We start from the raw sequence: 56409 nt of genomic DNA, 5'->3' as shown, positions 1-56409 counted from the left end.
AGCGCGATCGTGGTCGAAGTCGGATCGAAGTCGCCCAGTTCCACCGAACCGGGCAGATAGTCGATGCGATGGGCCTTCATGGTTTCCAGCAGCGACTGCTGCAGGTCCTGCTGGAACTGGTCGCGCGACTCGGCCATCGCCAGCGCCTCGGTCTCCAGTCCCAGCGCCACCGCCATCGCCATCGCCGCCGCGTCCTTGTAACCGCGCAGCGCCCAGAAACCGTCCCAGTATGAATGCACCGGCTTGGCCGAATAGCCTTCGTGGCTGATCGAGGCCGGCATCATGCCGTAGAAGCCCGGATGTCGCGCGCGGTTCTCCTCGGTCCGCTCGCCCAGGCGAAGGTCTTCCATATACCCCCAGGCAGCCAGCACATGCGGCCACATGCGCTCGAGGAAAGCGCGGTCGCCGGTATGCCGCCAGTACTCGGCGATGGTGTAGATCAGCTCGCCATGGCTGTCGTTCTCCGGCACCGGATCACTGCCGCGCGCATCCACACAGCACGGCACCATGCCGTTGTCGAACTGGTAGGACGCATACCAGTCCACATAGCTGCGTACCGCGTCACTGCGGCCCATGCGCAGCAGGCCTTCGGAAATCATCGCGCCATCGCGGATCCAGCTGCGCGCATACGAGCGCGTGCCCGGCTGCAGGCTTGAACCGACGCGGGAGATCAGCATGTGCGCCAGCGCCGTGCGCAAGGTGTCGGCCAGCGGTTGGCCTGCGGCAGGCAGCTGCAGCCGCACCTGGTCCAGTTTCTGCCGCCACATCGTGGCGACCTGCTTTTGCGCCTTGTCCGCATCGAACGCCGCCGGCATCTGCCAGGCGCCCCGCTGCGGCAGCACCAGTGCCACTTCGCGGCTCTGCCCCGGCTCCAGCTTCCACGTGTAGAGCATCGCGCCGGACGCCAGGCCGGTGCCGTCACGCACCTCGCGGGTCGGCGGCAGACTTTTGCCGGCCAAGTGGGTGACCTCCAGCTTGCTGTCGAAGGCGCTGGCAAACTCGGCATCGGGCTTGAGCGTGGCAAATGCCTGCAGCGTGCCATTGACGCTGACCTTGCCGTCCTGGATCGCCAATCGCTCGATCCGGCTTACGCCCCCCACGGTGTTTAGGAACTGGCCGGGTGGATTGACCTGGAACGGACGCACGGCCAACGCCAAGGTGTAGTCGTGGGCGACCCTGTCCGGATTGTGCAGCCGGTAGCGGGCCACCAGCTGCGCCTGCTCGGGACGGCCTTGCACGAACCCGGTGACCGTCAGACCAAGCTGGTCATGCTGCCACTGCACCGAGGGAATGGGCAGATAGCCATCCTGCAGCTGCTGGCTGGCTTTCACGTCGGCCCAGCCCAGCGTCTTGCCATCGAGCACCACGAACGGCTCGATACTGAAGCCGGATTTGACCGCCTCCAGCGCGCCGTCCTCGCCCATCAGGGCCTGCTCGTGGCCCCCGTCCAGGCCCAGCAGGGTCCAGTACGGCTGCTCGCCACTGAAACCGCGCGGCAGCGCCCCTCGCGGCAGCTCCTGCGCCAGCGAGCGGATGAAATCGTTGGGCGTGGCCGCGAACGCCAGCGGCTTGAGGCTGATATCGCGGATGCCGTAGCGCCAACTGGGACCATCGACCAGGTCGAAACGCAGATAGCGCGCCTCCGTCTCCGGCAAGGCCAGCCAGTCGCGTCCGCCGCCTCCGGCCACCACTTCGCGGATCTTCTGCCAGTCGCGTCCATCGCGCGAGGCCTGCACCACGTAGCGCGATGCCTCCAGCCCGGGGACCCACTGGATCACCGCGCCGCCAAACTCGCGCACCTTGCCCAGATCCAGGCTGATGGTCTGCTGTTTCACGCCGCCACTGATCCACACCGTATCGGGCTTGCCATCGGCGATCCGCTGCTGCAGCGCGGTGGCGGTATCGGCGATCACGCTCGTGGTCAGCGCCGAGGTGTCTTCCTTGGGCAGCACCTGCATCGTCAGCCGGTCGAAACACACCGTACCCTTGCCCCCGACCTTGCTGTAGAGGGTGAACTCCACCGCCGCGGTGCGCCGCAGGGTCTTGTCCTGGCCCGGGCCCCAGGCTTTTTCGATATGCCGTTTGCGATAGCTCACCTGGGTCCAGTCTTTCGGAAACACATAGCCGGGACGGTTGACCCACCACACGTTGTCGCCGCTGGCATCGATCAGCTTGAACTGCAGGTCGTTGGCCGGCGAATCGCCGCGCAGCATGAACGACACCTGGTAGTTCTCCGGCCAGGTCATTTCCAGTGGCCGGCGGATGCCCACATAACCGGAGACATCGTGGAAGTCGTAGTCCAGGCACAGCGCGCGACCGCTGCCGGCCATCACCGGCCGCAACGCGCCACTGACCTGGTTGGAGGTGATCAACTGCCACGCATTGACGTCATCGAACTTGGCCAGCACCCGCGCACCATTTTGCGCCTGCGCCGCGACCGCCAGACCCAGCCCCCCCACCATTGCGATGATTGCCGACCACTTCACCCTTTGACACTCCCGAGCAACAGCCCTTGTATGTAGTAACGCTGCAGCAGCAGGAACAGCAGCAGCACCGGCAGCACGGTCACCACCGCCCCTGCCATCATCATTTCCACGTCCATGATGTGCTCACGCGACAGCGACGCCAAGGCCACCGGCAGCGTGTAGTGCTCCTGGTCGGTCAATACGATCAACGGCCACATGAAATCGTTCCATGTGCCCATGAACGTGAATATCGCCAGCGTCACCAGCACCGGTTTGAGCATCGGCAGCACGATCTGGAAGAAGATCCGCGCCTCGCTGGCCCCATCGATACGCGCCGCTTCCAGCAGCTCATCGGGAATCGAGCGTGCGTACTGGCGCACAAGGAAAATTCCGAACACGCTGGCCAGTGCCGGAATCACCACGCCGGCAAACGTATTGACCAGGCCCAGCTGCTTCATCAGCAGGAACAGCGGCAGCATCGCCACCTGCGCGGGGATCACCAACGCGGCCAGCAGCAGCCGGAAGATCCGCTCCCGGCCGGCGAACCGCAGCTTGGCGAACGCATATCCGGCCAGCGTGTTGAACAGCAGCGAGCCCAACGTGATCGCAACCGATACCAGCAGACTGTTGAGGAAGTTGCCGCCCATGCCGGTACGCGCGAACAGCGCCCGGTAGTTGTCCAGCGTGGTCTGCGCAGGCAGCAGCGGTGGCGGAAACTGCGAGGCCTGACCGCTGGGCATGAATGACACCGACAGCATCCACGCCAGCGGCGCCAGGCTCACCACCGCCAGCACCGCCAGCCCGCCATTGATCCACAGCACATGCCAACGCGACTGCCCGATCTCGCGTCCGCTCCCGGTGTGACTCATACCAGCTCCCGGCGCTTGCCAAAGCGCAGCATCAGGGTGGTCAGCGCCAGAATGATCAGAAACAGCAGGAACGCCACCGCCGAGGCGCGCCCCAGGTTCCACCATTTGAAGCCTTCCTCGAACATGAAATACAGCACGCTCACCGTGCTCTGCAGCGGATCACCGCGGGTCATCACGTACGGCTCGGCGAACAGCTGGAAGTAGCCGGACACGGTGATCACGCCCACCACCAGCAGCACCGGCCCCAGCATCGGCAGGGTGATATGCAGGAACTGCTGCCAGCGCGAGGCACCATCGATGCGCGCGGCCTCGTACAGGTCCTTGGGAATCGCCTGCAGGCCGGCCAGAAAGATCACCATGTTGTAGCCGAAGTTCTTCCACACCGCGAAACCGATGATGGTCGGCATGGCCCAGCGCGGGTCGCCCAGCCAGTCCGCCGGATTGAGACCGATCTGCTCCAGCCCCCAGTTCACCAGCCCGTAGCGGGTATGGAACAGGTAGCGCCAGATCACCGCCACCGCCACCAGTGTGGTCACCACGGGTGCGAACAGCGCGGTGCGGAACAGGGCCTTGAACCGTGCGGCGGGCGCGTTGAGCAGCAGCGCCGCGCCCAGCGACAGTGCGATCGACAGCGGCACGCCCAGCAGCACGAAGTAGGCGGTATTGCCAAGCGACTTCCAGAAGATCGGCGTCCGCAACAGGTCGATGTAGTTGTCCAGGCCGGCGAAACGCAGGTTACGGGGATCGGCCAGCGCATACAGGTCGAAGTCGGTCAGGCTCAACGCCAGCGCCGACAGCACCGGCAGGCCGAAGAACACCCCGATGACGATCAGCGCCGGCGCGGCGAAGATCCAGCCCGCCAGTGAACGGCGCTTCATTGCCTTGCTCCGGCAGCCGCCTGGTCGGCATGCCGCTCCTGTATCCAGCGGCGCTTGGCCAGGATCTCATCGACCTGCTGATCCAGCTGCTCCACCGCCCGGTCCTGCCGCAACCCGCCCCGCACCACCTGCTCGGTCACCACCCGCATCTGCTGGGCGATGCGCTCCCATTCCAATACCTTGGGCGTGGGTTTGACGCGTTCCAGCTGGTCGGCGAACGCGGCAGTCAGCGGGTCGTTGACCAGCTCCGGCGATTGCCACGCGCTGCGACGCGGCGGCAGGTCGCCGATGATCGTGTAGAAGCGCTGCTGGATCTCCGGCCGCGACAGGAACTCGATGAGCTTCCACGCCGCCTCTTTTTTCTGTGAGGAACGGAACACCACCAGGCTGGTGCCGCCAGCGATGCCCGCGCCCGGGCCATGCGGTCCGGGCAATGGCGCGGTGCCCCATTCGCCCTCCAGCCCGGGAGGCTGGCGCTGGCGGAATTCGCGGATGTTCCATGGACCGGACAGATAGAACGCGGTAAAGCCGCGGAAGAACTCGTCCCAGACGTTGGAGATCTGCGTCTCGGACATCTTCGGCGCCCATCCCTGCGCGAACATGTTTTCGTAGAAGGCCAGCGTGCGCCGGAACCCGGGGCTGCGGAAATTGCCGCGGGTATCGCCCTCACGCAGCAGTGGATCGTGCTGCTGAAGGGCAAACGACAACTGGGGCTCGAACTCGTTCAACGGCATCAATACCGGATAGCCGCGATCGCCCATGAGCTTCTTCAGCGCGGCATTGACCTGCTCCCACTCGGCCCAGGTCCGCGGCGGATGGTCATAGCCGGCTTGCCGCAGCAGATCCTTGCGGTAGAACAGCAGCCGCGTATCCACGTACCACGGGATACCGGCCAGTTGGCCGTCGATGACATTGGTGTCCCAGATACCGGCGAAGTAGTCCGCAGGCTCCACCACCGTTGACGCCTCCACGTAGGACTGCAGCGGGGTCAGCGCCTGCAGCGTGGCGAATTCGGCAATCCAGGTATTGCCCAGCTGGCAGACATCCGGCAGACCCTCGGCGGCATAGGCGGTGAGCAGCTTCTCGTGCGCCGCGGTCCACGGGATGTTCTGCACCTCGACCCGGAGGCCGGGATTTTCCGCCTCGAACTCGCGGACCAGCTCGCCGACCACTTCGGCCTCGCGCCCCATCGCCCAGAAGCGCAGCGTGGTGTCCTGCTCGGGCCGCGCGCAGCCGGCCATCACCAGCAACAGCATCACGGCGGCCAGCCAGCGGATCATCGCGGTATTTAAGGCTGGTGCGGCTTGGACGCCGCCGGCTGATCGGCGGCGGCCTTCTGCGCTTCGGCGGCCGCCGCACGCGATTCGGCAATCCCGGAGGCGCGTGCCGAGGCGGCCTGTTCGTCCTTCTGCAGCGGCTGGCTATCGCCTTCCGGCGCCAGCCAGCCCCCACTGAAACCGGCACGTTCCAGTCCTTTGCGGATGTAGGGGTTCTTCTTCATCACGTTCCAGACGAACTCGTCACGGTAGTTGGCGATACCCGTCAGGATCGGCCCCTGATCGATGGCGATGTAATCGCTGGCGACCCAGCCACGACCCGGAATCAGGCGCCCGGTTTTGAGCGGGATATCGTAGTTGAAGCTGGGGTTGAACGAATCCAGAAAGCCATAGCTGGAATACAGATAATCCCCATAACGCTGGTGCATCGCCACCGTTGCCGGAATCACCACCTCCGGCGCGAACGGCAGCGAGGAAATCGCCGCCGACGGCACGATGGTGCCATCGTCGAAATTCTCGCGCAGACCGGCGCCACGGGCCGAATAGTGGCGGAACTGGCGCTGCTCGCCGCGGTATTCCTGGGTGGTGTTCTGCGGGCCGTCGCCCGCGGTCAGCCCCCACACGTTCTCGCCGTAGTCCTTCCATTGCATCGGGTTGGTGATGGCGTACTCGCGCTGGGCCAGTGTCGCCCGGCGGCTGTTGAGGAAGTAGTCGATGCCGCGCTCGCGCATGTAGGCATCCTGGATGTCGCGGAAATCGATCCAGACGTGGCTGTACTGGTGCCCGAACAACGGGCCGAAGGACAGATACTCCTGGCCCTGGAACACGCCCCAGTCGTTGTCGTAGGTGCGCGCCCATACCGTCCAGGCATCCGGCCCGACCGGATGGGTCGGCGAACCCAGCGCCAGCACGTACAGCATCATCGCCTCGTTGTAGCCCATCCAGTCGTGTTCGATGAAGCCGCTCTCGGGAAACCAGCCCATCGACACCAGCGGCTTGTTGCGCTGCAGCCACTGCCAGTCGGTACGCCGGTAGATCGTGTCGGCGATCTGCCGGATCTCCTTCTCGCGCGCGTCGTCACCGTCGTAGTAGGACTGCGCGAACAGCACGCCCATCAGCAGCAGCGCGGTATCGACGCTGGAAAGCTCCACCCAGCTGTCGTAGCGGCGGCCTTCCTGCATGTCCAGGAAGTGGTAGTAAAAGCCCTTGTAGGCGCCTTTGCCGGTGCGCTGCGGGCCCGAAGGCAGATCACGGAAGAACTTCAACGTGAGCAAGGTGCGGTCGATCGCCTGGTTGCGGCTGATCCAGCCGTTCTCGATACCGATCGGATAGGCGGTCAGCGCGAAGCCGACCGAGGCGATGGAGGCGAACGGCCGCGACGGGTAGCGGTCCGGTGTCAGCCCGTTCTGCTCGTTGGTGGTGTCCCAGAAATACTGGAAGGTGCGTCGCTCGATATCGTCGAACAGCGGCGGCAGCTCGGGCTTCATCGGCCGCGGCGGCAGGTCGGCCTCGATCAGGATCACCTGCGGCAATACCTTGGGCATCGGCGGCTCCGGCGCTTTGCCACATCCAGCCAGCAGCACCAGCCCGAAACCGGCGACAACGCTACACAGCAACGGGATCAGGCGCGGCATGCTCAAGGCAACATCCAGATGAAGAGGAGTCAGGCCGCCACGATCCCGCGACGGAACAGGTGACGCATGTGCGAAAGGTCCCGGCCGCCATGACAGCGGCCGGGATCCGCACTTACCAGTCCAGTCCGAAAGACAGCTTGAAGGTGCGGGTGCCGCCGACGATGCCGTCCTGATGGCGGCCAAAGTTCACATTGGGCTCGTTCGGACCGCCGTACCAGTCGTCATAGCCATCCCAGTTGGTCCAGTCGAACACATTGAGCAGGTCCGCCCGTACCCGCAGCTTCAGCGAAGTACCCGTATCCCATTCCTTGCTGGCGGCCAGATCGAAGCGCTTGTAGCCGATGCTGCCATTGGGCTGGTAGGGATCGATGAAGCAGTCGTCCCAGCCTGGCAGGCAGTTGGTGGCATTGCGGTATTTGGTGGACTCCAGCGTCAGCTTGCCCGACAGGGTGACGCCCCAGCCCGCATCCCAGATGCCGGTGCTCACCAGCCGGTGCTCGGGCACGCCGCGCGCCGGCAACCAGCCGTAGTAACCGGTATTGGGGTACTCGAACATGTCGATCCAGCCATCGGCATTGGTGTTCTGGCGGCCACGGGTATAGGTGTAGGCCACCGTCGCGCCCCAGCGCGAGGCGGCATTGAACGGCTTGTCCAGCTTCAGCAGCACCGACTTGGTCTTGGTCTCGTACATGTTGTCCAGCAGGACGATGCGGCCAAACGGCGGATCGAAGCCCCACGGCGTGCCCCAGGTCCCGCCGGGTGGCAGGAACGAGCCGTCCGGCCGGCGATTGCCCAGGCGCGCGGTGATGCCATCGTGACTGCGGACGTAGGACAGCGTCACCTCGCTGTACCAGGTCTGCGCACCCAGCTCGAACGCATTGCGCATGCCCAGGCTGAACTGGTCCGAGTACGGCACCTTCAGGTCGTTGTTGTTCAACCACCACTCGCGTGGCAGGTCGACGGTTGCGGCCAGCTGGTCCAGCGCGCCGGGATTCAGGTAGCCCGGATCCCAGGCCACGCAATCGTTGCCAGGGCGGCGGCAGAGGCCGTCGGCATCGGTGAAATAGAAGTTGTAGCGGCCAAACGAGGTGCGGTTGGTCTCGATCTGCAGGTAGTCGAACAGGTTGCGGTCATAGGCACGGCCGGCACCGCCAAAGATCACGTGGCGCTGGTCGGCATTGAGGTCGTAGGAGAAGCCCAGACGGGGCTGCCAGGCGCCCTTGAACGCATCACGGTTCTTGCCGGTGGAGAGGTAGTCATCTGGGTTCCAGTCGGCATTCTGGAAATTGGGATAGTTGCGGATGTCGTTCGCCAGCGCCGCCGGCGTGACGAAATCCTCATAGTTCGGGGTGGTCTCATAGTCCCAGCGCACGCCGTAATTCACGGTCAGGTGCTCGTTGACCTCCCAGTCGTCCTGGATGTAGACGCCGAACTGCTTGTTGGCCGAGGTGGTGAAACCGCCCGAGGTGCCCGGATCACCGGTGGCGAACTCGACCCGATACGGCTGGTCGATGCCGGTCGCCAGGTCATAGTAGAACTGCGGATTGGAGTAGTTGCGCTCCACCGCGTTGACGTCGACCGCCTTGTACTTCACGCCCATCTTCACGGTGTGGTTCTGCCAGCCGGTGAAGGTGAAATCGTTCTGGATCGACCAGCCCTTCTGCCCCTTGTCCTGGTTGTTGGGGCTGGCGCCGGTGTTGATGATCGTGCCCAGGTTGAGCCGGTCAGTGGCGGTCGGCTGGGAGATGTTGAGGATGTAGCCGTTGCCGTCGAAGGTCGGCTGCGGTGCCCACGACAGGTCCTCGTAGGTCAGATGCGCATCGTTGAGCCAGGTGTCGGCACTGTATTGCCAGCGCAGGTCGTAGCGGTTGACCTCGTTGTGGTTGATCGTGGCCCGCTGCGCGGTGTTCTGGTCACCCACACCGATGCGCTCGTCTTCTTTGCGTACCTGCGCGGACAGTTCGACCAGGTTGCGGTCATCCGGCGTCCAGGTCAGCTTGCCGAAGTACATGTCCTGGGTGAACGGCGAGGCGGCCGGGCCGATCTGGTCGCGGATATCAGCCGGGATATCGGCCAGGTCATAGCGCCCCTGCGCGCCCAGACTCACCGTCTTGGGCGTGCTGTACTCCTTGGCCTCATAGGCGACAAAGAAGTTCAGGCGATCCTGGACGATCGGGCCACCGAAGGAGACACCGTACTGCTCCTCCTTCGAGGGCACTTTCTTGCCGCCGGCTTTCTCTTCGGCCGGGGTCGCGGTGCGCCAGTCGGTGGAGGTGCGGTCCCAGAAGAAGCTCCCCTCGAACTCGTTGCTACCCGAGCGCGTGGCCGCCACCACCGCGGCGCTGCTGATCTGGTCGAACTCGGCCTTGTAGTTGGAGGTGATGACCTTGTACTCGCCGATGGCCGACTGCGGGAACGGATTGCCGCGGGTCGAGTCCTGTCCACCCACGCCACCGGGCAGGGTGTAGCCCTTCTGGCCGACGCCATCGATATACACATTGATGCCGCTGCTGCCCTGCGCGCCGGAACGCAACTTGGTGTTGCCGGCCGCATCCTGGGTGAACTGCATGCCCGGCACGGTATCGGCAAAGGCCAGGAAGTTGCGGGTGCCCTGTGGCAGCGCTTCGATCTGCTTGCGGGTGATGTAAGTGGCCACTTCCGAGGTGCGGGTTTCAACCGGACTGGCCACCACCTGCACAGTATCCAGCGTGGTCGCCGTCCCGCCGGCGGCGGTTTCGGCGACGCCGCCCACGCCCAGATCCAGCGTGGCCGTCTGTCCCACCTGCACGGTGATGTTCTGGCTGCTGCGCTTGCCGCCGGCCTCGACATCCAGCCGGTAGGTGCCCGGCGGCAGGCCGGCCAGCGAATACCCCCCACTGGCGGTGCTCTGCACACTGCGGCTCAGGCCGGTCGCCAGGTTTGTGGCGGTGATCTGCGCCTGTGCGGCCGGGGCGGAATCCACCATCACCTGGCCTCGGATCGTGGCGCTGGTGCTTTGCGCGAAGGCCGGCGCGGCACCCAGTAGCAGGCAGCTGGCCAGGGCGCAGCTGAGCAATCTGCGTGGGGGATGCGAGGTGCGAGGGGGGTGGCTTGTCATGAGGGGGGTTTCTCCGTGGACGGCGGGCAGGCAGTGCTATCCGCGCGATTCGTTAATCGGATATCCCTGCGCCAGGCGCCGGGCTTGAAGGACTTCGTGCAGCGGTGGAATCACGCACGACCAGGGTTGGAACCAGCGTCACGCCGGGCGTTGTGTCCAACGCGCCATCGCTGTCGATCAATTGCAACAGGTGCAACATCGCCCGCTCGCCCAATTCAGCAATACTCACCTGCATCGTGGTCAATGAAGGGTGAACAAAACGCGCCAGCGGGATGTCGTCAAACCCGGCCAGCGCCACCTGATCCGGCACACGGATACCCGCCTGTGCAAGCGCATACAGGCACCCCAGCGCCATCATGTCGTTGGCGGCAAAGATCGCATCGGGCAGCCGCGCGCCACGCAACAGCTCCAGGCCGGCGCGATGTCCGGAGGCTTCGTCAAAGTTGCCCGGCAACTCGATGGCCTCGGCGCCGGCACCGAACGCGGCCATCGCCTCGCGGAATCCGCGCAGGCGCTCGCGCGCATCGTGATTGTTCTGCGGCCCGGCAATGAACGCGATGCGGCGGTATCCGGCTCCCAGCAGGTAGCGGGTCATGGCCAGCGCCCCGGCGTGGTTGTCGATGGTGAAAGCGGGATATCCGCCTTCCGGCAGCGGGGTGTTGATCAGTACGGTCGGCAGCGCCGGCGGCAGGTTGTCGACCAGGAAATCCGAATCCACCGCGTACGGGGACAGCACCACAAGGCCATCGACCCGGCCACGCATGGCCTGCAATGCCGCCGCCTGCTGCTGTTGGTCGCCGTGGTAGCTGGACACCAGCAGATGGCGGTTGCGCGCACGCGCCGCACCGTCGATACCGCGCATCAGTTCGGAAAAGAACTCGCCGTGCAGGTCGGGCAACACCACGCCCAGGGTCTGGGTACTACGGCTGCTCAGACTGCGCGCCGCCGCATGGGGCGCGTAGCGCAGCCGTCGGGCGGCCTCCAGCACCCGCTGGCGGACCGGCGCGGCGACGTTGGCATGACCGTTGAGCGCCCGTGACACGGTGGCGACCGAGACATCCGCCTCGCGGGCAACATCCTTGATGGTGATTGCCGACTGCGCCACCGCCCCACCCTCCGTCGACCCGGGTTGGGCGGAATGTAATCGTTTCCAGATCGGACTGTAAACCGTCCGTCATCGCCATCGAACATGAACAGGACAAGGGATGGCCGCCACAGGACAGCGACGCCCCACCCCCTGGTGCCGCCCTGATCGCGTCAGGGCGCCTCGTCGGGACTGTGCGCCTTGATCGACAGCGCATGGATGTCGGTTTCCATCATCCCGCCCAGCGCGGCGTAGACCGCGCGGTGCCGGGCCAGCGGCGCTTTGCCCGCAAAGGCGGCACTGACGATATGCACATTGAAATGCCCGCGCCCGTCGCGCGCACCGGCGTGCCCGGCATGGCGATGGCTGTCGTCCTCGACCTCCAACAGTGGCGGGGCGAATGCTTCCTGGAGCGCCGCACGGATCCGTTCCACTCGGACCGCGTTCATGGCAGCACCTTCCTGAACGGACGCACTTCCACCCGCGCATAGACCCCGGCAGCGACATAGGGATCGGCATCGGCCCATTCCCGCGCGGCCTGCAGGTCGGTGAATTCGGCGATGACCACGCTGCCGCTGAAGCCCGCCGCCCCGGGGTCCTCGGCGTCAATGGCAGGACAGGGGCCGGCCAACAACAGCCTGCCCTGCGCCAACAGGGCCTGCAAACGCGCCAGATGGGCGGCGCGGGCGCCCATCCGGGCCTCCAGCACCTGCTCACCGTCATAGCCTTCAATCACGTACCACACGGGCTGCCTCGCTTTGTCCGCTGAATGGATTCCCGACCAGTCTAGCGTCACGGCGCTGGACATCGGCCGGTCCCGGCCATTACTCTTTGCACCATTGCACGCAGCCGGCCTGTCGCGGCTCGGTACGGCAGCAGGCCCCGCCCTCCTGTCGAACCGCCGATCCACAGCGCATCCCGGACCGCGTAGACGACCTCCTCGTGATGACGTTGCCGCAGACCTGCGGCGCGCCCAGTTGTTGATATGTGTACGCACGCCTGACTGGCGCGCATGGCTTGCAATATTGAGGGCGGCATCCTTTCCGGCAGGAACCGGGAATGTGTGCGGCTACTGCAACACCCGATGTCGACCTGATGACTGCCGAACTCGCGCACGACGCGAACCCGCCAACGCCGCCTCACTTTCCGCAGCAGCAGGAAATGCCGCTGGCGATGGTGCATGGGCAGCCGGTGCTGCAGATCCCACAGGACCTGTATATCCCGCCGGACGCGCTGGAAGTCATCCTGGATGCGTTTGAAGGCCCGCTGGACCTGCTGCTGTACCTGATCCGCCGGCAGAACCTGGACATCCTGGATATCCCGGTCGCCGAGATCACCAAGCAGTACGTGGAATACATCAACGTGATGCAGGAGCTGCGCTTCGAGCTGGCGGCCGAGTATCTGGTGATGGCCGCGATCCTGGCCGAAGTGAAGTCGCGGATGCTGCTGCCACGTCCGCCGGCCGAGGAAGGCGAGGAGGCCGATCCACGTGCCGAACTGGTACGCCGGCTGCAGGAGTACGAACGTTTCAAGCAGGCCGCCGAAGATATCGACGCCCTGCCCCGCCAGGACCGCGACACCGCCGTCGGCCATGCCTTCGTACCGGAGCGCGCCGCGGTGAAACTGCCGCCACCGGTGGAGCTGAAGGAAATGCTGATGGCGCTGCACGACGTACTCAAGCGCGCCGAGCTGTTCAGCGGTCATGCGATCAAGCGCGAGGCATTGAGCGTGCGGCAGCGCATGGGCGATGTGCTCAGCTATTTGGAAGATGGCAAGTTCTACCGTTTTGAGACCCTGTTCACCGCCGATGAAGGCAAGCTCGGCGTACTGGTCACCTTCCTGGCGTTGCTGGAACTGGCCAAGGAACAGCTGCTGGACATCGTGCAGGAAGCGCCACTGGCGCCGATCTACGTCAAATCCCTGGCCGCCGGCAACACCAACGCACCGCTGCAATTCTCCAGCGAGTTCGATGACGCCGACACCTCCGACCCCGCCTGAGCAACCGACCCGCCGCATGGATCAACCGCTGATCAACCGCATCGTCGAAGCCGCGCTGCTGGCCTCCCACCAGCCGGTGACGCTGTCGCAGCTGCAGAGCCTGTTCCCGGAAGACGAGCCGGCCCCGCCGGGCAGCGTGGAGCGGGCCCTGGAGCTGCTGGCCGAGGCCTGCAGCGGGCGCGGCGTGGAGCTGGTGGAGGTCGCCTCCGGCTTCCGCTACCAGATCACCGGCGAAGTCCACGGCTGGGTCTCGCGGCTGTGGACCGACCGCAAGACCCGCTACACCCGTGCCACCCTGGAAACGCTGGCACTGATCGCCTACCGCCAGCCGATCACCCGCGGCGAAATCGAGCAGGTGCGCGGCGTGGCGGTCAGCAGCAACATCATCCAGGCCCTGGAAGAGCGCGAGTGGATCCGCGTGATCGGCCATCGCGACGTGCCCGGCAAGCCGGCGCTGTTTGGCACCACCAAGGCCTTTCTGGACTATTTCGGACTCAAGCGCCTGGACGAACTGCCGCCGCTGTCCGAACTGCGCGAGCTGGGCGAGCTGGAGCCGCAACTGCCACTGGGCGAGGACGGCCAACCGGCCGCCCCGCTGACCGCAGGCGCGGCGGCCAACGATGACGCGGGCGCAGGCCAAGGCAGCAACACAGACACCGCCGTCGCCGCTGGATCTTCCGATTCGCCGGCGACCGCATCCGATACCGCCCTCACGGGCGAACCCGACGCCGCGCCGGGAGAGCGCGCGGCGGAAGTGGAAGACACCGAAAACAACGCCGTCGCGAAGACGACCGTGGCTGTTGACGAAGCCGATCCCGAACAACAGGCCGACGCGGAAAACGCCGGCCGGAGCCAAGTAGATGAGTGACACCCCCCGCAAACCGGCACTGAACAAGCTCTCGCTCAAGCGCGACGCCACTGCCGAACAGCCCAAACTTGAAGAGCGCCTGCACAAGGTGCTGGCGCAGGCCGGCCTCGGCTCGCGCCGGGCGCTGGAACAGCGCATCGCCGACGGTCTGGTCAAGGTCAATGGCGAAACCGCGCAGACCGGCATGTCGATCAAGAGCGGCGACAAGATCGAGCTCGATGGCCGCGGCTTTGTCGCCAGCGCCCTGACCGATCCCTCGCGCGTGCTGATCTACAACAAGCCCGAAGGCGAAGTGACCACACGCGAGGACCCGGAAGGCCGTCCGACCGTGTTCGAAGCGCTGCCGCCGCTCAAGGGCGCCCGCTGGATCGCCATCGGCCGCTTGGACATCAACACCACCGGCCTGTTGCTGCTGACCACCGACGGTGAGCTGGCCAACGCGATGATGCACCCGTCCTTCGAGGTCGAGCGCGAGTACGTGGTGCGCGTGCGCGCCCCGGAAGGCGAGGAGAAGGTGCCGGACAACATCGTCGACCGCCTCGCCCGTGGCGTGGCCCTGGAAGACGGCCCGGCCAAGTTCGACGAGATCGAGCGCATCGGCGGCACCGACTCGCACGACTGGTTCCGCGTGGTGGTCAAGGAAGGCCGCAACCGCGAAGTGCGCCGCCTGTGGGAATCGCAGGGCTGCCAGGTCAGCCGCCTCAAGCGCACCCGCTACGGCAAGATCGAGCTGCCGCGCGAACTGCTGCGCGGCCAGTCGGTGGAACTGGCCACGGCCCAGGTCAACACACTGCGCAACCACCTGCAGCTGGAAGAAGGCACCCCGTCGGCGCTGACCCTGCAGCCGGTGATCGGCCAGCGCCGCGCGGCCAAGACCACCGTGCGCGTGTCGCGCGATGGCGGCCGGGGCAACGCCTACGTCAACGGCCACAACAGTGCCGATGAAGGCCGCGAACTGCGCCGCTTCGACAACGTGCGCGAAGAACGTGGCCGCGGTCGCGGCGGCAAGCCCGGCGGCGCCTACAAGGGCGGCCTGACCGTCAGCGGTGAAGCCGCGGCCAAGCAGTCGCAGCGTCCGTTCAAGGCCCGCCCCGACAAGGGCAACCGCGCACTGCCGGAAGGCAATCCGGCGGCGTTCCGCAGCTGGTACGTGCCGGACGGCGTCAGCACCGGCCCGAGCGGCCACCGCAATGCCGGTCCGGGCGGCAATCGCGGCCCCGGCCGCGGCCCGGCCGGTGAAGGCCAGGCCCGCCCGTATGGCAAGCCGCGTCCCGGCGCGAACGCCGGTGGCCCCGGCCGCGGCGGTCCGGGCCAGGGCCGACCGCAAGGCGGCGCAGGGGCCGGTCAGGGCCAGCCGCGCAAGGCGCACCCGTACGGTCATCCGGGCAATGCGCCCAGCTTCCCGTCCGACCACGCCAATCCGGGGTTCAGTCCGTATGGCAGCGCGCGCCCGGCCGGCGGCCGTCCCAGCGGCAATGGTCGTCCCGGTGGCCCGGGCCGCGGCCCCGGTGGTCCGGGCGGTCGCCCCGCCGGTGGCCCGCGTCCGGGCGGCAACCGTCCCGGTGGCGCCGGTCGCCCGGGCGGCGGTGGACGTCCCGGCGGCGGTGGCAATCGCGGTCCGCGCGGCGCCTGATCGCTGATCGGCAAAAGAAAAACGCCCCGGTAACGGGGCGTTTTTTATGGCCATCGCCGCGCGGCGGGGCTTGCTCCTGATGACGGAGCCAAAGCTCAGCGGCGCTCGATCACGAACTTGCCAAAACCGATCCCCAGACTCCAGCCCTGCCCGGTTCCGGCCAGCGCCAACGACACATCGCCCTTGGTCATCACCTGGGCATCGGTCGCCTTGGAGGCACTGGCGTGCACCTCGGCAGCGGCGTAGGTACCGAGCAGATCATTCACCGAATAGGCACCGGTGAACTTGCCCCGGCCGTCGGTGATGGAGGTCTTCCCGACGGTCAGCCCGCCGCCCTTGGCGGTGATCTTGACCGGGAAGCTGGCGCCGTTGTCGCAGCGGATCGTGCCCGTGCCCTCGGCGGTCTTGTAGAACGCCGACCAGCCGGACAGGTTGTAGCGCAGCTCACAATCAATATTGCCGGCGGCCTGCGCGGCCGGTGCCATGGCGGTCAGCGCCAGCAGCGCCATCGTGCCCAGAATCGGTTTCATGCTGTTCGGCCCTCGTCATTGACTGCCCGCGAGCGTAGCAGCCGATCCATGCGATGCAGACCGCCCGCGCCTGCCGCGGCCGGTTTGCGTTCAGCGAGCCACCACCGGGCCGGCCAGGGTGAAATCATCGGCATCGAGCATCGCCGGGAAGCGCTCGCGGTGCGCAGCCAGGGCCGCGGCCGAGATGGCGGTGGTGACCACCTGTTCGCGTTCGCGGATTTCCAGTTGCGGCTGGCCCAGGAAGTCGATCACCGCGCTGTCGCCGGAATAATGCAGACCGTTGCCATCCACCCCCACGCGATTGACGATGGCCACGTAGCACAGGTTCTCGATCGCCCGCGCCCGCGCCAGCGTCTGCCATGCGTAGGCGCGCGCCGACGGCCAGTTGGCGACGAAAATCTGCAGGTCGAAATCCATGTGTCCGGGCCGTTCCACATCGAACCGGTTGCGGCAGAACACCGGAAAGCGCAGGTCGTAGCAGATCTGCGGATTGATCCGCCAACCCTTCAGCTCGACACACAACCGCGCATTGCCGGCCGCATAGCGTTTGTGCTCGCCGCCGTAGCGGAACAGATGGCGCTTGTCGTACCAGTGCAGCCCGCCCTCGGGCGTGGCCCACAACAGCCGGTTGTAGACGCCCTCGCCCACCCGCAGCTGCACGCTGCCGGTGACCACCGCGCCCAGCGCGCGCGCCTGCGCACGGATCCAGGCGACGGTCGGGCCGTCCATGTCCTCGGCCTGTTCGATGGCGTCATTGGAAAAACCGCTGGTGAAGGTCTCCGGCAGGATCACCAGGTCCGTGTTGCCGGCCAGCGGCGCCAGCAGCGCGGCATAGTGCTCGCGGTTGGCAGCCGGGTCGTGCCAGCGGGTGTCGCCCTGTACCAGCGAGATGCGCAGATCCTGCATGCCCGATACCTCCGGCGTCACAGCTGCTGCAGCCGTGCGATGGCGGCATCCAGCGTCGCATCGTTCTTGGCAAAGCACAGCCGCACCAGACGCTGGCCAGCCGGCGGGGTTTCATAGAACGGCGACAGCGGAATGGCGGTGACGCCCTTCTCGATGGTCAGCCATTTCACGAATTCGTGGTCCGGCAGATCACTGACCGCCGAGTAGTCCACCAGCTGGAAGTAGCCGCCCGGCACCGGCAGCGGCGTCAGCCGGGTGGTCAGCAGCTGCTCGCGGAAGCGGTCGCGCTTGGCCTGGTAGAACGCGCCCAGCTCCAGATGGTGTTCGGGCTCATCGCGGATCATCGCGGCAAAGCCATATTGCGCCGGGCTGTAGGTGGTGAAGGTGTTGTACTGGTGGACCTTGCGGAACTCGGCGCTCAGCGCCGGCGGCGCGATGGCGTAGCCGATCTTCCAGCCGGTGCAGTGGTAGGTCTTGCCGAAACTGGAAATCACAAACGCGCGCTCGCGCAGTTCCGGGTAACGCAGCGCCGATTCATGGCGGACGCCGTCATAGATGATGTGTTCGTAGACCTCGTCGGAGATCAGGTAGATGGCGGTGCCCCGCAGCACGTCAATCAGCGCCTGCATGTCGGCCGCCGACAGCATCGCACCGGACGGGTTATGCGGGGTGTTGACCATCAGCATGCGGGTTTTGGGCGTGATCGCCGCGCGCACCTTGTCCCAGTCCACCGCGAACGTCTGCGGGTCCAGCGCCACATGCACCGCGCGCGCGCCGGCCAGATCGATCGCCGGCTCGTAGCAGTCGTAGGCCGGATCGAGCACGATCACCTCGTCGCCGGCACGCACCACCGCGTGGATGGCGTTGAAGATCGCCTCGGTGCCGCCGGAGGTCACGGTGATCTCGCTGTCAGGATCGACCTGCGCGCCGTAGCAGTCCAGCGCCTTCTGCGCGATGGCCTGGCGCAGCGGCGCCACACCGGTCATCGGCGCGTACTGGTTCAAGCCCTCGCGCATCGCTTTGGCGGTTTCGTCGATCAGCCGCTGCGGCGCCGGGAAATCGGGAAACCCCTGGCCCAGATTGACCGCGCCATGTTCGGCAGCGAGCTGGGACATCACGGTGAAAATGGTGGTGCCCACCTTGGGCAGCTTGGTCTGCGGTTGCATCGGTACGTACGCGCCGGGGGGAGAAAGCAGCGAGTGTAAGCAAAAGCGGCGACAAGGGCCCGAGGGCAGAGCGCCGGGCAGCGCACTGATCGGCCGCACACCCGCGTCTATAATGGCGGCGCCCCGATGCGCCAGCGATATCTGCGCTCCCACCCAAGGACGGAAGCGCCCGACCCCGATGACCCAGACTTCGAACATCCCGCCGCTGTTGTCCGCGCGCGGCCTGCGTTTCAGCCGTGATGACGACCCGGTGTTCGGCCCCCTCGATCTGCATGTCGATGCCGGTGAGGCGCTGCTGGTCCAGGGCGGCAACGGCGCGGGCAAGACCACTTTGCTGCGCGTGCTGGCCGGCTTGCTGCGGGCCGATGAAGGCCAGATCGAAATCGACGGGCGCCCGGCCGGCGCTGCCGACCGTTCGCGCTATATCGCCTATCTGAGCCATCTCACCGCCCTCAAGCAGGATCTGGGCACGCTGGAGAACCTGCACCTGCTGTGTGGCCTGCACGGCCGGCGGGCACGGCAGATGCCGGGCAACGCGCTGGCCATTGCCGGCCTGGCCGGCTATGAGGACACGCTGGTAAGGCAGCTGTCGGCCGGGCAGAAAAAGCGCCTGTCCTTGGCCCGCGTGTGGCTCTCGCCCGCTCCGGTCTGGCTGCTGGACGAGCCCTACGCCAACCTTGATCTGGAAGGTATCAACCTGGTGAACCGGATGATTTCCGCCCACCTGCGCAGCGGCGGCGCGGCGCTGGTCACCACCCACGGCGCCTATGCGGCGCCCCCGGTACGCAACCGCACGCTGACACTGGCAAACCCGGCACAGGAGCAGGCCGCATGAGCCTGGCCGGTCCGCAACCCACCCTGCTCGGTGCGGCCAGGGCGCTGCTGGCGCGCGACCTGAAACTGCTGTGGCGACGGCGGGGCGATGCGGCCCAGCCGGTGCTGTTCGCGGTGCTGGTGGTCGCCCTGTTCGCGCTGGCGCTCGGTGGCGAGCCCCGGCTGCTGCAAAGCGTCGCTTCGGCGGTGCTGTGGCTGTCGGTGCTGCTGGCGGGGCTACTGTCGCTGGACACCCTGTTCCGCAGCGATGCCGAAGACGGTTCGCTCGAACAGTGGCTGCTCTCGCCGGTACCGCTGGCCTGGCTGGTGGCGGTGCGGGTGTTCTCGCACTGGCTGACCACCGCCTTCCCGCTGGTGCTGGTGAGCCCGCTGCTGGCCGAACTGATGCAGCTGCCGCGCGAACAGCTGCCGGTGCTGGTGGCCTCGCTGGCCCTGGGGACCCCGCTGCTGAGCCTGCTCGGCGCGGTGGTGGCGGCACTGACGGTGGGCATGCGCCGCGCCGGCATCCTGCTTGCCCTGCTGGTGTTGCCGCTGTACGTGCCGGTCCTGGTGTTCGGTGCCGGGGCCGTGGCCGCCTCGGCGCAGGGTCTGGATGCGACCGGCGCCCTGCTCATGCTGGCCGCCGGCCTCGTGGCCAGTGCCGTGCTCGCCCCGCTGACGGCGGCCGCGGCCATCCGCATCGCCAACTCCTGAGCCGGTGACGCGCTACTCTTGGCGTCCGCTTCCTGCCTGCGGTCGCCCGATGTCCAGCCCCGACTCCCCCGGCTCTCCCGACAGCGTGAAGTCCCCGTTTCGACCGCGGCCTGTCGTCGGCATGCAACGCCGCGGCGAGCAGCGGATGGGAAAGTTCCTCGAAGCGGCCACCGAGGTCCTCAACGAAAAGGGCTACCAGGGCGCGCGGCTGTCGGACATCGTCAAGCGCGCCGGCGGATCCATGGCCACCCTTTACCGGGCCTTCGGCGACAAGGAAGGGCTGGCGCACGCGTTGATGGAGCAGAGTATCCACGACTTCGGGCAAAGCGTGGAGGAGCTGCTGCAATCCACGCTGCCGCCGGAACAGGCCCTGGAAAACGCGGCCTGCCGGATGGTCGAGGAAATCCTCAGCCCGGTCCGCATCGCCTGCCACCGCATCGTCGTTTCCGAGGGCCCGGCCCATCCCGAACTGCGGGACTGGTTCCTGGCCCATGGGGTGGAGCCGATGGAGAGACTGCTCAGCCAGTATTTCGCCCGCGAGGCGCTGGCCGGCCGGCTGCACATTGACGACAACGCGGCCGCGGCCAAGGACTTCTACACGCTGATCCTTGGCGGCCTGATCCTGCGCTCGATCAATGGCCGCATCGACGCCAGCGACATACCGCAGGCGCAGCAGCAAGCGCGCGCATCCGTATACCGGTTTTTGCAGGGCACGCTGCCCCGAGACCGCCCCAGCCCCTGACCCGCGCCGCTATCACGCACGAAGGCGCTTTGTCATTGATTGCTGGCCACACCAAGGGCGCCGTCTTGAGCTAATCTTGCGGCAGCAAAGGCGCCTGCGCTTGGCGGGGCTTGGCGGCGGGGCCCCGCGATGGCACTGCCTTCGTCTTCCTCAGCGAGCGAGCGGATGTTCAAAGGTTTGATCGGTTGGTTCCACAAGCTGGGTTCTCCCGCCTACTTCGATGCCTTTGCCGCACGCTGGTCACCCTGGTGCTATCTCGCCGCCCTGCCGCTGTTCGCCTTCGGCCTGTGGCAGGCGCTGGCGGTGGTGCCGGCCGACTACCAGCAGGGTGACAGCTTCCGCATTCTCTATATCCACGTGCCGGCAGCCTGGATGAGCCTGTTCGTGTTCGCGCTGATGGCGTTCTACGCCGCCCTCGCCCTGGTCTGGCGGATCAAGCTGTGCGAGATCCTGGCCATGGCCTGCGCGCCGATCGGTGCCGCCTTCACCGTGATCACCCTGCTCACCGGCAGCATCTGGGGCAAGCCGATGTGGGGCACCTGGTGGGACTGGGACCCGCGCCTGACCACCGAGCTGATCCTGCTGTTCCTGTATCTGGGCGTGATCGGCCTGTACGGCGCCATCGACGACCGCCGCGCCGCCGCCCGCGCCGCCGGCCTGCTGGCCATCGTCGGCGTGGTGCTGCTGCCGGTGATCCGCTATTCGGTGGTGTGGTGGAATTCGCTGCACCAGGGCCAGACCATCCGTGTGTTCGGCGAATCGAGCATGGACAGCAGCATGACCCTGCCGCTGTGGCTGATGGTGCTGGCCACCAAGTTCTGGTTCGCCGGCTCGCTGCTGGCGCGCGCCCGCGCCGACAACCTGCGCCGCGAGACCGGCAAGGGCTGGGTACGCGAACGTCTGGAGAAAGCACAATGAGCTACTTCAAGTATGTGGCGCTGGCCTATGGCGTTTTCTTCGCGGTACTGGCGTGGGACTTCATCATCCCCCGGCTGCAGTTGCGCCAGCAGCTGCGTGAGGCCCGCAGCCGGCTGGCCCGTGCCAGCCGCAGCGCCACCCCGCAAGCCGACCAGGGAGAGTTGAGCCGATGAGTCCTGTCCAGCGCCGACGCCTGCTGCTGGTGGGTGCGATACTCGCCGCCGCCGGCATCGCCGCGGCCCTGGTGGCCACCGCGCTCCAGCGCAACATCGCCTACCTGTATACCCCGGCTGAAGTGATGGCCGGCAAGGTCGCGCCCGACGCGCGTTTCCGCCTCGGCGGCATGGTCGCCAAGGGCTCGTTCCAGCGCGAAACCGGCGCCCTGCTGGCCCGTTTCGAGGTGACCGATGGCGACGCGCAGCTGCCGGTCACCTATGACCGCATCCTGCCGGACCTGTTCCGCGAGGGCCAGGCGGTGGTCGCCACCGGCCGCATGGTCGATGGCGTGTTCGTCGCCGAGGACGTGCTGGCCAAACATGACGAGACCTACATGCCCAAGGAACTGGCCGACAAGATGGGCATGGCGCACACCAAGCACCAGGTGCCCGCCGATGCCCCCGCCACCACGGAAACGCCCTGAGTGCTGCCTGAAATCGGACAGGTCCTGCTGATCCTCGCGTTGCTGGCAGCCGTTCTGCAGAGCGTGCTCCCGCTGATTGGCGCACACCGCCGCAACGACGCGCTGATCGCCACCGCCCGCCCGGCCGCGCTGCTGCAACTGGCCTCCGTGGCCGGCGCCTTCGGGGTGCTGACCATCGCCTTCGTCCAGCAGGATTTCTCGCTGCGTTACGTCGCCGAGAACTCCAACTCGCTGCTGCCGATGATCTACCGCTATTCGGCGGTGTGGGGCGCGCACGAGGGCTCGCTGCTGCTGTGGGCGCTGGTGCTGGCGCTGTGGACCGCCGCGGTGGCGATCTGCTCGCGCCAGCTGCCGACCGACGTGGTGGCGCGCGTGCTGGCGGTGATGGGGCTGATCAGCGTCGGCTTTCTCGCCTTTCTGCTGTTCACCTCCAATCCCTTCGTGCGCCTGCTGCCGGCCGCCGCCGAAGGCCACGACCTGAACCCGCTGCTGCAGGACCCGGGCCTGATCATCCACCCGCCGATGCTGTACTTCGGCTATGTCGGCTTCGCGGTGCCGTTCGCCTTCGCCATCGCCGCCCTGCTCGATGGCCACATCGACGTGCGCTGGCTGCGCTGGACGCGGCCATGGACCAACGTGGCCTGGGGTTTCCTCACCCTCGGTATCGCGCTGGGCAGCTGGTGGGCGTACTACGAGCTGGGCTGGGGCGGCTGGTGGTTCTGGGACCCGGTGGAGAACGCCAGTTTCATGCCCTGGCTGATCGGCGCGGCGCTGCTGCATTCACAGGCGGCGACCGAGAAGCGCGGCGTGTTCGTCGGCTGGACCCTGCTGCTGGCCATCGCCGCCTTCGCGCTGTCGCTGCTGGGCACCTTCCTGGTCCGTTCCGGTGTGCTGACCAGCGTGCATTCGTTCGCCGCCGATCCTTCGCGCGGCCTATTCATCCTGGTGTTCCTGGCGCTGGTGATCGGCGGCTCGCTGCTGCTGTACGCACTGCGTGCCCCCGGACTGGAAGGAAACAGCGACAGTTCCCGCCGCGCCTTCAGCCTCAATTCGCGCGAAAGTCTGCTGCTGGCCAACAACCTGCTGCTCAGCTGCGCCTGCGCAATGGTGCTGCTGGGCACGCTGTATCCGCTGATCGCCGACGCGCTGGATTTGGGCAAGGTGTCGGTCGGCCCGCCCTACTTCGGCACCTTGTTCGTACTGCTGATGACCCCGCTGGTGCTGCTGCTACCATTCGGCCCGCTGACCCGCTGGCAGCGCGAACAGGGCTTGCGCCCGCTGGCACTGCTCGCGCCGTGGGCCGGACTGGCCCTGCTGCTGGGCACCGTGACCTGGTTCATGGCGTCGCAGGGCAAGCTGAAAGCTGCCGCGGGTATTGCCGCCGCCGCGTGGGTCGGTCTGGGCACTCTCTATTACTTGGGGCAACGCCTGCGCAACAGTGGCCGGCTCAACGCCGAAGCCGTGGGCATGCTGCTGGCGCATTTGGGTATCGCCGTGTTTCTGGTCGGCGCGCTGCTGGTGGAAGCGCTGCATGTCCAGCATGAAGTGGCGCTGGCACCGGGCAGGTCGGTGGATGCCGGCGGCTACCAGCTCACGCTGGAGGGCGTGGATGCCGTCGATGGTCCCAACTACCACTCCGACCGCGGCCATGTGCAGGTTTCCCGCAACGGTGACGCGGTCGCCCTGCTGCACCCGGAAAAACGCATGTATGCCAGTGGCGGCCAGGCCATGACCGAGGCCGGCATCCACCCGGCGCTCGGCGGTGATATCTATGTCGCCCTGGGCGAATCGCTGGGCGATGGTGCCTGGGCGGTGCGCGTGCAGATCAAACCCTTTGTCCGCTGGATCTGGCTGGGAGCGGCGCTGATGGCGCTGGGTGGCTTCATCACCGCCGTCGACCGCCGCTTCCGCCGCATTCCGCAGAGGAAAGCCTGATGTCCAATCCGTCCCCGCAACCGCCCGTCCGCCCGCAGCGCCTGCCACCGGTGGCGATCGTCCTCGGCGTGCTGTTTTTCATCGGCCTGATGGGGCTGATGCTCTATGGCGTCAGCCGCTCGGGAAATCCGGACCGCGACAGCCTGCCCTCGGCGTTGCAGGACAAGCCGGCGCCGGAATTCTCGCTGCCGGTGCTGCACGACCCCAGCGTCCTGATCGGCAGCCAGGATCTGCGCGGTGCGCCCTACCTGCTCAATGTCTGGGGCAGCTGGTGCCCGGCCTGCCGCGACGAGCATCCGGTACTGACCCGGTTTGCCGAAACCAAGCGCCTGCGCATGGTCGGCTACAACTGGAAGGACGAGCCCGCCGAGGCGCTGCGCTGGCTGGAGCAACTGGGCAATCCGTACATGGTGGTGCTCGCCGACCAGGACGGCCGCACCGCGCTGGACTGGGGCATCGCCGCCGCGCCGGAAACCTTCCTGGTCGATGGCAGCGGCATCGTCCGCTGGAAATACAGCGGCGCGATCACCCAGCACGTGCTCGACACGCAGCTGATCCCGGCGCTGGAGAAAGTGGAAGCCGCCGCCGGCAATCCCGGTACGCTGCCGGCCACGAGCAGCGCGCGATGAGGCGTTGGGCACTGCGGCTGGTTCTGCTGCTCGGCACTGCCGGCGCGGTCCAGGCCCAGCCGATGGGCGACCCCACGCCACTGCAGTTCCGCAACCCGGCCGAGGAAGTCCGCTTCCACGCCCTGACCGCCGAGCTGCGCTGCGTGCAGTGCCAGAACCAGTCGCTGGCCGACTCCAACGCGCAGATCGCCCATGACCTGCGCCGCGAAGTGCTTACGTTGATGCACGAAGGCCGCAGCGACGCCCAGATCAAGCAGTTCCTGGTCGAGCGCTACGGCCAGTTCGTGCTGTACCGGCCGCAGATGGATACCGGCACCGCAGTGCTGTGGTTCGGCCCGGGGCTGTTGCTGCTGACCGGCGCGGGAATGCTGGTCATCCATGTACGGCGCCGCGCCCGGGCCTTGCCGCCCAGGGCGCTGGACGAATCCAGTCAGGAAGAACGCGAATGGTAAGCGGCCTGTTCCTCGCGCTGGCCGGACTGCTGGCGGCCGTCGCGGGCGGCTGGATGCTGTGGCCGCTGTTGCGCGCCGGCAAGCGCGGCATCTGGGGCACGCTGGTGGCGGCGATGGTGGTGGCCACGATCGGCCTGTACCAGTGGCTGGGAACCCCGGCCGCACTGCAACCGCAGGCCCGCGCCGCGGCGGCGCCGCAAACCCTGGAAGAGGGCATCACCCAGCTGCAGGCCGCGCTGGAGAAAAACCCCGAGCGCGCCGATGGCTGGACGCTGCTGGCCCGCTCCCAGCTCGAACTCGGTCGCGTTGCCGAGGCGGCGGCCGCCTATGAGCGCGCGGTCCAGCTGATGCCCGACGAACCCGCCCTGCTGGTCGAAGCCGCACAGACCCGGGCGCAGGCCGAACCGTCCTTCCTGTTCGACGAGACCGGCCTGCGCTGGCTGCAACATGCCCGCACCCTGGCCCCGGACAACGAACGCGCGATCTGGCTGATCGGCATCGCCCAGCGCCAGCGCGGCCAGGCCGAACAGGCCGCCCGCACCTGGGAATCGCTGCTGCCGCGCCTGCAGCCGGCCGCTGCCGCCGCATTGCAGGAACAGATTGCCGCCGCCCGCGCGGCCGCCGGTCCTGCTGCCGACGGCCCGGCCGGAGCCGCGCCGGCCGCCAGCGGCGCGGGCCTGCAGGTGCGGGTGACCCTGACACCGGCGCTGGCTACGCGCGCGACCTCCCGCAACGACACGCTGTTCGTCATCGCCCGCGTGCCCGGTGGCCCACCGATGCCGGTGGCGGTAGAGCGCCACCCGGCCCCGCAGCAACCGCTGACCGTGGTCCTGGACGACACCGACAGCCCGATGCCGACGGCAAAGCTGTCGTCGCTGAGGCAAGTGGAGGTGTTCGCGCGGCTGTCACAAAGCGGCACCGCAATCCGCCAAAACGGCGACATCGAATCGGCACCGGTGATCGTCACGTTGCCGGCCGACGCCCCGGTGGAGCTCCTGCTCGACCTCCCCTCGCGCGGAGCGGGCATAGGCAGATAACCCGGGGTCATGTCGCGCATCCAAGACACGGACGCCAAGCCCGGTAAAATCAGCCGATGACCGAATTCATTCCGCCCGGCAGCCGCTTCCATCCGCTGCCCTCGCCCTTTCCGATGAAGCGCGGTGGCCACCTGCACGGCGCCCGGATCGCCTTTGAAACCTGGGGCACGCTGGCCGCCGATGCCGGCAACGCCGTGTTGATCGTCACCGGCCTGTCTCCCGATGCCCACGCCGCCAGCAACCCGGCCAATCCCGCCCCCGGCTGGTGGGAGCCGATGCTCGGCCCGGGCAAGCCGATCGACACCGACCGCTGGTACGTGATCTGCGTCAACTCGCTGGGCAGCTGCAAGGGCTCCACCGGCCCGGCCTCGCTCAATCCCGCCACCGGCCAGCGCTATGGTTTGTCCTTTCCCGAGCTGTCGATCGAAGACATCGCCAATGCCGCGGCGGAGGTGGTCAGATCCCTCGGCATCACCCGGCTGGCCTGCCTGATCGGCAACTCGATGGGCGGCATGACCGCGCTGGCCCTGCTACTGCTGCACCCGGGCATCGCCCGTTCGCACATCAACATCTCCGGCAGCGCGCAGGCCCTGCCGTTCTCCATCGCGATCCGCTCGCTGCAGCGCGAAGCCATCCGCCTGGATCCGGCCTGGAATGGCGGTGATTACGATGAAGCGCACTACCCGGAGTCGGGTATGCGCATGGCCCGCAAGCTGGGCGTGATCACCTACCGCTCTGCGCTGGAGTGGGACGGCCGCTTTGGCCGGGTAAGGCTGGACTCGGAGGATCCGGGCCACAACGACGATGACCCGTTCGGGCTGGAGTTCCAGGTGGAAAGCTACCTGGAGGGGCATGCGCGCCGCTTCGTCCGCCATTTCGACCCGAACTGCTACCTCTATCTGGGCCGGTCGATGGACTGGTTCGACCTGGCCGAGTACGCCGACGGCGACGTGCTGGCCGGGCTGGCGAAGATCCAGGTGCCGCGCGCCCTGGCCATCGGCGCCAACACCGACATCCTGTTCCCGGTGCAACAGCAGCAGCAGATCGCCGACGGCCTGCGGGCCGGTGGGGCACAGGCACAGTTCATCGGGATGGAATCGCCGCAGGGCCACGATGCGTTCCTGGTCGACTACGACCGCTTCGGCCCGGCCGTACGCGGTTTCCTGGATACGCTGCCGGCCGCCTGACCGACAGCACTGAGCCGGCGATTCCTACACACGCGTCGGCCTGGCGCCGATAGCCACCGCCTTGATCACGCTCCATTGTGGCAGTCCTCGCCCTTCCCCCCGGGACCGCCATGGCTCGACTGCTCCTTCTGCTGTTATGCGCCTGTCTGCTGCCTGCTGAAGCCCGGGCCGGCACTGCCCCGCCCTTGATGCTGGCCGGGCAGTGGCGCGACGGCACCGATCCGGCGCCATACTGGATCAGTGAAAAGCTCGACGGCGTGCGCGCCCGCTGGGATGGCAAGGCCTTGTGGACGCGTGCCGGCAACCGCATCAGCGCTCCGCCCGGATTCACCCGCGGCTGGCCGCAACAGCCACTGGATGGCGAACTGTGGATCGCCCGCGGCCGTTTCGACGAGGTCAGCGCCATCATCCGCACCACCCCGGCCCGTCCACAGGAGTGGCACGCGATCCGCTTCATGGCCTTCGACCTGCCCGCGCACCCGGGTACGTTCTCGCAACGGCTGGCGGCGCTGCAGGTGCTGGTTCGGGCCACAGACAGACCCGGTCTCGCATTGATCCCGCAGCAGAGGATGCCCAACACCGCCCACCTGCAGCGCCTGCTGCAATCGGTGGTTGCCGCCGACGGCGAGGGTCTGATGCTCCACCACCAGAACAACCGCTACCTGCCCGGCCGCAGCGAAGGCCTGCTCAAGCTCAAGCCATGGCAGGACGCCGAAGCCTGGGTGGTCGGGCATCTGCCCGGCAAGGGCAAGTACAGCGGCATGCTCGGCGCATTGCTGGTACAGCGTAGCGACGGCGCCCGCTTCCGCATCGGCAGCGGGCTGAAGGATGCGCAGCGCGCCAATCCGCCCGGCATCGGCACCCTGGTGACCTACCGTTACAACGGCTACACCGCCACCGGCCTGCCGCGCTTCGCGCGCTTCCTGCGGGTGCGCGACGAGGCACCACCGCCCGAGCGGGGTCGTTGAGCGCTTCACAACACCTCGCCGCTGCGCTCCAATACCGGCACTCCTACTCGTGCGATACAACGGATGCGCTATCAAGGACGGCTGCAGGACTGGAATGACGACAAGGGCTTTGGTTTCGTCAGCCCCAATGGTGGCGGCGAACGCGCCTTCGTCCATATCAAGGCCTTCGAACGCGGCACACCGCGCCCGCTGGAAGGCCAGCTGATCAGTTACCAGCCCAAGCGCGACGAGCGTGGGCGTCTGGCGGCCACCGCCATCCGCTTCGCCGCTACCGGTAGACCCCCTGCAGCGCCGAAGCAGTCAGCCCGGCGCCTGCCCCGCACCGCCCTGGGCTTGATTGCCCTGTCGATACCGGTGCTGGGCGGGGTAACCCGACTGCTTCCCGGTTGGGTCGCCGGGACCATCGTGGGCCTGAGCCTGCTGGCGCTGGCGTTCTATGCCTACGACAAAAGTGCCGCGCAACGCGGCGACCAGCGCACCCCGGAAAGCACCTTGCACCTGATCGCCCTGTTCGGCGGCTGGCCCGGCGCGCTGCTGGCGCAGGGACTGTTCCGCCACAAATCCAGCAAGCGCAGTTTCCAGCAGGTGTTCTGGGCAACGGTGGTGCTCCATCTGACTGTGCTGGCTGCAGTGTTCAGCGGCTGGCTGCCCAGCCTCGTTTGAGCCACGGCGCAGCGCCCTGCTATCGTTCACCGGCCTCACCCAGGCAACACCCGGTCTACATCCCCTCTTCCGTGGAGACAGAGGTATATGCAGGACGCAACGAACGTACTCAAGCATCGGACCGACACCATCGTGCTGCTCGGCATGGTGCTGGCATTGACCCTCCACTGGTCACTGCTGCCACTGGCGCTCATCGCCGCCGGCATCATGGACCTGCGCCGCAACGAAACGCTGGCTGCCATTTCCATTGGCTGCGGCGCGCTGCTGCTTTTGGGTGGCATCGGCTACGCACTGGGCAAACAGGCCGCATTGCGCGACAACCTGCTCTGCCAGCAAACCCCACCGCAATGCCCGAGGGCCCAGGCCCTCACGGTTTTCGAACCGGCTTTCCGCAGCGCCCCTCCGTACTCAGCGCGCGGGGACTTCGGCGTTGGTCAGCGGCTGCAGTTGTCCGTGCTGAAGACGGTATTCCCGGTGCACCACGCCATCGGGCAACGGATCATGGGTGATCATCAACAAGCTGCGTGAGCCCAGCGCGGCAGCCAGATCAAGCAACAACGCGTGCGCGGTGTCCACGTCCAATCCTTCGGTGGGCTCATCGAGCACCATCAGCGGCGTATCGCGCAGCAGCGCGCGGGCCAGCGCCAGACGGCGCGCCTGACCGGCCGACATGGTCGCACCGTTTTCGCCGACCCACGCTGACAGCCCCCCCTGCTGCTGCGCCCAGGCGCTCAGCCGTACCTGTTCCAGCACCGACCACATTGCCGCGTCATCGGCCTGTGGATCGCCCAATCGCAGGTTCTCGCTGATGGAGCCGGCAAATACCGGCGCGCCCTGCGGCAACCAGGCCACCTTTCGATGCCACGCCTCCTGGGCGACATCGCGCAGATCCACGCCGCCGTAGCGCACGGCCCCTTGGCGAGGGTCCCACAGGCGCAGCAGCAACGCCGACAACGTGGTCTTGCCACACCCACTGTCGCCGCGGATGGCCACACGCTCACCCGGCCGCAGTCGCAACTCCACCCCGTCGAGCAACTGCCGGGACTCCCCGGGCCAATGGAAAACCACCTGTTCAAAGGACACCTCTGCCGGCGTGTCCGGCAAAGCCCGGGGCTGGGCGGGATCTTCCACCGCCGGGGCCTGGTCCACGATCTGACGCAGGCGCTGGCCGGCCACGCGTGCCGACTGCAGCGACTGCCAGGCCAGACTGCTGCCCGCGGCCACTTCCAGCAAGGCCACGGTGAGGAACAACAGCGCCGCAGCCAGCGGCCCGCTCACCTGACCGCCCTCGAATGCGTGCAGCGCCAGCCACAGCATCGCCAGCAGCCCCACTCCGGCGCAGGCCGAATGCAGCACATTGCCAGCGATCAAGCGACGACGACGACGCCGGTCGCGAGCGGCAACCTGCAGTGCGGCGGCATCCACACGTGCGATCCAATCCCCCTGCGCCTGCAGCGCGGTCAGATCCGCCACACCTTCCAGCCCTTCGTACGCCAGGGTGCGCAACGACGCCCGCGTCTGCGCGCGTTCCATTTCGCCATGCTCACCATGGCGCACGGCCAGCACCGGGACACCGATCCCGATCGCCCCCGCGATGGCGACCAGCAACAGGGCCGCCGGCCAGTAGATCAGCGCTGCCGCGACGACGCTGGCCAGTACGATGCCGAGCAGCGCCAGCAGCGGTCCGGCAGCCCGCACCATCACACCATCCACTTCGCTGATGTCTGAAACCAGCCGGGCCAGCAGTTCGCCGGTACGGCTGCCGCCCAGCCGCGCCGGCGCCAGCGGCAAGGCGCGACGGAAGAACCACACACGCAGGTCGCGGGCGATGCGCAGCGTCACATCGTGGCCGACCAGTTTTTCGAAATAGCGCGACACGATCCGCGCCATCGTCAGCCCGCGGATCCCCGCCGAGGGCGAGAAAAAGTTGAAGGTGGCGCCCATCCCCGCCGCACCGGCCAGCGCCGCACCGGTGAGGAAGCCACCGGACAACCCGAGCAGGCCGACGCCGGCCAGCATCGTGGTCAGCAGGAACACTACCGCCAGCAGCAAACGCCAGCGATGCCGGGCGAACACCTCTCGCATGCTTTCGTTCATGCCTGCACCTGCTCGGGCACGGCACGATCGGGGTGCAAACGCACCACCGCATCGGCCCAGCGCATCGCCGCCGCGCTGTGGGTCGCCATCACCACGGTGCGTCCACGGGCATGTATGGCCAGCGCCTGCAGCAGGGCGGCTTCGGTTTCAGGATCAAGAAATGCGGTGGGCTCATCAAGCAGCAGCAGATCCGGATCGCGCAACAACAGGCGTGCCAGACCGATGCGTCGTGCCTCCCCCCCGGACAGGCCGAAGCCGCGCTCACCGATCACCGTGTCCAGCCCGAGTGGCAGCTCCCGGGCAAAACGCATGACCTGCGCCGCTTCGGCCGCCGCCTCCAAACGGGCATCGCTGGCGGTCGGGTCGGCCAGCCGCAGGTTGTCGGCAATCGAGCCATGGAACAGGTACGGACGCTGCCCCGCATAGCCCACCCGCATCTGGCCGCGGCGCAGGATGCGCCCTTCGCGCGGTGGCAGCCAGCCCGCCAGCGCTTCGAGCAAAGTACTTTTGCCGCAGCCGGAGGGGCCTACCAGAGCCAGATGCTGGCCCTGGTCGATGCTCAGCGAGAACCCGGACATCACGTCGTGGCGCGCACCTTGCGGTCGCAGCGTCAGGTTCTGCAGCGTCAGCAACGGGGCGTGCAACTGGACCGGCTCGGGCGGCAGCGCAGGTTCCGAGGGCACCGGAGCAACCGGCAAGTCGTCCTGCAACAGCCGCTCCACCTCGGCCGCGGCCGCCAGCGCGTTGGCACGGTCGTGGTAATGGGCGGCCAGGCGCCGCAAGGGGGCGTAGAACTCGGGGGCCAGCAGCAGGCAGAACATGCCGGTTCCCAGCGTCGGCACCGTGGCGTGCAACGACATCAGGCCCAGATAACTGAGCCCCAGATACAGCGCCACCATCGCCACACTTATCGAGGCGAAAAATTCCAGCACGGTGGAAGACAGAAACGCGATCCGCAGCACTTTCATGGTGCGCTCGCGCACGCCCTCGGCCGCCGCGGCGATGCCGCCGAGCTCGGCGTCGCCACGCCCATACAGGCGCAGCAGGCCCAGCCCCTTGATGCGGTCGGCGAAGTGACCACTCATCCGCGCCAGTTCTCCCAGTTGCGCGCGACCGGCCGCCTCGGCGCCCCAGCCCACCAGCATCATGAAAAACGGAACCAGCGGCGCGGTACATACCAGGATCACCGCCACCACCCAGTCCACCCAGCCCACGGCCAGCACGATCAGCAGCGGCACAACCATCACTTCCGTACGGACCGGTTGGAAACCGGCGTAGTAGCCTTCGATGGCATCGCCGTGACTGAGCAGCAGCTCACTCAGCTCACCGGTGCGCTGCCGGCGCAACCACAAGGGGCCCCGTTCCATCAGACGCCGGTACACTTTTTCCCGAAGCGCCAGCCTGGCCGCGTCCGCCACATCGCCGGCCGCGCTCTGGGCCAGCCCCCCGAGCAGACTGCGGAACAGCAGGACCAGCGCCAGCAGGCCGAATACCGCGGCGGTCTGCGCCAGCGGACGATGCTCCACCACGATGCTCTGGATCAGCCAGGCGATGGCCGCCGCCTGTCCGATCAGCAGGGCACCGGAGGCACAGATCGCGAACGCGGCCAGCCGCTGCCGCGAAAGGGCGCCCTGGGCCAGTCCGGCCAGCCACTGCTGTTGCTGACGACGCTGCTGACGCTGCGCCTCAGCAGGATGTGTACTCTCATTCAAGACCGGCAACCTGCCTGAAAAAAACCTGTCCGATTGTAGACACGCCTTGCACCCACTGCCGGAGGCCTACCTTCGCCGCTGCATCACCGCGCCACATTGATTCAGATCAAGGCAGGCGACAGTATGAACAGGGAGTATCACACATCGTAGAACCCCCCCTCCTGACATAACATGATGCCCATATCCCACGAGGTAGAACGGCCATGATCGACTCGACCGTCGTAGAGCTGTCGCGGCTGCAATTTGCGCTGACCGCGATGTACCACTTCCTGTTCGTCCCACTCACGCTGGGTCTTTCCTTCATGATCGCGATCATGGAAAGCGTGTACGTCATGACCGGCAAGGAGGTCTGGCGGCGCATGACCCTGTTCTGGGGCGTGCTGTTCGGCATCAACTTCGCCATGGGTGTCGGTACCGGCATCGTGATGGAGTTCCAGTTCGGCATGAACTGGTCCTATTACAGCCACTACGTGGGTGACATCTTCGGTGCGCCGCTGGCGATCGAAGGACTGATGGCCTTCTTCCTCGAAGCCACCTTCATCGGCCTGTTCTTCTTCGGCTGGAACCGGCTGACCAAGGTGCAGCACCTGGCGGTGACCTGGCTGATGGCGCTGGGCACCAACCTGTCGGCACTGTGGATCCTGATCGCCAACGGCTGGATGCAGTACCCGGTGGGCGCGGTGTTCAACCCGGAAACGATGCGCATGGAGGTGGTGGATTTTGCCGCCGTGCTGCTCAACCCGGTGGCGCAGGCCAAGTTCGTGCACACCGTGTCGGCCGGTTACGTCACCGGCGCGATGTTCGTGATGTCGATCTCGGCATTCTTCATGCTGCGCGGCAAGCACCGCGATCTGGCCCGCCGCTCGTTTGCCGTCGCGGCCGCCTTCGGCCTGCTGGCCTCGATCTCGGTCGCCGTGCTGGGCGACGAATCCGGTTACGCCACCGCGGAAAACCAGAAGATGAAGCTGGCCGCCATCGAAGGCATGTGGCACACCTATCCGGCACCGGCGCCGTTCACCGCATTCGGCATTCCAAACCAGCAGGAGCAGCGCAACGACTTCGAGGTCAAGATTCCCTATGTGATGGGCCTGATCGCAACGCGTTCGCTGGATCAGGAAATCCCGGGCATCCTGGACCTGGTCAAGCAGGCCGAGGAGCGGGTCAAAGGCGGGCAGATCGCCTATGCCGCGCTCAATCGCATCCGCGCCGACAAGAACGATGTTGAAGCACGCGAAGTGTTCGACCGTCACTGGCAGGACCTGGGCCACGGCCTGCTGCTCAAGCGCTATCGCGACGATATCGCCAACGCCACGCCGGAGGAGATCTCGCAGGCGGCACTGGACACCGTGCCCACCGTCGCGCCGCTGTTCTGGACCTTCCGCATCATGGTTGGCCTGGGCGTGTACATGATCGGCTTCTTCGCCCTGGCGTTCTATTTCTCGTGCCGCAACAACTTCGAAGACAAGCGCACCTTCCTCAAGGTTGCCCTGCTGTCGTTGCCGGCCCCGTGGATCGCCATTGAATGTGGCTGGTTCATCGCCGAGTACGGCCGTCAGCCGTGGGCGGTGGATGGCGTACTGCCGACGTTCTATGCGGCCTCCGGACTGGCGGTCTACGAGATCCTGGCCACGCTGATCGGCTTCACCGCGCTGTACACGGTGCTGCTGGTCATCGAAGTCAAGCTGATGCTCAAGGCCATCCGCAAGGGTCCGGACGACATCCTGCCGTCGCTGCAGGAACCGGCCGCCGTCCCCCATCACGCCCGCGCCTCCGGCAACGGCCAGGCATAAGGCAGGAGAACACTCATGGAATTCATTCTTCTGGACTACACGACACTGCGCGTGATCTGGTGGCTGCTGCTGGGCGTGCTGCTGATCGGCTTCGCGGTGATGGACGGCTTCGATCTTGGCGTTGGCACCTTGCTGCCGTTCGTGGCCAAGACCGATGAGGAGCGCCGCCTGGTGATCAACACCATCGGGCCGGTATGGGAAGGCAACCAGGTATGGCTGGTGCTCGGTGGCGGTGCGATCTTCGCCGCCTGGCCGCCACTGTATGCGGTCAGTTTCTCCGGGTTCTACCTGGCGATGTTCCTGATCCTGTTCGCCCTGATCCTGCGCCCGGTCGGCTTCAAGTACCGCGGCAAGATGCCCAGCCAGCGCTGGCGCGACAACTGGGACAAGGCGCTGTTTGTCGGCGGCTTCATCCCGGCACTGATCATGGGCGTGGCAGTCGGCAATGTGCTGCTGGGCGTGCCGTTCCATTTCGACGACACCCAGCGCGTGTTCTACACGGGCAACCTGCTGGGCCTGCTGACCCCGTTCGCTCTGCTGGCCGGCCTGGTCAGTGTGACGATGCTGGTTTCGCACGGTGCGGCCATGCTGGTACTCAAGACCAGCGGCCCGGTCGCGGATCGCTCGGCCCGCATCGGCAGCATCGCCGCCATCGCCTCGTTCGTGCTGTTCGCCCTGGCCGGCGCCTGGGTCGCCTTCGGCCTGCCGGGCTACCAGGTCACCTCGCAGATGGTCAGCGATGGCGCCAGCAATCCGCTGCTGAAGACGGCCGAGTTCTCCGCGGCCGGCGGCTGGCTGCACAACTACCGCACCATGCCGGCCACCATCCTGGCTCCGGTCGTGGGCCTGCTGGGTGCACTGGCCAGCGCGGTACTGCTACGCAAGCATCGCGGCGGCCTGGCATTCATCGCCTCGGGCGCCTCCATCGCCGGCATCATCTTCACCGTCGGCTTTGCGATCTTCCCGTTCCTGCTGCCCTCCTCCACCCAGCCCGGCTCCAGTCTGACGGTGTGGGATGCCTCCTCCAGCCACCTGACGCTGTGGGTCATGCTGCTGGCCACGGTGATCTTCCTGCCCATCATCATCGGCTACACCACCTGGGTGTACCGCGTGCTCAAGGGCAAGACGACGCTGGAAGAGATGGGTGAAAACCCGAACGCCTACTGATCCGCAACGACAACAATCAAGGAGTCAACTCATGTGGTATTTCGCCTGGATTCTCGGTGCGGGCCTGGCATCGACCGTCGCCATCCTCAATGGCATGTGGTTTGAAGCCCGCGAAGATCGCCGCAAGGCAGAGAACCGTTAAAAAATAGCGTTTTGCTATTGCCATAAGCCCGGACTGAGCGTATCTTTCCGGGCTCCTTCACGGGGTGTAGCTCAGTCTGGTAGAGCGCTACGTTCGGGACGTAGAGGTCGCAGGTTCGAATCCTGTCTCCCCGACCAGAAGGTCGCAAGAAGGCCTGGAAAACGGCAACGTTTACCAGGCTTTTTTGTCACCGGGATTGTCCTGTCCCGGCAGTCACGCGCCACGTCATGCAGACGCGTGAACTGAACAAAAAAACTTGCAAGACATGAGGGTCACCGCTATCATGAGCGGCTCCTTCGGGGTGTAGCTCAGTCTGGTAGAGCGCTACGTTCGGGACGTAGAGGTCGCAGGTTCGAATCCTGTCTCCCCGACCAATTCGACAAAAGCCGGCCCTAGGCCGGCTTTTGTTTTTGGCGGTTTCTGAAGCAATACACCGCTTCCCGCCCGCGCTGGAGTCAGCCCGTGTCCGCATCCAACCTTCCACAACCGTCCACATCCCTGTTCAAGGGGCGACTGCTGGCCTTCGCCGCCATCGTGCTGGTCGCCGCGAACCTGCGCAGCGCGGTCACCTCGCTGACCCCGCTGCTGGACCGCCTGGGCCACGTTTTTGATTTCGGCAGCACCATGACCGGCGTGCTGGGCATGATGCCGACCGCGGCCTTCGCCGTATTCGGTCTGGCCACACCGCGTATCACCCGCACCATCGGCCTGGAGCGCACCGCGATACTGGCCATGGTGTTGGCCACCGCCGGCCTGCTGGTACGCGCCTTCGCCGACAACGTCGGCGTGCTGATGCTCGGCTCGGCCATCGCGCTGGCCGGCATGGGCATGGGCAATGTCGTGGTACCGCCCCTGGTCAAGCGCTACTTCGCCGATCGGGTCGGCACACTGAGCACGATCTACATCACCGTCCTGCAGGCCGGCACGATGGTGCCGGCGCTGCTGGCCGTACCGGTCGCCAACCAGTTCGACTGGCGCATCTCGCTGGGCATGTGGTCGCTGCTGTCCGCGGCCGCGGTACTGCCCTGGCTTCTGCTGGCGCGCACCGCGCCGCATATCGAGACCACAACCAGCGGCACCACGCATACCACCGGCGAGGTCTGGAAAACCTCACTCGGCTGGGGCATGGCGCTGATGTTCGGCATGACTTCGCTGGGCACCTATTCGCTGTTCACCTGGCTACCGAAGGTGATGGTCGAAGCCGGCGCCAGCGAATCACTCGGTGGTGTGATGGTTGCGGTCTACTCGGCAATCGGCCTTGCCCCATCGCTGCTGGTCCCGGCCCTGGCGGTGCGCATGCGCAACCCCTTCCCGATCGCGGTGATGGTGTTCGTGCTGAACATGATCGCCTTCGCCGGCCTGCTGCTGGCGCCGATGCGTGCCCCCTGGCTGTGGGCGATCATCGCCGGACTCGGACCGTCCACCTTCCCGCTGGGGCTGACCCTGATCAACCTGCGCACCCGCACCCAGGCCGGCTCGGCGGCACTGTCCGGCTTCATGCAAGGCGTGGGTTACAGCCTGGCCAGCCTTGGGCCGCTGCTGTTCGGCTGGCTGCACGGCATCAGTGACGGCTGGGCGTGGTCATTCGCCTTCCTGGCACTGTGTTCGACCGTGCTACTGGTCGCTGCATGGTTCGCCTGCAAGCCGCAGCAGCTGGAAGACCACTGGTAACGCGCAGCGCCATATCCAGCGCTGCAGCCCGCGCGCGGAAATCGCGGGCCGTCTTCAGACCAGCGGGTGTCGCACCTGGCCTTCGCCGCGCACCACAAATCGCTCCACCGTCAGCGCCTCCAGGCCCATCGGGCCATAGGAATGCAGGCGCGTGGTGGAAATGCCGATTTCTGCTCCCAGCCCCAGTTCCCCGCCGTCGGAAAAGCGCGACGAGGCATTGACCATCACCACTGCCGAGCGCAGGGCATGCATGAACGCCTCGCCATGGGCAGGGTCCGCGGTAGCGATGACTTCGGTGTGATCGGAGGTATAGCGCTGGATATGCGCAATCGCCGCCGCCATATCGGGCACCACGCGAATGGCCAGAACCAGATCCAGGTACTCGGCGGCGTAGTCATCCTCCGTGGCCGGCAACACCTCCGGCAACAGCGCCTGCGTGGCCATATCGCCGCGCAACTCGACGCCGCGCGCACGCAACGCGGTCGCGGCCAACGGCAGGAAGCGCGGTGCGATATCCGCATGCACCAGCAAGGTCTCCAGCGAGTTGCAGGCGGCCGGACGCGACACCTTGCCGTCGATCAGCAGATCCAGCGCCAGCTGCAGGTCGGCACTGTCATCGACAAACAGGTGGCACACGCCCTTGTAGTGCTTGATCACCGGCACGCGCGCGTGTTCGGCGACAAAGCGGATCAGCCCCTCGCCGCCACGCGGAATCGCCAGATCGATGATGTCATTGAGCTGCAGCAGCTCCAACATGGTTTCGCGGCGCAGATCCTCGACCAGGGTCAGCGCCGCCTCGGCAACACCGGCTTCACGCAGCGCACGCCGGAGGCTGGCGGCGATCGCAGTATTGGAGTGGATCGCCTCCGAACCGCCGCGCAGGATCACGCCATTGCCGGCCTTGATGCATAGCGCCGCGGCATCGGCGGTCACGTTCGGGCGCGCTTCGTAGATCATCGCGATCACTCCCAGCGGCACCCGCACCTTCTGCACGCGGATGCCATTGGGGCGTACGTAGTCCCGCGTGACCTCGCCGACCGGATCCGGCAATGCGGCCACTTCGCGCAGCGCATCGGCGACCCCTGCCAGACGCGCAGGGGTGAGCGCCAGCCGGTCCAGCATCGCGCTGCCCACGCCCTTGGCGCGCGCGGCGGCCAGGTCTTCCCCGTTCGCAGCAAGAATCACCACCGCATCGGCCTCCAGCGCATCGGCCATGGCCAGCAGCAGCGCGCTGCGCGCCTGCGTTGACAGCTGCCCCAGGTGTTGGGCGGCGGCGCGACATTGCAGCGCCAGGGTGCGGATATCACTCATGGTCATTCCCGAAGCGGATTCGAAGCCGGAGGATCACAGCAACACCATGTCGTCACGGTGGATCACGTTGTCGCCGTAGTTGTAGCCGAGGATGCTTTCAATCTCGCGCGTATGGTGATGGCTGATACGGCGGATGTCGGTCGCCGAATACTGGCTGATCCCACGCGCGATGCAATGCGTATCCCCGTTATCTTGCAGTCGCACTTCGACCATATCGCCGCGGCGGAACTCGCCCTCGGCCCCACTCACACCGCCAGGCAGCAGCGAGGCCCCCTTCTCGCGCAGCGCGCGCGCGGCGCCAGCATCGACCAGGATCGCGCCCGGCTCGACCGGCGCATGCCTCAGCCAGTATTTGCGCGCGGCGATCCGCGATTGACCGGCATACAGGCGCGTACCACGCAGGCGGCCCTGGGCCAGTCCACGCACCACATCGCCATCGCGGCCATTGAACAGGAAGGTGTCGATACCGGCAGCGCCGGCCTTGGCCGCGGCCTGCAGTTTGGTGTGCATACCACCAGTGCCGACCGCGCTGCCGCTGCCACCGGCCATGGCCAGGATCCCCGGCGTCAGCTCATGCACCTCGTTGATGGGCTCCGCCTGCGGATTGCTGCGCGGATCTGCGCTGTACAGGCCATCGATATCGGTGGCGATGAACAGCGCATCGGCATCGACCAGTGCGGCAACGATCGCGGCGAGGTTGTCGTTGTCACCGAGTTTGAGCTCATCCACCGACACAGTGTCGTTTTCGTTGACCACCGGCAGCGCGCCCAACGCCAACAACTCGTGGAGCGTGGCGCGTGCGTTGAGATAGCGACGGCGGTTGCGCAGGTCATCGTGCGTCAACAGCACCTGCGCCACGGGACGCTCGAAGAAGCGCTGCCACAGCGCGATCAGCTGCGCCTGCCCCAGCGCCGCCAGCGCCTGGCGTGCGGCCATCGCCGCACCGGCTTCGGCCGCCTTGGGCAGGATCGCGCGGCCGGCGGCCACCGCACCGGAGGACACGATCACCACCTCACGCCCGGCCAGCACATTGGCCGACACGAACTGCGCCAGACCAAGCGCGAAACGCGGCGTCAGACCACCGCCGTCCGCGGCCAGCAAGCTGCTGCCGATCTTGAGCACCGCGCGGCGCCACGGCGGCAGCGGCTGTTCGATAAATGCCGGGGGCGAGGTCTGGCTCATGGGGTCAGCGTGTGTTCCATTCATGGATGGTGAGTTCGGAGCTGTTGTGAACCGCCAGCGGATCACGGGCGACGATGGCCTTGGCCTCGTCCAGATCGGCCACGTTCTGCAGCACATAGGCGCCACCGCTGCCGTCACTGAATCCTCCGGTGACATACAGGCGGCCCTGGCCCCTCAGGTCATCCAGGAACGCCTTGTGGGGCGCGATCACCGCGTTGTCGAACGACGGCCTGCGCAGGGCCATCACCAGATACAGCCTCATTCCGCTCTCCTTTGCCGGCTATGACAGCACGCTAGCCATGCGTTCGTCGCACTTGCTTTCTTCTAGAACCAATACGGGCGCCTGTGGGGCGCCCGCATCGTGTCGACTCAGCCCTGCAGCGCCTGCCAGCGCGTCCCCAGCTCGTCCAGCCGCAGGTCCGCCGCGGCACCGGGTGAAACACGGGCGGCCAGACTGCCCTCGGGGGTACGCCCCTGCCCTGCGCTGTCGGCGGCCTCGGCAGCGGCCTTGTAGGCGTCGCGGAACGGCACACCGGCCACCGCGGCTTCCACCGCCACATCGGTGGCATACATACCCGAATCGATCGCGGCACGGATGTTGTCATCGCGCCAATCCAGATTGGACAGCAGCGCCGGCAGCAGCTCCAGTGCCGCCAGTCCACGACCGAAGCCGTGCACGATGGCACCCTTGGAGTTCTGCAGGTCGCGCTGGTAACCGGACGGCAGCGACAGCAGCTGCTCAATCTCGGTACGTGCGGCGGCGACGCTGGCATGGGTGGCCCGCATCAGCTCGATCACGTCGGGATTGCGTTTGTTCGGCATGATCGAGCTGCCGGTGGTGTACTGCGCCGGCAGCGCGACAAAAGCGAACTCACCGGTGGTGAACAGCGACAGATCCCAGGCGATGCGGCGCAGATCCAGGGTGGCGCCACCCAGCGCTTCCAGCGCGGCCAGTTCGAACTTGCCACGCGACAGCTGCGCGTAGATCGGGCTGATCTGCATCCGCGAGAATTCCAGCGCGGCGGTGGTGTGTTCGCGGTCCAGTGGCAGGTTGACGCCGTAGCCGGCGGCCGTGCCCAGCGGGTTGGTATCGATCAACGCGCGGGTGTCGCGGGCGCGGATGGCGTTGTCGATGAAAGCCTCGGCCCAGCCGGCCCACCACATGCCCGCCGAGGACACCACGGCGCGCTGGATATGGGTATAGCCCGGCAACGGCTGCCGCTGTTCGGCGGCGGCGCGGTCCAAGGCCACCTTGGCGACCTCGACGCTGATCTGCGCAACGCGTTCGAGCTTCTCCTTCAGCCACAGACGCGTGGCCACAAGGATCTGGTCGTTGCGGCTGCGCCCGGTATGGATCTTGCGGCCGGCATCACCCAGACGCTCGGTCAGGCGTGCCTCGATGGCCGAGTGGCAATCCTCGTACTGCTCGTCCAGCACGAAGGCGCCGCTGCGGAAATCCTCGGCCAGCACCACCAGTTCGCGCTTGAGCGCCGCCAGTTCATCGGCACTGAGAATACCGATGTGCTGCAGCCCTTCAGCATGGGCGGTGCTGGCCTGGATGTCGTGCAGGAAGAACTCGCGATCGAGGATCACGTCGTCGCCGGCGAGGAAGGTCTGGATCTTGGCGTCAACCGCGACACCGGGTTTCTGCCAGAGCAGGTTGGTCATGGGGATATCCCGTCAGTTGTGCGAGAGGTTCAGTGCGGAATGGCGGTCAGCTCATCCAGCCCCAAAGCCCGGTTGAGGTTCTGCAAGGCCTGGGTGGCCGCGCCCTTGAGCAGGTTGTCGATGGTCGCCACCACCACCACCCGCTTGTTGCCCGGCGCCAGGGTGAAGCCACCGATCTGCACGCCATGCGTGCCGGCAATGCGGCTGACCCACGGCGCCTCATCGACCACCTCCACCAGCGGCTCGTTGGCATAGCGCTGCTGATACAGCGCGACGATCTCTTCGCGGCTGCGCGGCTGCTGCAGCCACAGATTCACGGTCATGGTGATGCCGCGGAAGTGCGGGGCCACATGCGGCATGAATTCCACCGGCACACCGAGCTGGGTCGACACCTCGCGCTCGTGCACGTGGTTGGTCAACGCATACGGCATCAGGTTGTCGCGCAGCAGTTCGGGATTGTTCTTGTCCGAGGGCGTGGTACCGGCACCGGACCAGCCGGACACGCCGAAGCAGGTCGGCGGGCCGGCCAGCTGTGACAGCAGCGGCGTGATCGCCAGCTGCATGGCGGTGGCGTAGCAGCCCGGATTGCTGATGCGCTTGTGCCCGGCATAGCGCCCACGGGTCAGCTCCGGCAGGCCGTAGTACCAGCTGTTGTCGAAGCGGTAATCGGCGGAAAGATCGACGATCACCGTGTCTGGCCGGGCCGCGTCCAGCGCGGTCACAAACGGCTCGGCTTTGCCGTTGGGCAGCGCCAGCACCACCGCGTCCACGCCCTTGGCGGCCACCGCATCGGCATCCAGGTTTTCGTAGCGCAGCTCGCCACAATAGGCGGGGTTATGGTCGGCCACGCGCTGGCCAGCCAGCTCGCGCGAAGACACGAACGCCAGCTCGATCCGCGGATGCGCGGCCACCAGCTTGATCAACTCGGTGCCGGTGTAGCCGCGGGCGCCAACGATGCCCAGGGAGAATTTCTTGTCAGTCATGAGTGCGAATCCAGAAGGAACTGCAGGTTGGCTTTCACCGCCGGCCATTCCGAGTCGATGATGGAAAACACCACGGTGTCGCGGCGCGACCCGTCGGCGTGACGCTTGTGGTTGCGCAGCACACCATCTTGCTTGGCACCGATCCGGGCAATGGCATTGCGCGAGGCCTGGTTGAAGCAGCTGGTCTCGAAGCCGACACTGATACAGCCCAGGGTTTCGAAGGCGTGCCGCAGCAACAGCAGCTTAGCCTCGGTATTCAGCCCGGTGCGCTGGACGCTGGGGTGATACCAGGTGTAGCCGATATTAAGCCGAGGCACATCCGCGTCCAGCGCGTAGAAGCGCGTGCTGCCCACAATCTCACCGCGGGCGTTGCCGACCGCAAAGGCCAGCGCCCTGCCCTGCACCTGCGCCTCGAGTGCCGCAGTGACATAACGTGCGGCATCCTCCGGCGCGGGCACATTGGTGTACCAGCAGCGCGACAGCTCGCCCTCACCCAGCGCCCGCTGCAACGCCGGCACGTGCGACATCTGCAACGGCTCCAGCGTTACGTGCCGGCCCCGCAGGGTCGGCACGGTGCTCCACGCAGTGGCCGAGTGCGGCAGCATCACTCAGCCTTGGAGGCTCGGTTTGCGTTCGGCGCAGTGCTTCACATAGCCCTTGATGCTGTCGAAATCGTCGGCGCCAAACCAGAACACCTTCCAGTGGTCGAGCTTGTAGCAGCCATCGGATTCGGAATAGTAGAAATGGTTGACCGGGTTGCCGTTGCGCGAGCGCCAGAACAGCTGCGGGGTTTCCTCCAGCATCACGTTCCAGACCGCACGCCCGAGCCCCTCACCCTGTGCGTCGTCCAGCACGGCGAACTTGTCCAGGTACACGCCCTCGGCCTCATCAGTGAGGATCACCGCGGTGCGGTAGTGCTCGCTGACATAGGCGCGCAGCAGCCTGGTCTTCTCGAAGTAGTCCGGCACCAGCGTACGGCCGAAGCTGGATTCGATCAGCGTCTTCAGCCGCGCGGTATCGAGCTGATCCCACGATGTCGCCTTGAGCACCTTCTCGCCGCGACGCACCAGCGTGCCCGAGCCCTTGTGGGTGAACAGCTCCTTGGCCAGATCGGCCGGACGCGTGATCGACACCGAGGACTCCTCCGGCAAGCGGTCCAGCAGGTCCTTGATCTGCTCGATCTTGACCCGCATGCCACCGTGGATCCACGGCTGCGCCATCAGCTGGTCGTACTCGGTGGACAGGTTGATCGAATCGATCACCTGACCCTCGGCATCGAGCAAGCCACCGGTACCGGTCAGGAAGATGATCTTGTACGGCTGCAGCTCCTGCACCAGCTCATTGGCGGCAAAATCCGCGTTGATGTTGAGGATCTGCCCGCTCGGGGTTTCGCCCAGCGAGGTGATCACCGGGATCGAACCGGCCTTCAGGCTCGCCTCGATCGGCGCCAGGTTCACCGCCTTGACCTCGCCGACCAGACCGTAGGTATCGCGGTCGAGGTATTCGGCCTCGAACACACCACCGGTGATCGAGGTCGCACGTGCGCCATTCTGCTGCAGGGCTTCCACCAGCTTCAGGTTGGAGCTCTGGAACACCTTGCGCACGATCGCCAACGCTTCGGGCGAGGTCACCCGCAAGCCGTCGATGGTGTGCTTCTCGATTCCGGCCGCCGACAACTCGGCATCCAGCTGCGGGCCGGCGCCGTGCAGCACGATCGGGGTCAGGCCGACCTCCTGCAGGAAGGATAGCGACGAGGTCAGCGCTTCCAGATCGTCGCGCAATACCGCGCCACCGACCTTGACCACGGCAAAGCGCTTGGCATCGAGCTGCGAGAACCGTTTCAGGTACTGGCTGATCTCCTTGGCGCTGGCCATGCTCGAGAGCAGGCGCACGATGGTCTGGCGGGTTTGGCGGTGGGGTTGCATGGCAGGGGACATGTCTTGCTTCATCGGGGCGACCGCGGTCGCAGGGGAGAATCCGGCGCAGCCGCGCCGGGTCACGTGCTTCAGGCGCCGCGCTGCAGGATCCGCAGCACCGACTCCGCATAACGCTGCAACTGTTCCAGCGTGACGAACTCATCGGCGGTATGGGCCTGGGCGATATCGCCCGGGCCATACACCATCGTGGTGTAGCCACCGGCCGAGAACAGCGAGGCCTCGGTCCAGAAATCCACCGCATTGCCGATCGGCAGGCCCAGCTCGTCGGCGACGTCGCGGGCGGCCAGGCGGCGCTCCTCGGCACGGGCGATATCACCGGACGGCAAGCTCGGGCCGCGGAAGGTTTCCTCGAAGTGCGCCGCCGACGGCTCGGCAAAGCCGGCGAAAGTGGCCAGCAACCCGTCGATGTCCATCGACGGCAACGGACGGAAGCCGAAACGCAGCTCGGCCTCGGGCGCGATCATGTTGGCCTTGATCCCCCCTTCGACGCGGCCGATGTTGAAGCGCAGCCCGGTCAGGCCACCGAAGCGTGCATGCGCCAGCGACTCGACATGTTCCAGCGCTTTTCCGCCCCAGCGCATGGCCTGGTGCAGCGCGCTGGCCGACGGATCCTGCCTGCCCGAAGCATGGCCGGCACGACCGGCAAATTTCATCAGCACCGAACTGATGCCACGGTGGGCCAGCACCGCTTCGCTCATGGTCGGCTCGGCGACGATCACCGCTTCATAGGGGATGCCACGGGCCAGGAAGGCAGCGATGCAGCGCGGATCATTGGCTTCCTCGTCGCTGGAAAACAGGAACGCCGCATCGCCATCGGTCAGGTTGGCGGCGGCCACCAGCGCGGCGGCGGCGCCCTTGATGTCGCATACCCCCAGGCCGACCACGCGGTCGTCCAGGCGCCGCATCACATGCGGATCAGCCGACCAGTGCGGTGAATCCGGCACCGTGTCCAGATGCACATTGAACAGGTACTTGGGCGTGCCACGCACCGCGTAGAAACTGACCGCACCGGCACCGTGGTCGATCACCTCGACATTGAAGCCCGGCAGGTTGGCGCGCAGGTAATCGAAGATGCCACCGGTGGTGATGGCACGCGGCGGATTGCGGGTGTCAAACGACACCAGCGCCTGCAGGTGGTCCAGCGTCGTGTCAAGCAACTGCGTCATGGGCATTCAAACCGGAAGAAAGCAGTGGAAGCCCGGCGCAAGTGCGCCGGGCGGAAACAACAGCGGGCACCGCCAAGCGGCGCCCGTCGCGGATCAGCGGTTGACCTGCGCGTACAGCGTGGAGCTCATGCCAAACAGCTTGATGAAGCCTTCGGCTTCTTCCACGCCCCAGTCGGCCGACTGCGCGTAGGTCGCGCCCTTGGCGTTGAGCAGGTGCTCGGACTTCACCGCCACCGCATCGACGCGGCCGCCGCGGGTTTCCAGCACCACCTCGCCATTGACCTTGGCCTGCGAGGACTTCAGGAACGCCTCGATGTCGGTCTTGAGCGGGTCGTGGTAGAAGCCTTCATACACCAGCTCCACCCACTTGCGCGCCACGTCCGGCTTGAAACGGTTCTGCTGCTTGGTCAGCACCGCATCTTCCAGCGCGCGGTGCGCGGCCAGCAGCGAGACCAGACCCGGCGCCTCGAACACGATGCGGCCCTTCAGGCCGATCACGGTGTCACCGGTGTAAACGCCACGGCCCACGCCGTACGGGGCGAACATCTTGTTGAGGCGGGCCAGGATCTGCTCACCCGGCAGTGCCTTGCCGTCCAGCGCGACGGCCTCGCCCTCGACGAACTTCAGGGTCACGGTCAGCGGTTCGATCGGCCAGGCGCTGCGCGGCGCGCACCAGCCGCGGGCGCCTTCGCCCGGCGCTTCCCAACGGTCGATCTCGCCGCCGGACATGGTCAGGCCCAGCAGGTTCTCGTTGATGGTGTAGGCCTGCTGTTTGGCACGCACGCCGAAGCCACGCTCTTCCAGGTACTTCTGCTCGTAGGCACGGGTCTGGGTGTGTTCTTTCTGGATTTCGCGGATCGGCGCGACGATCACGTAATCACCCAGTGCCTTCACTGCCAGATCGAAGCGGACCTGGTCGTTGCCCATGCCGGTGCAGCCGTGGGCGATGATGTTGGTGCCCAGCTCGGCGGCGCGCTTGAGCGCGGCGTCCACGATCAGGTAACGGTCCGACACCAGCAGCGGGTACTGGCCCTGGTAGCCCTCGCCGGCCCACACGAACGGCTTGACGAAGCCCTCCCAGATTGCCGGGCCACCGTCGACGGTGACATGGCTGCTGACGCCCAGCTCGGCGGCACGCTTCTCGATGAAGTCGCGCTCTTCGTCGTCCACGCCGCCGGTGTCGGCGAACACGGTGTGCACGTTGTAGCCACGCTCCTGCAGATACGGCACGCAGAAGCTGGTGTCGAGGCCGCCGGAGAAGGCGAGGACGATGTCTTTCTTGGAGGTCATGTCAGTTGCTCGTGAAGCGGACCGGCGGCCCGCCATGGGGGAGGAAAGCGGAAAGGTTGCAGGAGGTCCGGATTCAGCGCACCAGCGCCGACATGATGGCCTTCTGCACGTGCAGGCGGTTTTCGGCTTCGTTGATGGCGATGCACTGCGGCGAGTCCATCACACCGTCGGTGGCCTTGACGTTGCGGCGCAGCGGCAGGCAGTGGCTGAACACGCCATTGTTGGTCAGCGCCATCTTGGCCTCATCGACGATGAAGTGCTTGTACTGGTCGCGGATCGGCTGCTCCGGGGCCCAGTTGCCGAAGAACGGCAGCGCGCCCCAGCTCTTGGCGTAGACCACATCGGCGCCGGCATAGGCGCTGGCGATGTCGTGGCTGACCTGCAGCGAACCACCGCTCTCGGCTACGTTCTGCTCGGCCCAGCCCATGTAGCGCTCATCCAGGATGTAGTCCGGGGTCGGGCACAGCAGGGTCACGTCCATGCCCATGCGCGTGGCAATGGTCAGCGCCGAATTGGCCACGGCGGTGTTGAGCGGCTTGGGATGGTAGGTCCAGGTCAGCACATACTTCTTGCCGCGCAGGTCGGTGGTGCCGAAATGTTCCTGCAGCGCCAGGATGTGCGCCAGTTCCTGGCACGGATGGGTGATGGTCTCCATGTTGATGACCGGCACCGGCGAATACCTGGCAAAGCTCTTGAGCACCTGGTCCTCGCGGTCCTTGCTCCAGTCCACGAATTTCGGGAACGCGCGCACGCCGATCAGGTCCACATAACGGCCCAGCACCTTGGCCACTTCGGCGATGTGCTCTTCGGTATCCCCGTCCATGACGGTACCGAGGTTGAACTCGATCGGCCAAGCGTCCTTGCCCGGCTGCAGCACCACCGCATGCCCACCCAGCTGAAACGCGCCCAGCTCGAAGCTGGTACGGGTGCGCATGGACGGATTGAAGAACACCAGGGCGATCGATTTACCCTTCAGGTCATCACCCAGCTTGTGTTGTTTGAACAACGCCGCCTGGGTGAGCAGTGCGTCCAGTTCGGCGCGGCTCCAGTCCTGGGTGTTCAAGAAGTGCTTCAGAGACATCGATCTTTCCTTCGCTGCGGGGAAATCCGTCGTTACCGGCGGAAGGTGCGCGGACGCGCAATTCATTACGCTTGAAACTTTTCATGGATCGGAAACGAAAAAACCCAGCCTGGGCTGGGTTTTCCGAACAGACAGCACGAAGCTCCGGTTACCCAGCGAAATTGTGGGGTTCCGGTCGGCGGGCACGCGACGTCATACCGGAGGCCATCCGGGCGGCGCTGATACCAAGCTGGGCGTCGTTCGATTTCATCGGCGCGCATGGTCGCACGCACGCCGGGGGGGCGCAAGTGTCGCAACGCAACATCAGGGATTGCCTGCAGCCTGTTCAACCATCGAGCCGATATCCGGGGTGATGGAGACCCTCAATTTCAAACGGTTTCCCGGATCCTCCGGCAGGCGCGAGCGGAATTTGACGCCCTTGTAGACATAGTCCACGTCATAGGCGATGGGCCGGCGGAATTCACGGCCCACCTCGACGATCTTGCACTCCGGGGTCAGCATCGCGGCATGCCGGCTGGTGTCATGGATGCGCGGCGCCTCGGCGGTGTCTTCCGCGCTTTCTTCACGATTGACGAAAATACCCCGTACCGAGTCCCAGAAGCGGCGAAAACCGCCCTTGTTCTCCTCCCCCTTCACCTGCACCGGTGCAAGCGTGCGCGTGGCGACAGGTTCGCAATGCTCTTCGGTGCGGGTTGCGCGCAGGGTCTGGAACACCGGTTCGACGTTGAGCACCTGGGCGTAGTCGTAGCGCACATTCTCAACCACCACGACGCGGTTGCGGCCATCGACCTCGGAAGCTTCCTGCGCCCGTGCCGAGGCGACAAAAAAAGCCAGCAGGCAGAGGGCGGACAAAAACGGCGCGGGATTCATCAACACTCGCAGCGGGAAGAGTCGGGTCACGATCGATAGTGTAGGCAGCCAAGCCGACGCTGGCCTGAACATAACCCGTCCACGACCCGATTGCCCAGCCCGGACGTGCCCCACCGTGCCGGGACCGCTAGAATTGCGCGGTTCGTTTCTCCCCCGGATACCCATGACCCTGCGCCTGCACAACAACCTGACGCGGCAGCTGGAGCCCTTCGCTCCGCTCGACCCCACCGCCCCGACCCTGTATGTGTGTGGCCCCACGGTCTACAACTACGTGCACATCGGCAACGCCCGCGGCCCGGTGGTCTTTGGCGTACTGGCCGACCTGCTGCGCCGCCGCTACGGGCATCTGCGTTACGCGCGCAACATCACCGACGTGGACGACAAGATCAATGCCGCCGCCAAGGAACAGGGTGTGCCGATCTCGGCCATCACCGACCGTTTCGCGGCCGCCTACCGCGAGGACATGGCCGCGCTGGGCGTGGTGCCGCCGGATATCGAGCCCGAGGCCACGGCGCACATCCCGCACATCATCACGATGATCGAAGGCCTGATCGGCAGCGGCCACGCCTACGCCGCCGAGGGTCACGTGCTGTTCTCGGTGGGCAGTTTCAAGGACTACGGCAAGCTCTCGCGCCGCGATCCGGACGAAATGCTGGCCGGCGCCCGCGTCGATGTGGCGCCATACAAGCGCGATCCGGGGGACTTCGTGCTGTGGAAACCGTCCACCGACGACCTGCCCGGCTGGGAATCGCCGTGGGGCCGTGGCCGCCCGGGCTGGCACATCGAGTGTTCGGCGATGGCCGCCGCCCATCTGGGCCCGACCATCGATATCCACGCCGGCGGCGTGGATCTGCAGTTTCCGCACCACGAAAACGAGATCGCGCAAAGCGAGTGCGCGCATGGCGGAAAGACCTTCGCCCGCTTCTGGCTGCACAACGGCATGCTCAACTTCGGCGGCGCCAAGATGAGCAAGTCGCTGGGCAACATTGAACGCGTGCACGATCTGGTGCAGCAGCATCCGCCGGAAGCGCTGCGCTATGCGCTGCTGTCGGCCCACTACCGGCAGCCGCTGGACTGGTCGGAAGCACTGATCGAGCAGTCGGTACGGACGTTGGACCGTCTGTACGGCACGCTGCGCGATCTGGCCGATGTGGACGCCATGGCCACCATCCCATCCAGCGTCGAAGCCGCGCTGGACGATGACCTCAACACGCCGCTGGCCTTGGCCGAAGTGGCCCGCATCGCCAGCGACGCGCGCAGGGCCGAATCCGCCGGGAAAAAGGCTCGCCTGAAGGCCGAGCTGCTCGGCGCCGGTCTGGCGCTGGGTCTGCTGCAGCAGGCACCGGCCGACTGGTTCAGCCGCGGCACCGATGCCGGCGATGATGCCCGCATCCAGGCCCTGATCGATGAACGCATCGCCGCCAAGCAGGCTCGCGACTTCGCCCGCGCCGATGCCATCCGCGACCAGCTGGCCGCCGAGAACATCGTGCTGGAAGACACCCCGCAGGGCGTGCGCTGGAAGCGCGGCTGAGTCGCCGCCCCCTGCCCTGACCGACAACCGGATACTGAAGTGATTGATACCCCGTTTCCGCTCGAACCCACCGCCGCCGATGCCCAGGCCACGATCGCCGAAGAGTTCTCCTTCTTCGGGGACTGGTCCGAACGCTACCAGTACCTGATCGATCTGGGCCGCAAGCTGCCCACCTTCCCGGAGGAATGGAAGAGTGAGGAACATCGCCTGCACGGCTGCCAGTCAATGGTGTGGATCGTTCCGGAAGGCAACGCCGACAAGCTGGTCTTCCATGCGGTCAGTGACTCGGCCATCGTCTCGGGCCTGATCTACCTGGCACTGCGCGTCTACTCCGGCCGCTCGGCCGCGGAAATCCTGGCCACCGCCCCGGACTACGTCGCCGCTATCGGCCTGGCCAAGCACCTGTCACCCACCCGCAGCAACGGCCTGGCCGCCATGCTGGCCTTCATCCGGGATACCGCCCAAGCGCAGCAGCAGTGAGCGCTGCAACGGACAGCAGCCCTGGCGCGATCCTGCGCCAGCCCGGCTTCGCCCAGCTGCTGGCCTACCGCATCACGGCGATGCTGTCCTACCAGATCGTCGCGATCACGGTCGGCTGGCACATCTACGAGATCACCCGCAATCCATTTTCACTGGGCCTGATCGGCCTGGCCGAAGTGCTGCCCTACTTCTGCGTGGCGCCGTTTGCCGGCTACCTGGTCGACCATCTGCCGCGGCGCAAACTCGGCATGGCCGCCAGCCTCGGCCTGATCGCCACCGCTGCGGTGCTGGTGATGGTGACCAACGGCTGGCTTCCGTTCAAAGGCACCTGGCCGATCTACCTGGCCATCGCCCTGACCGGCGTGGTGCGCGCCTTCCTCTCGCCGGTCTACAACGCGCTGTTCGCCCGGGTGCTCGCGCGTGGACAGTTCGCACGCGGCGCCGGCTTCGGCAGCGTGGTGTTCCAGGCCGGCATGGTGCTTGGCCCCGCCCTGGGCGGCCTCCTCGTGGCCTGGGGCGGCAAGAGCCTGTCCTATGGCGTGGCCGCGGTGATGGCGACACTGGCGCTGCTCGCACTGGCATCGCTGCGCGTCAGCGAACCGGCGCCGCCGCAGTCGCGCGCACCGATTTTCGCCAGCATCGCCGAGGGCGCGCGCTTCGTGCTGGGCAACCAGATCATGCTCGGCGCGATGGCGCTGGACATGTTCTCGGTACTGCTCGGCGGTGTCGTCGCGATGCTGCCGGCCTTCATCCGGGAAATCCTGCATCACGGTCCGGAAGGCCTGGGCATCCTGCGCGCGGCGCCGGCGCTGGGCTCGATCTGCGTCGGACTATGGCTTGCCCGCCGCCCGCTGCAACGCCATGCCGGACGGGTCCTGCTGTTGGCCGTGGCCGGCTTTGGCCTGTGCGTGATCGGCTTCGGGCTGTCACAGCACTTCTGGCTGTCCGCGGCCATCCTGCTGTTCTACGGTGCCTTCGACGGCGTCTCGGTGGTGGTGCGTTCGACCATCCTGCAGCTGGCCACTCCCGACGAGATGCGCGGTCGCGTCTCCTCGATCAACGGCCTGTTCATCAGCTCATCCAATGAACTGGGCGCGTTCTATGCCGGCAGCATGGCGCGCCTGCTCGGGCTGGTGCCTGCCGCGGTGATCGGCGGCTGCGCGGTACTGGGCGTGGCCGGCATCACCGCATGGAAAGCGCCGCAATTGCGGCGCCTGGACCTGCGTGACCTGCAATAAGCCTCAGGCCTGCGCCCGGGCCCATTCGGCATAGAGCCCCTCCTCCCCCGCCGGCGGCAACGACTGCAACCCCGAGTCCACTGCGGCCGGGCCCGCCGCCAGACGCGCGTAGACCGCAGCGGTCGACAATCCGAACGGCTGCGCGTCCTCGTTGGAGTAGGCGAACCATGCCCGCTCGATGCCGCACAGGTACATCGCCGCCAGACACATCGGGCACGGATGGCCGCTGGCGTAGATCACACACCCCTCCAGCCGCGGGCTTTGCAGGCGCGCACTGGCGTGGCGGATCGCCCGCATCTCGGCGTGATCGGTGGGATCGTGACTGGCGTGGATGCTGTTGGCCGCCTCGGCCAGCACCTGCCCGTCCTTGACCAGTACCGCGCCAAACGGGCGCCCGCCCGCGGCGATGTTGTCGCGGGCCAGCGCCACCGCGCGACGCATGAAAACTTCGGCATCAGACATTGCGTCTCTCCTCAACAAGGAAACCCCGCCGTGGCGGGGTTCCGGATGGCATCAGCGGTGCGGCGGGACTTATTCGCCCTGCTGCTTCTGCAGATGCTCCCAGCGCTCCTGCGCATCGATCGTGCGCTCGGCGGTGAGACGGGCTTCCAGGCGGTCCAGGCCGATTTCCTCGCCGGTATCCACGCAGTAGCCGTAATCACCGGCTTCCAGACGCTTGAGCGTGCTGTCGATCTTGCCGATCAGTTTGCGGTAGCGGTCACGGGTACGCAGCTCGAGCGAGTTCTCGGTCTCGCGCGTGGCACGCTCGGCCTCGTCACCGATATCACGCACTTCTTCGCGCAGGTTCTCGATGGTCTGCTTCGATTCCTCGACCAGATCAGCGCGCCAGTCCTGCAGACGCTGGCGGAAGTATTCCTGCTGCAGCGCGCTCATGTATTCCTCATCCGCCGACGGCTTGTAGCCCTCCGGCAGGATCGGACGACCGGTGGCGTCATCGACTTTGTATTCCACCACCTTGTATTTGCTGCGCGGAGCCGGAGCGGCCGAGCGTGCGGTGACGGCCACGGCGACCTTGCCGACCGGACGGACGGCAACAGGCGCAGCGGACTTGACGGGGGCCTTGACGGAATTTTTTACGTGGGATTTCGGTGCAGACACGGGATTCTTGGATTGCGGGGTCTTGGTCGCAGGCGATGGCTTGGCGGCAACCGGTTGGGTAACCGGAGCTGCGGCCGTCTTGGCGACGTTGACCGGGACAGACTTGGCCGTCACCGGCTTGGGAGCCGGCTTCGGTACGGACTTGGCCGCGGGCTTGGCGACGGGGGTTTTGACTGCCTTGGCCACGGCGGGCTTGGCAGGCACTTTCTTGGCAACAGGAGCTGGAGCGGGCTTGCTGGCGACCTTTTTGACCGGCGCGGCGACCGGCTTGGCCACCTTCTTGACGGCCTTCTTGGCTGCCGGTGCCGCCTTCTTGGCTACCACCTTCTTGACCGGAGCCGCCTTGGCTACGGTCTTCTTGGCTACGGTCTTCTTGGCGGGAGCCTTCTTGACCGGCGCCTTCTTGGCTACCACCTTCTTTGCTACCACTTTTTTGGCGGACGCCTTCTTGGCTGCCGGCTTGGCGGCCTTGGTGACCGGCTTCTTCGCAACTGGCTTGGACACCGCCTTCGTTACTGCAGGCTTGGCGGTTTTCTTGGCGGCCTTGACGGCCTTCTTTGCAGTTTTTTTAGCAGCCACGAAACGCTCTTCCTTGTTTCCCCCGGGGCCCGGGAAAGCGGGCCTTTATAGCCTACCCGACCAGCAGCGGCAACCGCGCCAGCCCGTTCAATCTGAACGGATGCTCGACACGTGCAGAATCGGTTCGATGGTGTCACCGGACCGTTCGCGCAGTTCGGAACCTGACCAAGCGCATCAGCGCGCCCGGCGGGCCGCTGAAGCAGCAACGCCACATCGGCAACCCTCGCGCATCCTGCGACAAATCCTGCGGCAATGCCAACTGGCATATCATTAACGGGTGATCGGCCGCCTTCTCATTGCCGTACTGCGCTTGTACAAGCGCCTCATCAGCCCCCTGCTCGGGCCGCGCTGCCGTTTTGTCCCCAGTTGCTCCGAATACGGGATGGAAGCCATCTCCGTCCATGGCCCGTTGCGTGGCTGCTGGTTGACGCTGCGACGGCTGGGGCGTTGCCACCCGTTCCATCCGGGCGGCCTCGACTCCGTCCCCAAGCGCGCCGACGACCCCTCTTGCCGCTGCACAGGAAAACACTGACATGCCCTCCACGCTCATCCGCAATGCCCGCATGGTCAACGAAGGCCGCACCTTCAACGGCGACCTGCGCATCGAGAACGACCGCATCGCGCAGATCGGCAGCGGCCTGACCCCGCGTGACGGTGAGCAGGTGGTGGATGCGGCCGGGCGCTGGCTGCTGCCGGGCATGATCGATGACCAGGTGCACTTCCGCGAACCGGGCCTGACCCACAAGGGCGACATCGCCAGCGAATCGGCCGCGGCCGTGGCCGGCGGCCTGACCAGCTTCATGGACATGCCCAACACCAACCCGCCGACCCTGGATTCGACCATCCTCGAAGCCAAGTACGAACTGGCCAAAGGCCGGGCCTGGGCCAATTACGGTTTCTATCACGGCGCCAGCAACGACAACCTCGATGCGATCCGCGCCCTGGACCCGAAGAAGGCACCAGGCGTGAAGGTGTTCATGGGAGCCTCCACCGGCAACATGCTGGTCGACAACCCGGAAACCCTGGACGCGATCTTCCGCGAATGCCCGACCCCGATCATCACGCACTGCGAAGACACGCCGATGATCGACGCCAACCTGAAGGCCTTCCAGGAAAAGTACGGCGATGCGCTGACCCCGGAGATGCACCCGGATATCCGCTCGCGTGAGGCCTGCCTCAAATCCACCCGACTGGCGATGTCGCTGGCACGCAAGCACGGTACCCGCCTGCACGTGCTGCACATCTCCACCGCCGACGAATTGGCGCTGTTCGAGAAGGGTCCGCTGATCCGCGCCGACGGCAGCCGCAAGCAGATCACCGCCGAGACCTGCGTGCACTTCCTGCACTTCGCCCGCCCCGATTACGCGACCAAGGGCAACCTGATCAAGTGCAACCCGGCGATCAAGGACGTGTCCGACCGCGAGGCGATCACCGCCGCGCTGGCCGATGACGTGCTGGACGTGCTGGCCACCGACCACGCCCCGCATACCTGGGAAGAGAAGCAGAAGCCCTACGCGCAGGCACCGTCCGGCCTGCCGCTGGTGCAGTACGCGCTGGTCGCGGCGCTGGAGCGCGTGCACGAGGGCAAGCTCACCCGCGAACAGGTGGTACAGAAGTTCGCCCACGCTCCGGCGCAGCTGTTCGACGTGGAAGAACGCGGCTTCCTGCGCGAAGGCTATTTCGCCGATCTGGTACTGGTGGAAGATGTGCCGTTCACGGTGAAGCGCGAGGACGTGCTGTCCAAGTGCGGCTGGTCGCCGTTTGAAGGCACCACCTTCCGCTCGCGCATCGCCTCCACCTGGGTCAACGGCCAGCGGGTGTGGGATGGCAGCAAGCTGGTCGGTGCACCGGCCGGCCAGCGCATGACCTACGATCGTTGATGCGCAAGGTATTTCTGTTCGGGGCGCTGCTGCTGGCCACGCCCCTGCTCACCGCGCCGGCGGCACAGGCGCAGGATGACATCGGCAACCTGCTCGACAGCCGCGTGGTGTTCCCGGCCAGCGTTTCGCAGGGTGCGATGGTGATCGGCAAGGTGCCGGCCGGCAGCACGGTCCGCTACGCGGGCCGCGAGCTGCGGGTCAGCGGTTATGGCAGCGTGGTGCTCGGTGTCGGACGCGATGAAAAGGGCCCGTTGCAGGTACAGGTGCAGCGCCCGGAGGGCGGCAGCGAGACCATTTCAATCGTGGTGACTGCGCGTGACTGGCCGACCGAGCACGTCAATGGCGTACCGCCGAAGACGGTGAATCCGCCGCCGGCCATCGCCGAACGCATTGCCCGCGAGCAGGCGCTGGT

Annotated in this window: 54 protein-coding genes and 2 tRNA genes (2 of these 56 cut by a window edge); 29 read left to right on the top strand and 27 right to left on the bottom strand. The window is 66.4% G+C overall.

What is annotated here, in order from left to right; translation table 11 throughout:
* The 9 genes from ARC78_RS07020 to ARC78_RS06980 form a co-directional block, all read right to left on the bottom strand.
* Positions 1 to 2462: the 5' portion of a discoidin domain-containing protein gene (locus ARC78_RS07020; RefSeq protein ID WP_057505989.1), read on the bottom strand. The gene continues 685 nt to the left of window position 1, outside the view; 2462 of the gene's 3147 nt are visible here — the first part of the coding sequence; the start codon lies at positions 2460 to 2462; its stop codon lies off the left edge, out of view.
* Positions 2463 to 2482: 20 nt separating this feature from the next.
* Positions 2483 to 3334 carry a carbohydrate ABC transporter permease gene (locus tag ARC78_RS07015; protein WP_054657622.1) on the bottom strand — a complete coding sequence of 284 codons (852 nt, stop codon included), beginning with the start codon at positions 3332 to 3334 and terminating at the stop codon, positions 2483 to 2485.
* Positions 3331 to 4212: a carbohydrate ABC transporter permease gene (locus ARC78_RS07010; RefSeq protein WP_054657620.1), complete on the bottom strand. Its 882-nt coding sequence runs from the start codon at positions 4210 to 4212 to the stop codon at positions 3331 to 3333. Before ARC78_RS07010 ends, ARC78_RS07015 begins: the two co-directional genes overlap by 4 nt.
* Positions 4209 to 5489 carry a sugar ABC transporter substrate-binding protein gene (locus ARC78_RS07005; RefSeq protein ID WP_484600186.1) on the bottom strand — a complete coding sequence of 427 codons (1281 nt, stop codon included), beginning with the start codon at positions 5487 to 5489 and terminating at the stop codon, positions 4209 to 4211. Before ARC78_RS07005 ends, ARC78_RS07010 begins: the two co-directional genes overlap by 4 nt.
* A gap of 11 nt (positions 5490 to 5500) precedes the next feature.
* Positions 5501 to 7123: a glucoamylase family protein gene (locus ARC78_RS07000; protein WP_054657624.1), complete on the bottom strand. Its 1623-nt coding sequence runs from the start codon at positions 7121 to 7123 to the stop codon at positions 5501 to 5503.
* 112 nt (positions 7124 to 7235) lie between these two features.
* Complete coding sequence (locus ARC78_RS06995) at positions 7236 to 10220, bottom strand: TonB-dependent receptor (RefSeq protein ID WP_057505988.1); 2985 nt, start codon at positions 10218 to 10220, stop codon at positions 7236 to 7238.
* 52 nt (positions 10221 to 10272) lie between these two features.
* Entirely contained in the window at positions 10273 to 11325 is a 1053-nt protein-coding gene (locus ARC78_RS06990) for a LacI family DNA-binding transcriptional regulator (protein ID WP_054657615.1), read from the bottom strand.
* A 152-nt stretch (positions 11326 to 11477) separates the two neighbouring features.
* Positions 11478 to 11753: a BolA family protein gene (locus ARC78_RS06985; protein ID WP_057505987.1), complete on the bottom strand. Its 276-nt coding sequence runs from the start codon at positions 11751 to 11753 to the stop codon at positions 11478 to 11480.
* Complete coding sequence (locus tag ARC78_RS06980; protein ID WP_054657613.1) at positions 11750 to 12049, bottom strand: YciI family protein; 300 nt, start codon at positions 12047 to 12049, stop codon at positions 11750 to 11752. The genes ARC78_RS06985 and ARC78_RS06980 overlap by 4 nt, the downstream gene beginning before the upstream one ends.
* A 350-nt stretch (positions 12050 to 12399) precedes the next feature.
* Here ARC78_RS06980 and ARC78_RS06975 point away from each other — a divergent pair, with 350 nt between their 5' ends.
* From ARC78_RS06975 to rluB, 3 genes are read left to right on the top strand one after another with little or no spacing between them, the layout of a single operon-like run.
* Positions 12400 to 13302, top strand: coding sequence for a segregation and condensation protein A (locus ARC78_RS06975; protein WP_054657609.1), 903 nt, complete (start codon positions 12400 to 12402; stop codon positions 13300 to 13302).
* 16 nt (positions 13303 to 13318) lie between these two features.
* A complete protein-coding gene (gene scpB, locus ARC78_RS06970; RefSeq protein ID WP_054657607.1) occupies positions 13319 to 14170 on the top strand; it encodes an SMC-Scp complex subunit ScpB in 852 nt (283 codons plus the stop codon).
* Positions 14163 to 15803, top strand: a complete 1641-nt coding sequence (gene rluB, locus ARC78_RS06965; protein WP_057505986.1) for a 23S rRNA pseudouridine(2605) synthase RluB — start codon at positions 14163 to 14165, stop codon at positions 15801 to 15803. Before scpB ends, rluB begins: the two co-directional genes overlap by 8 nt.
* 95 nt (positions 15804 to 15898) lie before the next feature.
* Here the strand turns inward: rluB and ARC78_RS06960 are convergent, their stop codons facing one another.
* From ARC78_RS06960 to ARC78_RS06950, 3 genes are all read right to left on the bottom strand, one after another.
* The gene (locus ARC78_RS06960; protein ID WP_054660014.1) at positions 15899 to 16333 is read right to left on the bottom strand and encodes a hypothetical protein; all 435 of its coding nucleotides are present in this window, start codon (positions 16331 to 16333) and stop codon (positions 15899 to 15901) included.
* Between the two features lie 90 nt (positions 16334 to 16423).
* Positions 16424 to 17239 (bottom strand): amidohydrolase, encoded by an 816-nt coding sequence (locus ARC78_RS06955; RefSeq protein ID WP_054660016.1) that lies wholly within the window; start codon positions 17237 to 17239, stop codon positions 16424 to 16426.
* 17 nt (positions 17240 to 17256) lie between these two features.
* Complete coding sequence (locus tag ARC78_RS06950) at positions 17257 to 18405, bottom strand: pyridoxal phosphate-dependent aminotransferase (RefSeq protein ID WP_057505985.1); 1149 nt, start codon at positions 18403 to 18405, stop codon at positions 17257 to 17259.
* 178 nt (positions 18406 to 18583) lie between these two features.
* Between ARC78_RS06950 and ccmA the strand changes: the two genes are divergently transcribed.
* From ccmA to ARC78_RS16575, 14 genes are all read left to right on the top strand, one after another.
* The gene (gene ccmA / locus ARC78_RS06945) at positions 18584 to 19240 is read left to right on the top strand and encodes a heme ABC exporter ATP-binding protein CcmA (protein ID WP_054660018.1); all 657 of its coding nucleotides are present in this window, start codon (positions 18584 to 18586) and stop codon (positions 19238 to 19240) included.
* A complete protein-coding gene (gene ccmB / locus ARC78_RS06940; RefSeq protein ID WP_057505984.1) occupies positions 19237 to 19932 on the top strand; it encodes a heme exporter protein CcmB in 696 nt (231 codons plus the stop codon). The genes ccmA and ccmB overlap by 4 nt, the downstream gene beginning before the upstream one ends.
* Before the next feature lie 49 nt (positions 19933 to 19981).
* Complete coding sequence (locus ARC78_RS06935; RefSeq protein WP_096144920.1) at positions 19982 to 20674, top strand: TetR/AcrR family transcriptional regulator; 693 nt, start codon at positions 19982 to 19984, stop codon at positions 20672 to 20674.
* 165 nt (positions 20675 to 20839) lie between these two features.
* The gene (gene ccmC / locus ARC78_RS06930) at positions 20840 to 21592 is read left to right on the top strand and encodes a heme ABC transporter permease CcmC (protein WP_057505982.1); all 753 of its coding nucleotides are present in this window, start codon (positions 20840 to 20842) and stop codon (positions 21590 to 21592) included.
* On the top strand, positions 21589 to 21765 hold the full coding sequence (gene ccmD / locus ARC78_RS16300; RefSeq protein ID WP_083468609.1) for a heme exporter protein CcmD: 177 nt from the start codon (positions 21589 to 21591) through the stop codon (positions 21763 to 21765). The genes ccmC and ccmD overlap by 4 nt, the downstream gene beginning before the upstream one ends.
* Positions 21762 to 22232, top strand: a complete 471-nt coding sequence (gene ccmE, locus ARC78_RS06925) for a cytochrome c maturation protein CcmE (protein ID WP_054660964.1) — start codon at positions 21762 to 21764, stop codon at positions 22230 to 22232. Before ccmD ends, ccmE begins: the two co-directional genes overlap by 4 nt.
* Positions 22233 to 24167 carry a heme lyase CcmF/NrfE family subunit gene (locus ARC78_RS06920; protein WP_057505981.1) on the top strand — a complete coding sequence of 645 codons (1935 nt, stop codon included), beginning with the start codon at positions 22233 to 22235 and terminating at the stop codon, positions 24165 to 24167.
* Positions 24167 to 24796: a DsbE family thiol:disulfide interchange protein gene (locus ARC78_RS06915; RefSeq protein ID WP_054660253.1), complete on the top strand. Its 630-nt coding sequence runs from the start codon at positions 24167 to 24169 to the stop codon at positions 24794 to 24796. The genes ARC78_RS06920 and ARC78_RS06915 overlap by 1 nt, the downstream gene beginning before the upstream one ends.
* Positions 24793 to 25248: a cytochrome c-type biogenesis protein gene (locus ARC78_RS06910; protein ID WP_054660256.1), complete on the top strand. Its 456-nt coding sequence runs from the start codon at positions 24793 to 24795 to the stop codon at positions 25246 to 25248. The genes ARC78_RS06915 and ARC78_RS06910 overlap by 4 nt, the downstream gene beginning before the upstream one ends.
* The gene (locus ARC78_RS06905) at positions 25242 to 26285 is read left to right on the top strand and encodes a tetratricopeptide repeat protein (RefSeq protein ID WP_057505980.1); all 1044 of its coding nucleotides are present in this window, start codon (positions 25242 to 25244) and stop codon (positions 26283 to 26285) included. The genes ARC78_RS06910 and ARC78_RS06905 overlap by 7 nt, the downstream gene beginning before the upstream one ends.
* Before the next feature lie 56 nt (positions 26286 to 26341).
* Positions 26342 to 27472, top strand: coding sequence for a homoserine O-acetyltransferase MetX (gene metX, locus ARC78_RS06900; RefSeq protein ID WP_054659275.1), 1131 nt, complete (start codon positions 26342 to 26344; stop codon positions 27470 to 27472).
* A 110-nt stretch (positions 27473 to 27582) separates the two neighbouring features.
* Entirely contained in the window at positions 27583 to 28440 is an 858-nt protein-coding gene (locus ARC78_RS06895) for a DNA ligase (RefSeq protein ID WP_089153160.1), read from the top strand.
* 63 nt (positions 28441 to 28503) lie between these two features.
* Positions 28504 to 29103, top strand: a complete 600-nt coding sequence (locus ARC78_RS06890; RefSeq protein ID WP_054659277.1) for a DUF1294 domain-containing protein — start codon at positions 28504 to 28506, stop codon at positions 29101 to 29103.
* Positions 29104 to 29190: 87 nt separating this feature from the next.
* The gene (locus ARC78_RS16575) at positions 29191 to 29631 is read left to right on the top strand and encodes a hypothetical protein (protein WP_145974290.1); all 441 of its coding nucleotides are present in this window, start codon (positions 29191 to 29193) and stop codon (positions 29629 to 29631) included.
* On the opposite strand, the gene cydC is transcribed toward ARC78_RS16575, so the two are convergent.
* A complete protein-coding gene (cydC, locus tag ARC78_RS06885) occupies positions 29512 to 31200 on the bottom strand; it encodes a thiol reductant ABC exporter subunit CydC (RefSeq protein ID WP_054659279.1) in 1689 nt (562 codons plus the stop codon). The two genes, ARC78_RS16575 and cydC, sit on opposite strands and share 120 nt — an antisense overlap.
* Positions 31197 to 32912, bottom strand: coding sequence for a thiol reductant ABC exporter subunit CydD (gene cydD, locus ARC78_RS06880; protein WP_241772691.1), 1716 nt, complete (start codon positions 32910 to 32912; stop codon positions 31197 to 31199). Before cydD ends, cydC begins: the two co-directional genes overlap by 4 nt.
* A 203-nt stretch (positions 32913 to 33115) precedes the next feature.
* Between cydD and ARC78_RS06875 the strand changes: the two genes are divergently transcribed.
* The 6 genes from ARC78_RS06875 (at position 33116) to ARC78_RS06850 (ending at position 37682) form a co-directional block, all read left to right on the top strand.
* A complete protein-coding gene (locus ARC78_RS06875; RefSeq protein WP_057505978.1) occupies positions 33116 to 34702 on the top strand; it encodes a cytochrome ubiquinol oxidase subunit I in 1587 nt (528 codons plus the stop codon).
* A gap of 15 nt (positions 34703 to 34717) precedes the next feature.
* Complete coding sequence (gene cydB / locus ARC78_RS06870; RefSeq protein WP_054659031.1) at positions 34718 to 35869, top strand: cytochrome d ubiquinol oxidase subunit II; 1152 nt, start codon at positions 34718 to 34720, stop codon at positions 35867 to 35869.
* A gap of 31 nt (positions 35870 to 35900) precedes the next feature.
* On the top strand, positions 35901 to 36011 hold the full coding sequence (gene cydX, locus ARC78_RS06865; RefSeq protein WP_054659029.1) for a cytochrome bd-I oxidase subunit CydX: 111 nt from the start codon (positions 35901 to 35903) through the stop codon (positions 36009 to 36011).
* Positions 36012 to 36071: 60 nt separating this feature from the next.
* Positions 36072 to 36148: transfer RNA gene (locus ARC78_RS06860), tRNA-Pro, on the top strand.
* 160 nt (positions 36149 to 36308) lie between these two features.
* Positions 36309 to 36385 (top strand) — tRNA-Pro (locus ARC78_RS06855).
* An 88-nt stretch (positions 36386 to 36473) separates the two neighbouring features.
* Positions 36474 to 37682, top strand: coding sequence for a CynX/NimT family MFS transporter (locus ARC78_RS06850; RefSeq protein ID WP_054659027.1), 1209 nt, complete (start codon positions 36474 to 36476; stop codon positions 37680 to 37682).
* Positions 37683 to 37736: 54 nt separating this feature from the next.
* Here the strand turns inward: ARC78_RS06850 and ARC78_RS06845 are convergent, their stop codons facing one another.
* The 11 genes from ARC78_RS06845 to ARC78_RS06795 form a co-directional block, all read right to left on the bottom strand.
* Positions 37737 to 38993: a glutamate-5-semialdehyde dehydrogenase gene (locus tag ARC78_RS06845; protein ID WP_054659033.1), complete on the bottom strand. Its 1257-nt coding sequence runs from the start codon at positions 38991 to 38993 to the stop codon at positions 37737 to 37739.
* A gap of 33 nt (positions 38994 to 39026) precedes the next feature.
* A complete protein-coding gene (gene proB / locus ARC78_RS06840; RefSeq protein WP_057505977.1) occupies positions 39027 to 40199 on the bottom strand; it encodes a glutamate 5-kinase in 1173 nt (390 codons plus the stop codon).
* Complete coding sequence (locus ARC78_RS06835; RefSeq protein ID WP_054661045.1) at positions 40180 to 40437, bottom strand: YciI family protein; 258 nt, start codon at positions 40435 to 40437, stop codon at positions 40180 to 40182. The genes proB and ARC78_RS06835 overlap by 20 nt, the downstream gene beginning before the upstream one ends.
* A gap of 107 nt (positions 40438 to 40544) precedes the next feature.
* A complete protein-coding gene (locus ARC78_RS06830; protein WP_057505976.1) occupies positions 40545 to 41843 on the bottom strand; it encodes an argininosuccinate lyase in 1299 nt (432 codons plus the stop codon).
* Between the two features lie 29 nt (positions 41844 to 41872).
* Positions 41873 to 42826 (bottom strand): N-acetyl-gamma-glutamyl-phosphate reductase, encoded by a 954-nt coding sequence (gene argC, locus ARC78_RS06825; protein ID WP_054657553.1) that lies wholly within the window; start codon positions 42824 to 42826, stop codon positions 41873 to 41875.
* Positions 42823 to 43431, bottom strand: a complete 609-nt coding sequence (locus tag ARC78_RS06820) for a GNAT family N-acetyltransferase (RefSeq protein ID WP_054657555.1) — start codon at positions 43429 to 43431, stop codon at positions 42823 to 42825. The genes argC and ARC78_RS06820 overlap by 4 nt, the downstream gene beginning before the upstream one ends.
* 3 nt (positions 43432 to 43434) lie before the next feature.
* Positions 43435 to 44763 carry an acetylglutamate kinase gene (locus ARC78_RS06815; protein ID WP_057506012.1) on the bottom strand — a complete coding sequence of 443 codons (1329 nt, stop codon included), beginning with the start codon at positions 44761 to 44763 and terminating at the stop codon, positions 43435 to 43437.
* Positions 44764 to 44831: 68 nt separating this feature from the next.
* A complete protein-coding gene (locus ARC78_RS06810) occupies positions 44832 to 45929 on the bottom strand; it encodes an acetylornithine deacetylase (protein WP_054657557.1) in 1098 nt (365 codons plus the stop codon).
* A gap of 93 nt (positions 45930 to 46022) precedes the next feature.
* Positions 46023 to 47219 (bottom strand): argininosuccinate synthase, encoded by a 1197-nt coding sequence (locus ARC78_RS06805; RefSeq protein WP_054657559.1) that lies wholly within the window; start codon positions 47217 to 47219, stop codon positions 46023 to 46025.
* Positions 47220 to 47292: 73 nt separating this feature from the next.
* Entirely contained in the window at positions 47293 to 48300 is a 1008-nt protein-coding gene (locus ARC78_RS06800) for an N-acetylornithine carbamoyltransferase (protein WP_054657561.1), read from the bottom strand.
* A gap of 303 nt (positions 48301 to 48603) precedes the next feature.
* On the bottom strand, positions 48604 to 49170 hold the full coding sequence (locus ARC78_RS06795) for a glycine zipper 2TM domain-containing protein (RefSeq protein ID WP_054657563.1): 567 nt from the start codon (positions 49168 to 49170) through the stop codon (positions 48604 to 48606).
* Positions 49171 to 49333: 163 nt separating this feature from the next.
* Here ARC78_RS06795 and cysS point away from each other — a divergent pair, with 163 nt between their 5' ends.
* The 3 genes from cysS to ARC78_RS06780 are packed head-to-tail and all read left to right on the top strand — an operon-like array spanning position 49334 to position 52419.
* Entirely contained in the window at positions 49334 to 50701 is a 1368-nt protein-coding gene (gene cysS / locus ARC78_RS06790) for a cysteine--tRNA ligase (RefSeq protein WP_057505975.1), read from the top strand.
* Positions 50702 to 50740: 39 nt separating this feature from the next.
* Positions 50741 to 51181 carry a SufE family protein gene (locus ARC78_RS06785; protein ID WP_054657565.1) on the top strand — a complete coding sequence of 147 codons (441 nt, stop codon included), beginning with the start codon at positions 50741 to 50743 and terminating at the stop codon, positions 51179 to 51181.
* Complete coding sequence (locus tag ARC78_RS06780) at positions 51178 to 52419, top strand: MFS transporter (protein ID WP_054657567.1); 1242 nt, start codon at positions 51178 to 51180, stop codon at positions 52417 to 52419. The genes ARC78_RS06785 and ARC78_RS06780 overlap by 4 nt, the downstream gene beginning before the upstream one ends.
* A 3-nt stretch (positions 52420 to 52422) precedes the next feature.
* Here ARC78_RS06780 and ARC78_RS06775 read toward each other — a convergent pair whose 3' ends face one another.
* The gene (locus tag ARC78_RS06775) at positions 52423 to 52881 is read right to left on the bottom strand and encodes a nucleoside deaminase (protein WP_054657569.1); all 459 of its coding nucleotides are present in this window, start codon (positions 52879 to 52881) and stop codon (positions 52423 to 52425) included.
* A gap of 69 nt (positions 52882 to 52950) precedes the next feature.
* Positions 52951 to 54117 carry an RNA polymerase-binding protein DksA gene (gene dksA / locus ARC78_RS06770; protein ID WP_057505974.1) on the bottom strand — a complete coding sequence of 389 codons (1167 nt, stop codon included), beginning with the start codon at positions 54115 to 54117 and terminating at the stop codon, positions 52951 to 52953.
* A 277-nt stretch (positions 54118 to 54394) separates the two neighbouring features.
* On the opposite strand from dksA, the gene yidD reads away from it, so the two are divergent.
* The 3 genes in view from yidD to ARC78_RS06755 are tightly spaced (at most 1 nt apart) and all read left to right on the top strand, a layout consistent with a single transcriptional unit that may run on beyond the window.
* Complete coding sequence (gene yidD / locus ARC78_RS16295; protein ID WP_083468388.1) at positions 54395 to 54649, top strand: membrane protein insertion efficiency factor YidD; 255 nt, start codon at positions 54395 to 54397, stop codon at positions 54647 to 54649.
* A 1-nt stretch (position 54650) separates the two neighbouring features.
* Entirely contained in the window at positions 54651 to 55997 is a 1347-nt protein-coding gene (locus ARC78_RS06760) for a dihydroorotase (protein WP_054657573.1), read from the top strand.
* Positions 55997 to 56409, top strand: the beginning of a protein-coding gene (locus tag ARC78_RS06755; RefSeq protein ID WP_054657575.1) for a M23 family metallopeptidase. 439 nt of this gene lie beyond the right edge of the window; 413 of the gene's 852 nt are visible here — the first part of the coding sequence; the start codon lies at positions 55997 to 55999; its stop codon lies beyond the right edge, outside the window. The genes ARC78_RS06760 and ARC78_RS06755 overlap by 1 nt, the downstream gene beginning before the upstream one ends.

It is taken from the genome of Stenotrophomonas pictorum JCM 9942, assembly GCF_001431585.1.
Taxonomy (GTDB): Bacteria; Pseudomonadota; Gammaproteobacteria; order Xanthomonadales; family Xanthomonadaceae; genus Stenotrophomonas; species Stenotrophomonas pictorum.
The sequence above is the reverse complement of the archived record's forward strand: the minus strand, read 5'-3'. Positions and strand labels throughout refer to the sequence as shown.

Excerpts from the sequence above, each read along its gene's own strand:
- ARC78_RS07015 (WP_054657622.1), bottom strand. The coding sequence starts at position 3,334 with ATGAGTCACACCGGGAGCGGACGCGAGATCGGGCAGTCGCGTTGGCAT.
- ARC78_RS07010 (WP_054657620.1), bottom strand. The coding sequence starts at position 4,212 with ATGAAGCGCCGTTCACTGGCGGGCTGGATCTTCGCCGCGCCGGCGCTG.
- ARC78_RS07000 (WP_054657624.1), bottom strand. The coding sequence starts at position 7,123 with ATGCCGCGCCTGATCCCGTTGCTGTGTAGCGTTGTCGCCGGTTTCGGG.
- ARC78_RS06995 (WP_057505988.1), bottom strand. The coding sequence starts at position 10,220 with ATGACAAGCCACCCCCCTCGCACCTCGCATCCCCCACGCAGATTGCTC.
- ARC78_RS06985 (WP_057505987.1), bottom strand. The coding sequence starts at position 11,753 with ATGAACGCGGTCCGAGTGGAACGGATCCGTGCGGCGCTCCAGGAAGCA.
- ARC78_RS06975 (WP_054657609.1), top strand. The coding sequence starts at position 12,400 with ATGACTGCCGAACTCGCGCACGACGCGAACCCGCCAACGCCGCCTCAC.
- scpB (WP_054657607.1), top strand. The coding sequence starts at position 13,319 with ATGGATCAACCGCTGATCAACCGCATCGTCGAAGCCGCGCTGCTGGCC.
- rluB (WP_057505986.1), top strand. The coding sequence starts at position 14,163 with ATGAGTGACACCCCCCGCAAACCGGCACTGAACAAGCTCTCGCTCAAG.
- ARC78_RS06960 (WP_054660014.1), bottom strand. The coding sequence starts at position 16,333 with ATGAAACCGATTCTGGGCACGATGGCGCTGCTGGCGCTGACCGCCATG.
- ARC78_RS06955 (WP_054660016.1), bottom strand. The coding sequence starts at position 17,239 with ATGCAGGATCTGCGCATCTCGCTGGTACAGGGCGACACCCGCTGGCAC.
- ARC78_RS06950 (WP_057505985.1), bottom strand. The coding sequence starts at position 18,405 with ATGCAACCGCAGACCAAGCTGCCCAAGGTGGGCACCACCATTTTCACC.
- ccmA (WP_054660018.1), top strand. The coding sequence starts at position 18,584 with ATGACCCAGACTTCGAACATCCCGCCGCTGTTGTCCGCGCGCGGCCTG.
- ccmB (WP_057505984.1), top strand. The coding sequence starts at position 19,237 with ATGAGCCTGGCCGGTCCGCAACCCACCCTGCTCGGTGCGGCCAGGGCG.
- ARC78_RS06935 (WP_096144920.1), top strand. The coding sequence starts at position 19,982 with ATGTCCAGCCCCGACTCCCCCGGCTCTCCCGACAGCGTGAAGTCCCCG.
- ccmC (WP_057505982.1), top strand. The coding sequence starts at position 20,840 with ATGTTCAAAGGTTTGATCGGTTGGTTCCACAAGCTGGGTTCTCCCGCC.
- ccmD (WP_083468609.1), top strand. The coding sequence starts at position 21,589 with ATGAGCTACTTCAAGTATGTGGCGCTGGCCTATGGCGTTTTCTTCGCG.
- ccmE (WP_054660964.1), top strand. The coding sequence starts at position 21,762 with ATGAGTCCTGTCCAGCGCCGACGCCTGCTGCTGGTGGGTGCGATACTC.
- ARC78_RS06915 (WP_054660253.1), top strand. The coding sequence starts at position 24,167 with ATGTCCAATCCGTCCCCGCAACCGCCCGTCCGCCCGCAGCGCCTGCCA.
- ARC78_RS06910 (WP_054660256.1), top strand. The coding sequence starts at position 24,793 with ATGAGGCGTTGGGCACTGCGGCTGGTTCTGCTGCTCGGCACTGCCGGC.
- ARC78_RS06905 (WP_057505980.1), top strand. The coding sequence starts at position 25,242 with ATGGTAAGCGGCCTGTTCCTCGCGCTGGCCGGACTGCTGGCGGCCGTC.
- metX (WP_054659275.1), top strand. The coding sequence starts at position 26,342 with ATGACCGAATTCATTCCGCCCGGCAGCCGCTTCCATCCGCTGCCCTCG.
- ARC78_RS06895 (WP_089153160.1), top strand. The coding sequence starts at position 27,583 with ATGGCTCGACTGCTCCTTCTGCTGTTATGCGCCTGTCTGCTGCCTGCT.
- ARC78_RS06890 (WP_054659277.1), top strand. The coding sequence starts at position 28,504 with ATGCGCTATCAAGGACGGCTGCAGGACTGGAATGACGACAAGGGCTTT.
- ARC78_RS16575 (WP_145974290.1), top strand. The coding sequence starts at position 29,191 with ATGCAGGACGCAACGAACGTACTCAAGCATCGGACCGACACCATCGTG.
- cydC (WP_054659279.1), bottom strand. The coding sequence starts at position 31,200 with ATGAACGAAAGCATGCGAGAGGTGTTCGCCCGGCATCGCTGGCGTTTG.
- ARC78_RS06875 (WP_057505978.1), top strand. The coding sequence starts at position 33,116 with ATGATCGACTCGACCGTCGTAGAGCTGTCGCGGCTGCAATTTGCGCTG.
- cydB (WP_054659031.1), top strand. The coding sequence starts at position 34,718 with ATGGAATTCATTCTTCTGGACTACACGACACTGCGCGTGATCTGGTGG.
- cydX (WP_054659029.1), top strand. The coding sequence starts at position 35,901 with ATGTGGTATTTCGCCTGGATTCTCGGTGCGGGCCTGGCATCGACCGTC.
- ARC78_RS06845 (WP_054659033.1), bottom strand. The coding sequence starts at position 38,993 with ATGAGTGATATCCGCACCCTGGCGCTGCAATGTCGCGCCGCCGCCCAA.
- proB (WP_057505977.1), bottom strand. The coding sequence starts at position 40,199 with ATGAATGGAACACACGCTGACCCCATGAGCCAGACCTCGCCCCCGGCA.
- ARC78_RS06835 (WP_054661045.1), bottom strand. The coding sequence starts at position 40,437 with ATGAGGCTGTATCTGGTGATGGCCCTGCGCAGGCCGTCGTTCGACAAC.
- ARC78_RS06830 (WP_057505976.1), bottom strand. The coding sequence starts at position 41,843 with ATGACCAACCTGCTCTGGCAGAAACCCGGTGTCGCGGTTGACGCCAAG.
- argC (WP_054657553.1), bottom strand. The coding sequence starts at position 42,826 with ATGACTGACAAGAAATTCTCCCTGGGCATCGTTGGCGCCCGCGGCTAC.
- ARC78_RS06820 (WP_054657555.1), bottom strand. The coding sequence starts at position 43,431 with ATGCTGCCGCACTCGGCCACTGCGTGGAGCACCGTGCCGACCCTGCGG.
- ARC78_RS06815 (WP_057506012.1), bottom strand. The coding sequence starts at position 44,763 with ATGTCCCCTGCCATGCAACCCCACCGCCAAACCCGCCAGACCATCGTG.
- ARC78_RS06810 (WP_054657557.1), bottom strand. The coding sequence starts at position 45,929 with ATGACGCAGTTGCTTGACACGACGCTGGACCACCTGCAGGCGCTGGTG.
- ARC78_RS06805 (WP_054657559.1), bottom strand. The coding sequence starts at position 47,219 with ATGACCTCCAAGAAAGACATCGTCCTCGCCTTCTCCGGCGGCCTCGAC.
- ARC78_RS06800 (WP_054657561.1), bottom strand. The coding sequence starts at position 48,300 with ATGTCTCTGAAGCACTTCTTGAACACCCAGGACTGGAGCCGCGCCGAA.
- ARC78_RS06795 (WP_054657563.1), bottom strand. The coding sequence starts at position 49,170 with ATGAATCCCGCGCCGTTTTTGTCCGCCCTCTGCCTGCTGGCTTTTTTT.
- cysS (WP_057505975.1), top strand. The coding sequence starts at position 49,334 with ATGACCCTGCGCCTGCACAACAACCTGACGCGGCAGCTGGAGCCCTTC.
- ARC78_RS06775 (WP_054657569.1), bottom strand. The coding sequence starts at position 52,881 with ATGTCTGATGCCGAAGTTTTCATGCGTCGCGCGGTGGCGCTGGCCCGC.
- ARC78_RS06760 (WP_054657573.1), top strand. The coding sequence starts at position 54,651 with ATGCCCTCCACGCTCATCCGCAATGCCCGCATGGTCAACGAAGGCCGC.